This is a genomic window from Sinomicrobium pectinilyticum (assembly GCF_003725735.1).
Taxonomy (GTDB): Bacteria; Bacteroidota; Bacteroidia; order Flavobacteriales; family Flavobacteriaceae; genus Sinomicrobium; species Sinomicrobium pectinilyticum.
The window spans coordinates 1-57,671 of the sequence record NZ_RJTM01000026.1 but is presented as its reverse complement, the minus strand read 5'-3'; the positions used below and the strand labels follow the sequence as shown (position 1 = coordinate 57,671).

General features: G+C 44.8%; 47 protein-coding genes (1 of these 47 running past the window's edge). 23 read left to right on the top strand and 24 right to left on the bottom strand.

Annotation, left to right across the window (positions count from 1 at the left end):
* From ED312_RS04480 to ED312_RS04445, 8 genes are all read left to right on the top strand, one after another.
* Positions 1-499, top strand: partial view of a YifB family Mg chelatase-like AAA ATPase gene (locus tag ED312_RS04480; protein ID WP_123214847.1) — the final stretch only. 1,037 nt of this gene lie to the left of the window's left edge; the window shows 499 of its 1,536 coding nt (coding positions 1,038-1,536); its start codon lies beyond the left edge, outside the window; its stop codon occupies positions 497-499.
* Between the two features lie 40 nt (positions 500-539).
* On the top strand, positions 540-1,634 hold the full coding sequence (locus ED312_RS04475) for a DUF2891 domain-containing protein (protein WP_123214808.1): 1,095 nt from the start codon (positions 540-542) through the stop codon (positions 1,632-1,634).
* Positions 1,634-2,836, top strand: a complete 1,203-nt coding sequence (locus ED312_RS04470) for an Nramp family divalent metal transporter (protein WP_123214807.1) — start codon at positions 1,634-1,636, stop codon at positions 2,834-2,836. Before ED312_RS04475 ends, ED312_RS04470 begins: the two co-directional genes overlap by 1 nt.
* A 50-nt stretch (positions 2,837-2,886) precedes the next feature.
* Positions 2,887-3,597 (top strand): 5-oxoprolinase subunit PxpA, encoded by a 711-nt coding sequence (gene pxpA, locus ED312_RS04465; protein WP_123214806.1) that lies wholly within the window; start codon positions 2,887-2,889, stop codon positions 3,595-3,597.
* A 267-nt stretch (positions 3,598-3,864) separates the two neighbouring features.
* Entirely contained in the window at positions 3,865-4,590 is a 726-nt protein-coding gene (gene pxpB / locus ED312_RS04460; protein WP_123214846.1) for a 5-oxoprolinase subunit PxpB, read from the top strand.
* A complete protein-coding gene (locus tag ED312_RS04455) occupies positions 4,583-5,443 on the top strand; it encodes a 5-oxoprolinase subunit C family protein (RefSeq protein WP_123214805.1) in 861 nt (286 codons plus the stop codon). Before pxpB ends, ED312_RS04455 begins: the two co-directional genes overlap by 8 nt.
* Before the next feature lie 100 nt (positions 5,444-5,543).
* Positions 5,544-5,825 carry a hypothetical protein gene (locus ED312_RS04450; protein ID WP_123214804.1) on the top strand — a complete coding sequence of 94 codons (282 nt, stop codon included), beginning with the start codon at positions 5,544-5,546 and terminating at the stop codon, positions 5,823-5,825.
* A gap of 187 nt (positions 5,826-6,012) precedes the next feature.
* Complete coding sequence (locus tag ED312_RS04445; RefSeq protein WP_123214803.1) at positions 6,013-7,173, top strand: HEPN domain-containing protein; 1,161 nt, start codon at positions 6,013-6,015, stop codon at positions 7,171-7,173.
* Between the two features lie 78 nt (positions 7,174-7,251).
* On the opposite strand, the gene ED312_RS04440 is transcribed toward ED312_RS04445, so the two are convergent.
* Complete coding sequence (locus tag ED312_RS04440; protein WP_123214802.1) at positions 7,252-8,616, bottom strand: tetratricopeptide repeat protein; 1,365 nt, start codon at positions 8,614-8,616, stop codon at positions 7,252-7,254.
* A 152-nt stretch (positions 8,617-8,768) separates the two neighbouring features.
* Positions 8,769-9,617, bottom strand: coding sequence for an AraC family transcriptional regulator (locus tag ED312_RS04435; RefSeq protein ID WP_123214801.1), 849 nt, complete (start codon positions 9,615-9,617; stop codon positions 8,769-8,771).
* A gap of 258 nt (positions 9,618-9,875) precedes the next feature.
* On the opposite strand from ED312_RS04435, the gene ED312_RS04430 reads away from it, so the two are divergent.
* The 5 genes from ED312_RS04430 (at position 9,876) to ED312_RS04410 (ending at position 15,154) form a co-directional block, all read left to right on the top strand.
* A complete protein-coding gene (locus tag ED312_RS04430) occupies positions 9,876-10,670 on the top strand; it encodes an SDR family NAD(P)-dependent oxidoreductase (protein ID WP_123214800.1) in 795 nt (264 codons plus the stop codon).
* Positions 10,671-10,694: 24 nt separating this feature from the next.
* Positions 10,695-11,855: an MFS transporter gene (locus ED312_RS04425; RefSeq protein ID WP_240643023.1), complete on the top strand. Its 1,161-nt coding sequence runs from the start codon at positions 10,695-10,697 to the stop codon at positions 11,853-11,855.
* A 100-nt stretch (positions 11,856-11,955) separates the two neighbouring features.
* Entirely contained in the window at positions 11,956-12,903 is a 948-nt protein-coding gene (locus ED312_RS04420) for an aldo/keto reductase (RefSeq protein WP_123214799.1), read from the top strand.
* Positions 12,904-13,284: 381 nt separating this feature from the next.
* Positions 13,285-14,385 (top strand): Gfo/Idh/MocA family protein, encoded by a 1,101-nt coding sequence (locus ED312_RS04415; RefSeq protein WP_123214798.1) that lies wholly within the window; start codon positions 13,285-13,287, stop codon positions 14,383-14,385.
* Between the two features lie 103 nt (positions 14,386-14,488).
* Positions 14,489-15,154 carry a uracil-DNA glycosylase gene (locus ED312_RS04410; protein WP_123214797.1) on the top strand — a complete coding sequence of 222 codons (666 nt, stop codon included), beginning with the start codon at positions 14,489-14,491 and terminating at the stop codon, positions 15,152-15,154.
* 56 nt (positions 15,155-15,210) lie between these two features.
* Here the strand turns inward: ED312_RS04410 and ED312_RS04405 are convergent, their stop codons facing one another.
* The 4 genes from ED312_RS04405 to ED312_RS04390 form a co-directional block, all read right to left on the bottom strand.
* Positions 15,211-16,062, bottom strand: coding sequence for a substrate-binding domain-containing protein (locus ED312_RS04405; protein WP_123214796.1), 852 nt, complete (start codon positions 16,060-16,062; stop codon positions 15,211-15,213).
* 76 nt (positions 16,063-16,138) lie between these two features.
* Complete coding sequence (locus ED312_RS04400) at positions 16,139-17,296, bottom strand: formylglycine-generating enzyme family protein (RefSeq protein WP_240643021.1); 1,158 nt, start codon at positions 17,294-17,296, stop codon at positions 16,139-16,141.
* A gap of 192 nt (positions 17,297-17,488) precedes the next feature.
* Positions 17,489-17,965: a hypothetical protein gene (locus ED312_RS04395; protein WP_123214795.1), complete on the bottom strand. Its 477-nt coding sequence runs from the start codon at positions 17,963-17,965 to the stop codon at positions 17,489-17,491.
* A gap of 141 nt (positions 17,966-18,106) precedes the next feature.
* Positions 18,107-18,583, bottom strand: coding sequence for a hypothetical protein (locus ED312_RS04390; RefSeq protein ID WP_123214843.1), 477 nt, complete (start codon positions 18,581-18,583; stop codon positions 18,107-18,109).
* Between the two features lie 65 nt (positions 18,584-18,648).
* On the opposite strand from ED312_RS04390, the gene ED312_RS04385 reads away from it, so the two are divergent.
* Positions 18,649-21,549: an FAD-binding and (Fe-S)-binding domain-containing protein gene (locus ED312_RS04385; RefSeq protein ID WP_123214794.1), complete on the top strand. Its 2,901-nt coding sequence runs from the start codon at positions 18,649-18,651 to the stop codon at positions 21,547-21,549.
* Between the two features lie 255 nt (positions 21,550-21,804).
* Here ED312_RS04385 and thrC read toward each other — a convergent pair whose 3' ends face one another.
* From thrC to thrA, 4 genes are all read right to left on the bottom strand, one after another.
* Positions 21,805-23,109: a threonine synthase gene (gene thrC, locus ED312_RS04380; protein ID WP_123214793.1), complete on the bottom strand. Its 1,305-nt coding sequence runs from the start codon at positions 23,107-23,109 to the stop codon at positions 21,805-21,807.
* 5 nt (positions 23,110-23,114) lie between these two features.
* Positions 23,115-23,681 (bottom strand): AAA family ATPase, encoded by a 567-nt coding sequence (locus ED312_RS04375; RefSeq protein WP_123214792.1) that lies wholly within the window; start codon positions 23,679-23,681, stop codon positions 23,115-23,117.
* A 15-nt stretch (positions 23,682-23,696) separates the two neighbouring features.
* Positions 23,697-24,620, bottom strand: coding sequence for a homoserine kinase (locus tag ED312_RS04370; protein ID WP_123214791.1), 924 nt, complete (start codon positions 24,618-24,620; stop codon positions 23,697-23,699).
* 75 nt (positions 24,621-24,695) lie between these two features.
* A complete protein-coding gene (gene thrA / locus ED312_RS04365; RefSeq protein WP_123214790.1) occupies positions 24,696-27,143 on the bottom strand; it encodes a bifunctional aspartate kinase/homoserine dehydrogenase I in 2,448 nt (815 codons plus the stop codon).
* A gap of 2 nt (positions 27,144-27,145) precedes the next feature.
* Here thrA and ED312_RS04360 point away from each other — a divergent pair, with 2 nt between their 5' ends.
* From ED312_RS04360 to hutH, 3 genes are all read left to right on the top strand, one after another.
* Complete coding sequence (locus ED312_RS04360; RefSeq protein ID WP_123214789.1) at positions 27,146-27,349, top strand: hypothetical protein; 204 nt, start codon at positions 27,146-27,148, stop codon at positions 27,347-27,349.
* A 96-nt stretch (positions 27,350-27,445) separates the two neighbouring features.
* Positions 27,446-28,993 carry an NAD(P)H-hydrate dehydratase gene (locus ED312_RS04355; RefSeq protein ID WP_123214788.1) on the top strand — a complete coding sequence of 516 codons (1,548 nt, stop codon included), beginning with the start codon at positions 27,446-27,448 and terminating at the stop codon, positions 28,991-28,993.
* 123 nt (positions 28,994-29,116) lie between these two features.
* Positions 29,117-30,628, top strand: coding sequence for a histidine ammonia-lyase (hutH, locus tag ED312_RS04350; RefSeq protein ID WP_123214787.1), 1,512 nt, complete (start codon positions 29,117-29,119; stop codon positions 30,626-30,628).
* Positions 30,629-30,729: 101 nt separating this feature from the next.
* Here hutH and ED312_RS04345 read toward each other — a convergent pair whose 3' ends face one another.
* The 3 genes from ED312_RS04345 to ED312_RS04335 form a co-directional block, all read right to left on the bottom strand.
* Positions 30,730-31,116: a hypothetical protein gene (locus ED312_RS04345; protein WP_123214786.1), complete on the bottom strand. Its 387-nt coding sequence runs from the start codon at positions 31,114-31,116 to the stop codon at positions 30,730-30,732.
* A 247-nt stretch (positions 31,117-31,363) separates the two neighbouring features.
* Complete coding sequence (gene rimK / locus ED312_RS04340) at positions 31,364-32,755, bottom strand: 30S ribosomal protein S6--L-glutamate ligase (RefSeq protein WP_123214785.1); 1,392 nt, start codon at positions 32,753-32,755, stop codon at positions 31,364-31,366.
* Positions 32,756-32,968: 213 nt separating this feature from the next.
* Positions 32,969-35,521 (bottom strand): ATP-dependent Clp protease ATP-binding subunit, encoded by a 2,553-nt coding sequence (locus tag ED312_RS04335; RefSeq protein ID WP_123214784.1) that lies wholly within the window; start codon positions 35,519-35,521, stop codon positions 32,969-32,971.
* A gap of 515 nt (positions 35,522-36,036) precedes the next feature.
* Between ED312_RS04335 and gyrA the strand changes: the two genes are divergently transcribed.
* Together gyrA and ED312_RS04325 are read left to right on the top strand one after the other, a co-directional pair.
* Complete coding sequence (gyrA, locus tag ED312_RS04330; RefSeq protein ID WP_123214783.1) at positions 36,037-38,559, top strand: DNA gyrase subunit A; 2,523 nt, start codon at positions 36,037-36,039, stop codon at positions 38,557-38,559.
* Between the two features lie 109 nt (positions 38,560-38,668).
* Complete coding sequence (locus ED312_RS04325; protein WP_123214782.1) at positions 38,669-39,943, top strand: tetratricopeptide repeat protein; 1,275 nt, start codon at positions 38,669-38,671, stop codon at positions 39,941-39,943.
* A 92-nt stretch (positions 39,944-40,035) separates the two neighbouring features.
* Here the strand turns inward: ED312_RS04325 and clpB are convergent, their stop codons facing one another.
* Complete coding sequence (gene clpB, locus ED312_RS04320; RefSeq protein ID WP_123214781.1) at positions 40,036-42,642, bottom strand: ATP-dependent chaperone ClpB; 2,607 nt, start codon at positions 42,640-42,642, stop codon at positions 40,036-40,038.
* Positions 42,643-42,855: 213 nt separating this feature from the next.
* On the opposite strand from clpB, the gene ytxJ reads away from it, so the two are divergent.
* Positions 42,856-43,269 carry a bacillithiol system redox-active protein YtxJ gene (ytxJ, locus tag ED312_RS04315; protein WP_123214780.1) on the top strand — a complete coding sequence of 138 codons (414 nt, stop codon included), beginning with the start codon at positions 42,856-42,858 and terminating at the stop codon, positions 43,267-43,269.
* A gap of 133 nt (positions 43,270-43,402) precedes the next feature.
* On the opposite strand, the gene ED312_RS04310 is transcribed toward ytxJ, so the two are convergent.
* From ED312_RS04310 to ED312_RS04295, 4 genes are all read right to left on the bottom strand, one after another.
* A complete protein-coding gene (locus ED312_RS04310; RefSeq protein WP_123214779.1) occupies positions 43,403-45,211 on the bottom strand; it encodes an acyl-CoA dehydrogenase family protein in 1,809 nt (602 codons plus the stop codon).
* 33 nt (positions 45,212-45,244) lie between these two features.
* Positions 45,245-46,429, bottom strand: a complete 1,185-nt coding sequence (locus ED312_RS04305; protein ID WP_123214778.1) for an acetyl-CoA C-acyltransferase — start codon at positions 46,427-46,429, stop codon at positions 45,245-45,247.
* A gap of 295 nt (positions 46,430-46,724) precedes the next feature.
* Positions 46,725-49,130 (bottom strand): 3-hydroxyacyl-CoA dehydrogenase/enoyl-CoA hydratase family protein, encoded by a 2,406-nt coding sequence (locus ED312_RS04300; RefSeq protein WP_123214777.1) that lies wholly within the window; start codon positions 49,128-49,130, stop codon positions 46,725-46,727.
* A gap of 65 nt (positions 49,131-49,195) precedes the next feature.
* The gene (locus tag ED312_RS04295; protein ID WP_123214776.1) at positions 49,196-49,633 is read right to left on the bottom strand and encodes a MarR family winged helix-turn-helix transcriptional regulator; all 438 of its coding nucleotides are present in this window, start codon (positions 49,631-49,633) and stop codon (positions 49,196-49,198) included.
* Between the two features lie 360 nt (positions 49,634-49,993).
* On the opposite strand from ED312_RS04295, the gene ED312_RS04290 reads away from it, so the two are divergent.
* The gene (locus ED312_RS04290; RefSeq protein ID WP_123214775.1) at positions 49,994-51,352 is read left to right on the top strand and encodes an alpha-L-fucosidase; all 1,359 of its coding nucleotides are present in this window, start codon (positions 49,994-49,996) and stop codon (positions 51,350-51,352) included.
* Positions 51,353-51,581: 229 nt separating this feature from the next.
* Here the strand turns inward: ED312_RS04290 and ED312_RS04285 are convergent, their stop codons facing one another.
* The 4 genes from ED312_RS04285 to ED312_RS04270 all read right to left on the bottom strand — a co-directional run bounded on the left by ED312_RS04285 (position 51,582) and on the right by ED312_RS04270 (position 54,879).
* A complete protein-coding gene (locus ED312_RS04285; protein ID WP_123214774.1) occupies positions 51,582-53,393 on the bottom strand; it encodes an AMP-dependent synthetase/ligase in 1,812 nt (603 codons plus the stop codon).
* 201 nt (positions 53,394-53,594) lie between these two features.
* On the bottom strand, positions 53,595-54,065 hold the full coding sequence (locus ED312_RS04280) for an SRPBCC family protein (protein WP_206363205.1): 471 nt from the start codon (positions 54,063-54,065) through the stop codon (positions 53,595-53,597).
* A gap of 33 nt (positions 54,066-54,098) precedes the next feature.
* Positions 54,099-54,536, bottom strand: coding sequence for an SRPBCC family protein (locus tag ED312_RS04275; RefSeq protein WP_123214773.1), 438 nt, complete (start codon positions 54,534-54,536; stop codon positions 54,099-54,101).
* A gap of 22 nt (positions 54,537-54,558) precedes the next feature.
* Positions 54,559-54,879 carry an ArsR/SmtB family transcription factor gene (locus ED312_RS04270; protein WP_123214772.1) on the bottom strand — a complete coding sequence of 107 codons (321 nt, stop codon included), beginning with the start codon at positions 54,877-54,879 and terminating at the stop codon, positions 54,559-54,561.
* A 152-nt stretch (positions 54,880-55,031) separates the two neighbouring features.
* On the opposite strand from ED312_RS04270, the gene ED312_RS04265 reads away from it, so the two are divergent.
* Together ED312_RS04265 and ED312_RS04260 are read left to right on the top strand one after the other, a co-directional pair.
* A complete protein-coding gene (locus ED312_RS04265; RefSeq protein ID WP_123214841.1) occupies positions 55,032-56,141 on the top strand; it encodes a D-TA family PLP-dependent enzyme in 1,110 nt (369 codons plus the stop codon).
* Between the two features lie 164 nt (positions 56,142-56,305).
* The gene (locus ED312_RS04260; protein ID WP_123214771.1) at positions 56,306-56,734 is read left to right on the top strand and encodes an FKBP-type peptidyl-prolyl cis-trans isomerase; all 429 of its coding nucleotides are present in this window, start codon (positions 56,306-56,308) and stop codon (positions 56,732-56,734) included.
* Between the two features lie 162 nt (positions 56,735-56,896).
* On the opposite strand, the gene ED312_RS04255 is transcribed toward ED312_RS04260, so the two are convergent.
* Together ED312_RS04255 and ED312_RS04250 are read right to left on the bottom strand one after the other, a co-directional pair.
* Complete coding sequence (locus tag ED312_RS04255) at positions 56,897-57,124, bottom strand: hypothetical protein (RefSeq protein WP_123214770.1); 228 nt, start codon at positions 57,122-57,124, stop codon at positions 56,897-56,899.
* Positions 57,125-57,219: 95 nt separating this feature from the next.
* Positions 57,220-57,671, bottom strand: a 452-nt coding sequence (locus ED312_RS04250; protein ID WP_123214769.1) for a DUF4249 family protein, incomplete at its 5' end; no start/stop codon positions are given.

The following is a 57,671-nucleotide window of genomic DNA, read 5'->3' as shown; positions in this document are numbered from 1 at the left end:
CAGCATGAACCCGAGCCCGGGCGGATATTTTAACGATCCGGATGCACCCATAACATCTTCTCCCGCAGAAATGCAACGTTATCTCGGGAAGATATCAGGGCCACTCCTGGACCGCATAGATATTCATATAGAAGTGACGCCCGTTCCGTTCGAGAAACTGTCGGATCATCGCAGGGGAGAAGGAAGCAGGGAAATACGGAAACGGGTTACGGCTGCCAGAAAAATACAATCCGAGAGATTTAAAGAAGTCAAAAACACCCATTATAATGCCCAAATGAATACCAGGCAGATCCGGGAATACTGTGAACTGGACGATGCTTCCAAAACATTGCTTAAAAACGCCATGGAAAGGCTCAACCTCTCCGCAAGGGCCTATGACCGCATATTGAAAGTAGCCCGGACCATAGCCGACCTGGAACATACTGAAAACATCTCGGGAAACCATATCAGCGAAGCTATTCAGTACCGAAGCCTTGACAGGGAAGGCTGGCTGGCCTGATTTTAAATCCATTTTTGAAATTTTATATCTGATATATCATATGAAGCTATTATCTACTGTTTTCATCTTTTTACTCCTCATGTCCTGTACGCCCGATCAGCCGCGTAAAAAACCGGAAAATCCGGAACCCGGGACCAGGGCCTTAAGACTTACTTCCGAAGAGGCCGGCAGGTTGGCCGCATTACCACTGGCCTGCATGCAAACCGAGTATCCGAATAAACTGAACCAGACTTTAAATGATTCTACGGACCTTCAATCTCCCGAAAGTCTGCACCCTGCCTTTTACGGTTGTTTTGACTGGCATTCTTCCGTACATGGGCATTGGATGCTGGTAAACCTGCTCAAACAATTTCCGGACATGGAACGGGCAGAAGAAGCCAGAAAAAAATTAAAAGAAAATATTTCCCGTGAAAATATATTGCAGGAAATAGTGTATTTTTCCAAAGAACCCTCTTACGAACGGACTTACGGATGGGCCTGGTTACTGAAGCTGGCCGAAGAATTGCATACCTGGAACGATCCTTTGGCAAGAGAACTGGAAGAAAACCTGCAACCGCTCTCGGAGGTTATTGTAAATGGTTATATAAATTTTCTCCCGAAACTGAATTACCCCATACGTATAGGTGAACATTCCAACACGGCATTCGGGCTTACTTTTGCTTATGACTATGCAAAGACGGTAAATGATACTGTACTGTCGGAACTCATTACCGTAAGGGCGAGGGATTTTTACCTGCAGGATACGGATTGTCCTATCACCTGGGAACCGGGAGGTTTTGACTTTCTGTCCCCGTGCCTAGAAGAAGCGGATATCATGCGAAGAGTATTGCCCAGAGAAGAATTCGGTCACTGGCTGCGGAAATTCCTGCCACAGTTAAAAAACAAATCCTTTAGTCTGGAACAGGGAAAAGTATCGGACCGGGAAGATGGTAAGCTGGTGCATCTGGATGGTGTAAATTTCAGCCGGGCCTGGTGTCTTTACGGTATAGCGAGGGATTTGCCGGAATACGCTCATTTAAAACGGATAGCAAATGACCATGTGCTCCATTCGCTTCCGCATATTGTAGATGACAATTACGAAGGAACGCACTGGCTGGGGTCTTTTGCGGTGTATGCACTGAACTCCGCGTACTGATGTTCGGGTTTTTCAGAAATATAGGACCCGGCACCCTTGTAGCTGCAGCATTTATAGGCCCGGGTACGGTCACGGTATGTACATTGGCCGGAGTAGGGTTCGGCTATGCTTTGCTCTGGGCTATGGTGCTTTCGGTAATAGCTACCGTGGTTTTGCAGGAAATGGCAGTACGTATAGGTATCCTCACCCGACAGGGATTAGCTGAAATTATAAAAAGAGAATTACGGTCGGATAAATGGCTGAAAATCCCTGCAATGATATTGGTTTTCTCTGCGGTGGTTATCGGTAATGCAGCTTATGAAGCGGGGAACCTCAGCGGCGCCTCCCTGGGTATCGCAGGAGTTTTCGGTGAGGCATACGCTACCTTTTACCCTGTGATAATAGGCGGAATAGCATGTGTCCTTCTCTGGATAGGGAATTATAAAGTGTTGGAACGATGTATGATAAGTCTGGTGTTACTCATGAGCTTTTCCTTTTTGTGTGCCGCCGTACTCACGAAGCCCGATTGGGGAGCCGTACTTCAGGGGGCCTTCCTGCCGGTGTTCCCGAAAGATAGTATTTTTACCATTTTAGGTCTGGTAGGGACAACCGTAGTGCCGTATAACCTGTTCCTGCATGCTTCACTGGTAAGAGAACGGTGGAGTAGCGGAGCAGACCTGAGACCGGCAAGAAAAGATACCTTCGTATCCATAATACTGGGCGGACTGGTTTCGATGGCAGTTATTATTACTGCAGCGGGCAGTGGCCTTACCGATGTAAGTAATGCTATGGATATGGCTCATGGCCTCGAACCCCTGTATGGGAGGTATACCACCTATTTTATAGCCACGGGACTGTTTGCTGCCGGAATCACTTCTTCTGTTACCGCACCGCTTGCGGCGGCATATGTAGCCAACGGATGTTTTGGCTGGGAGGCTTCCCTCACGGATATGCGCTTTCGGATGATATGGATGGCAATTATCAGCATAGGGATCGTATTTGCTTCTCTGGGGTTTAATCCTATAGAACAGATTCTTTTTGCACAGGTGGCCAATGGAATTTTACTGCCTGTAATAGCCCTGTTTTTATGGTGGGTGGTCAATCGTTCGGGAGTGCTGGGGATTTATAAAAACACTTTATGGCAAAATATAATTGCCGGGATTATTATATTTATAACTATTCTCCTGGGCTTGCGGAGTATTACCAAAGTTTTGGGATGGTAACTCTCTATAATTAATAAAACATCTCTTGATTTATATAAAAACCGATGTGAATGTCCATAAAATTGAATTGTGACGTAGGCGAAGGCCTAGACAATGAGCATTTGCTGATGCCTTATATATCTTCGTGCAGTATTGCCTGCGGCGGACATGCCGGAGATAGGGGAAGTATGCAACGAGTTGCAGACCTGGCCGTGAAATATAAAGTAGGGGCAGGGGCACACCCGTCTTATCCGGACCGGGAAAATTTTGGCAGGGAGTCCATAAAAATGGAAGAAGGAGAACTGATGAAATGTGTACAACGGCAAGTAGTAACGCTCGAAAATGTGCTCAGGGAAAAACGAATACCGCTGCATCACATTAAGGCACACGGAGCCTTATATAATGATATGGCCCGGAAAACAGACATCGCAGAGATATTTCTATCTGCCCTTATATCATACAGGGAGCGGGTACCTTTATATGTTCCGTATAATTCGGAGATCGCAAAACTAGCTGTAGCCAGAGGATTCCGGATAATCTATGAGGCTTTTGCCGACCGTAATTATAACAATGATCTCAGCCTGCTTTCAAGGAAGGAAAAAAAAGCTGTGATCCTCGATAAGGAAAAAGTGCTGCGGCATGTGTTGTTTATGGCAAAAGAGGGAAAAGTACGCACATCCGATGGCAGCGAAGTAAAAATCAGGGCAGATACCTTCTGTTTGCACGGTGATAATGCTCATGCCGTAGAAATACTTAAATACCTGTACAACCGTCTCCGGTGACTAAAAAAGCAACGGAAATCTTCGGGGTTTTGGTAGTGGTCAACGGTAATCAGGTGATGGAGGAGTTCCATAAAGAATTTTCGCCCTGTTGGTGATCTACCCATCCAAAGATAAAGTGATCCTGCTATCCATGATAGACAATTTTTATACGACAAACTCAAAAACAATATCATATAAAATTATTGAACGTTTATAACTTAGAAATTTACATAGGTTTTATTTTTAAAATATGGAGTTTTTTTGGTACTTAGCAATATGACTTCAACCTTGAAAAACTACGAGCTTGTATATAAGCCAATGGGAGAGAAAGCTATTCTTATCGAATGGCCTGAGGGTATAGACGAAGCTATCCTGGAGGACGTTATCAGGTTCAGGCATATTCTGCAGAAGGAATTAGGGGATAAACATGAACTTATACCTGCATATCATTCCCTCCTGGTTATTTTCCCGAAAAAAACAGGATACAAGGAAATTACCCGTCAATTACATAAATTGTATACAGCCAGAAAAAGTAAAACTGTCAAGAGGCACTTGTGGCATATTCCTGTATGCTATGAAGAAGAATTCGGATTAGATACGGCGTCACTTGCTTTGGAGAAAGGCATACCTATGGAAGAACTCATTTGGCTCCATACGGCAGGAGAATACACAGTATATGCCATAGGTTTTCTGCCGGGATTTATGTACCTGGGCGGATTGGAAGAGCGACTTTTTTCTCCCCGGAGAGATGACCCCAGGCTAAAGGTGCCCAAGGGGGCTGTGGGCATAGGAGGAAAGCAAACGGGAGTCTATCCGCAGGAAAGTCCCGGAGGTTGGAATATTATCGGAAATTCTCCTATTAAGCTGTTTGATGCCTCCCGGAAAAAACCGTGCAGAATAAAAGTAGGTGACAAGGTAAAGTTTTTCCGGATAAAAAAAGCGGAGCACGAACTGATAAGTATCGAAGCCGCAGCAGGAGTATACAAAATAAAGAAGGAGGAGTGGCATGATTAAAGTCTTAAAACCGGGTTTTTATACTTCCGTTCAGGATACCGGGAGGACAGGATACCGGCATATGGGAGTGCCTGTTTCGGGTGCTATGGATATTTTTTCGGCCGTGCTGGCCAACAGGTTACTGAATAATGAGGATGATACAGCCATTGTGGAGATAACCATGACGGGTCCCGTACTGGAATTTTCCGAACCTACTCATATTGTGATTACCGGGGCGGAAATGCAGCCCTCGCTTAATAAAACGGAAATACCGTACAACCGTGTGGTCAGGATAAAAGCGGGAGATGTGCTTTCGTTCGGTAAATTACAGAAGGGGATCCGTTCTTATCTGGGGATTAAAGGCGGGATAAAAACGGATAAGGTACTTCACAGCAGGTCGTTGTATGTCCCGGTTACCAAAACAGCCCGGATACAGGAAGGCAGTACGCTGCCTTATGAACCTTTCAAAGGGGATATAGAAAATCTTATCGAGATCAAGATAGATAATGATTTTCTCTTTGATTCTCTTATTAAAGTCTGTCCCGGACCGGAATACGACACGTTGTCGGAAAATGACAGAAAACGGCTGGAAAATGCTGCTTTTACTGTTTCTGCACAAAACAACCGTATGGCTTATCAGCTGGAAGAGCGATTGTCTTCCAATGATTTCAGTATCATCACTTCGGCCACAATACCGGGCACCGTACAACTTACCCCTTCCGGCAAAATGATTGTGCTGATGCGGGATTGCCAGACCACCGGAGGATATCCCCGTATCCTGCAACTTACGGAAAAGAGCACTTCCGTTCTTGCACAGAAAAGGTCGGGCGAACGTGTGGATTTACAGGTTCTCCAACAGCATATTACTTCCTGATCTTCAACGGGAGGAAAAAGAATTTGCGAAAAAAGCTGTTTTAGTTGGGCCTGATAGTAGTTTCGGGTGTATAATTAGCAGAACTTAAAACTACACCATTATGAAACAGGAATATATTGTATTAAATGAACTTCGGAAAATTGCTCCGGCCCGTTTCCGGTATTTGAAATATTGTCCGGGTAAAGGAGGTTATATGGTAGATATCCGTCAGAGGGGGTATCAGAACCTCTTAAGTACGATCTCCGGTTTATTGAAGTCATGTGTCGTGGCTACAGAAGAAGCACCGGAAATCTGTTCGGATATCTCCCGCCCGCACCTCGGCGTAAACAAGCATTGGGAATTATTTATTAATTGTTGCCCATGTACGAAAGTGATTGTATAGACATTCATTCTCCGGGATTATTTCCGCAAAAGCTAAGATTTTTCCACCCTTCCGGACACTTGCCCCGATTTTAAATTCAAATATGAGGTTTTATTTTCATTGCGATATTTCCCGCCCTGATTGTCGGCGGGGAAAGGGAATCCATTACCTGAAAATGACCTTTTTCTAATCATTAAAAATAATATTTATGAAAAATACTGCCATACAAGAAATACTGTCTAGAATAACTGCTTTAATAGATGCCGAGTATGTTTATATCTCCGATATGGAGGAAGGTAAAAAGCTGATATTGGTACTATTCTCCGAAAAAACTTTTCCCAGGCAACACGATCACTCTTCTGTAATAGCAGATATACTGGGGGGACAGGAGGGTTTTCTGCTTCGCCTGTACACATTGCAATACATGAAAAAACAAATGCGTGAAGGAAACCTCTTTTTTATCCGTGTTTGTCAAAGCCGGAACCTGGTTTACAGCAATGAAGAACACATAGAACCACCATCGGAAAATATAGATATGGAAAAGGTGATGGCCGTGGCGAAAGAACGGTTTGAAACGGAATGTACCAAAATAAGGGCTTTCCGGGAAGGGACTGATTTTTATTGTGATAAGGAAGACTATCCGCAAGCGGCATTTATGTTGCATCAGTCCCTGGAAATTGCTTTCCGGCTGGCAGAAATATTGGTAACCGGAAAGGAAAAAATATGTCACAGTATTGCAGAGCATCAAAAATATGTCCGCGATTTTATTCCGCGACTCGGGATGCTATTTGACCCGGGAAATGAAGAAGAAAACAGGTTGTTGCAGTTACTTGACCATGCTTATAAAGAAGTAAGATACGGATATGACTACCAGATAGGCAAAGAAGAACTGCTGTTGCTGCAGGAGAAATACAGGTTACTACAAACCGAGATCCGGGAGCTTTTCGATGCAGGGATCAAAGCATGTGAAACAGGTAAAAAAGTTTCAGGGTCCCCGGAAAAGAAATCTCCTTCGCCACGGGCCGTACCATTATCCGCGGAAGAAAAGGATGAAATAAAAAGGAGGATAGAGAAGCTTATAGAAAAGAAATTTTATAAATACCAGGAGAATTCCGAAAAGGTATACTACAAAGCAGGTTTTTTACTGGAGAGTCCTTTGGAGGTGTTGTTTGGTGTCTCAAGCCTGATCAAAGTGTGTGTCATGGCTATGGAATACCCGGAGTACGACCTCTCCGGCTTCATACCACAACCTTATATGGAAATAAAAACTGCTCTGGAACTTGCCGTACAGTTACTGCCGTATGAAGAAATGGAATGTCTTAACGAAATCATGTCCGGATACCTGAAAAACGGCGTACCCGTGGTTTAAAAAAGAAACCCGGGTTTACATAGTGTAGTGTAAACCCGGTTTTTTGTATGGTAATGATTGAAAAAGGGTAGATAGTTACTATAAATCAGGCACTTTTACGCTACCGCCAATCCAACAACTGAAGTTTACTGTTTTTCCACTCATTCCGGCACTGAAGATGTCCTGTTTGCTGGGAGCCCTTCCTGCGTAGCTTGCAGCAGTTTGTGCCGCGCGGCTTTTCAGGGAAGGATCAACCTGTCCGGCTTTTCTTGCCATCTCTGCAGCTTTCCAGTAAATAGCCCTTTTCTCGAAAGTAGTGCTACCGCATTCGTTAGCGCTGTTGGCATATAGTGAAGCAATGATCAGGTAAGGTGTACCGTTGGCAGGATTAACGTCCAGCGCCTGTTGAGCATAGTTTCTCGCAGCGGACTTTTGTCCGCTTTTGCTCATTTTGGAAGCAATGCTTGTCAACTTGTTAGCTTTCTTTATCGGGTCGCTTTCCAGCTGGATAGATTGTTTGAAAAACTCCAGGGCCTTGCTTTTATTTCCCTGCTCTTCATAAAGGGAGCCGAGGTAGTATTTGGAACTTGCCGAAGGCTCTATCTTATCCAGGGCTTCTACCAGTTTTACGAAAAGAGGGTCTCCTGTACAATCTTTGGAATCCATTCTCCCGGCAGCGCTTTTAAGCCATGCCGCATCATTCTGATGTGCATCAAAATTCTTTTGGTACAACGGGATAAGGTTATCACAATCTGCCAGTTTACCAAGTTTGCTATCGATACTGCTGCTTATCTTTTCATAGTTTTCCCCGTTTTGACGGGCAGCCGCAAGTATTTGCTTTTCTTTGGCAGTAAGGGTGCCTTCGTCTTCTTTAGCTACATATTTAACGATAGTTTCCGCAAGTTCCTGGTTTTCTTCAGCAATCTTGGCAGTTACTTCGTCATATACATCAAATACTTCCTGGAGGTCTTTTTTACCGGCAGCCTGCAAATCTACCAGTGTGGAGAAGTAGAGGTACAGCGCTTTCGGATTTTTAAAAGCGTCTTTGTCCTTTTTGAAAGCCTGGTCCAGAAGATCGTAAATTTCTTCCTGTGATCCCAGTTTATTATCATTTGTCAAAAGAGCAATGTCTATAAGACTTCCTACTTCGGTGTAACGCTTGGGAAAGTATTTTGGTCCCGATTTATACAGCTCTGTCAACGTTTTGATATACTGCTCTTTGTTAGCAGGATCTTTTTGAATTTTATCCTTTAATATCCGTTCACCGTAATGGTAAGTGGCCCAGTGCAGATCCGGACAGTTTTCATAGACCATTTTCCACGGCTCATAAGCCGAATCATAGTTTTTGTTTTTTGCGTGTTCTGCAAAAATGGAAAGGTTTTGTGGGCATTCAGGGTTCTGCTGCGCAAAACTGAATAGAACGGAACCAAAAATACCTGCCAATACAGAAAAATTCCTTTTCATGATTTGTTATTATGGATTAAGATAAATAATCGCAAACTTATAAAAACATTATAAATAAATCCATTTAAAGAAGCAATTTCCTGGATTTAAATGAGAAAAATAAAAATTCCCATCGATTTATTACAAAATTTTAAAATAAAAATAACATTCCTTTAAGACTGTGAGGCCAGTAACTTCAATTCGGAGAATGTCCTTCCTCCGTATCCTTTTACAAACTTGTGTAAATGGCTCTCGTCGGTGAAACCAAATTCCAGAGCGAGCTGTTTGGTTCCGGTATTGCCGTGCTTCAGGCGTTGTTCGAGTAAGTTGTAGCGGTATTGCTGAATGTAATTCTTTAAGGATGTCCCTACCTTTTCCTTAAACAACACGCCGATATAATTCCGGGAGTAGTGGAAATGCTCCGCTATGACCTTTTGACTTAACATTTTAGGATCATAGATATGAAGTTCTATATATTCCAATAGCTCTTCCGTAATTACCGAACCTGCCGAACGGTCCGGACGGGTTCCGCAACTTCGCCAGTTTCTCCTGAGCACCATTATGATGGATTTGAACCACTGAAAAATGAGATTTTTTCCAAAAATCTCATTACGCCCGTATTCGCTGACAATGAGTTCCAGTAAAGTAGCCACAATGGCTTTATCGGTTGCAATCCTGAGCATGTCGCCTTTTTTCCGCTCGGGCCTGCTCAGCAAATCATCGATATACCGGTTCCATTGGGCCGGGTTTTCTGAATCAAAAGACTCCAGGTAGCGTCTGGTAAATTTGAAATAGATAAAACGGGTGGTTTCTTCAATAATAAATTCATGTTCATCTTCGGGTCCCAGCAGGTATAAATCGCCGGTTTTATAAGGCATCAGGCGTTTATTAAGGTGATGTATCCCGGACCCCCCGGCTATGAATATGATTTCATAATGATTGTGATTATGCAACGGGTGTTGCCAGACATCCGTGGTAAAATCATTCACGATAAGCCGGTTGAATTGCTTGTAACGTTCCATAATGGAAATTTACAAAAAAATAATGTTTTTTTACAAAGGACTTCCTGCTTCCTTGTTGTTACTTCGTATAAAATTTTGATTGTGAAAAAGGAAACGATAACGTACACAATTGCCGGGTTGCCCATTGGCCTGAGTTTCCCGGGACACGGTTTGGTACACCTTCCGAAACCGCAAAGATTTGGGAGGGAATGACTGAAAGTTTTGCAGACACCTTTTTTCTGATTATAACAAGATGTTTTTAAACAAAAATAAAAGATCATGAATTTGCAATTAGAAGGGAAGACAGCTTTGGTTACCGGTTCTACTGCCGGAATAGGTTATGCCATAGCCAAGGGGCTTGCTGCGGAAGGAGCCCATGTGATTATAAACGGTAGAAAAGCCATGGATGTGGCAGAGAAGATTAAGGATTTGAGAATAGCTACGAATAACAACGGGATTACCGGTATCGCAGCCGATTTTTCCAAAAAGGAGGACATAGCCAATTTATTGAAGGAAATCCCTGATGTGGATATCCTGGTGAACAACGTCGGTATTTTTAACCAGGTTAAATTTGAAGATATTACCGATGAAGAGTGGTTTGAGATGTTTGATATAAACGTGATGAGCGGAATACGCCTGGCCAGGCATTATTTTCCAAGGATGCTGGAAAAGAATAATGGAAGGATCATTTTTATATCCAGCGAATCTGCCCTGAATATTCCTGTCGAAATGGTGCATTACGGCCTTAGTAAAACAGCACAACTTGCCGTTTCCAGGGGGCTCGCAAGACTTAGTAAAGGTTCCGGGGTTACGGTAAACAGTGTATTGCCCGGCCCTACGATGAGCAGGGCGAATGAAAAGGACCTGAATGAACAGGCCCGGGAAAAAGGAACAACCGTGGAAGAAATACAGAGAGAGTTTTTCGAAACGAGAAGACCCACATCCCTTATTCAACGTTTTGCCAATACGGAAGAAGTGGCCAATATGGTTACCTATATAGCAAGTCCGTTGTCCTCTGCTACCAACGGTGCGGCACTCAGGGTAGACGGTGGTGTGGCCAATTATATCGTTTAGGGTATTGTTAACAGAAAAAAGAAGTTGGAAAAGAAAGAATTAACGCCCGGGTTATTGCTGCTTATGGCAATAACCACGGGAATGGTCGTAGCAAATAATTACTACAATCAGCCGTTACTGGCAGATATGGCCGGGGAATTTGAAATTTCGGAAGCCGCCATCAGCGATGTACCGATGCTTACACAAATAGGGTATGCAATGGGATTATTTCTAATCGTCCCGTTAGGTGATATGCTGAAGCGAAAGAAGATGATACTCATCGATTTTGCGTTTATCATAGCGGCCCTTATTTCGGCCGGTATGGCACCTGGCCCTGCTACTCTTAAGGTGTCCAGTCTCTTTATCGGGCTGACTTCCGTAATCCCGCAGCTCATGATACCTATGGCAGCACAGCTCGCGGAAGACCGTAACAGGGGTAAGGCCATAGGAACAGTGATGACAGGAATGTTTATAGGGATCCTGGGATCGCGAACGCTAAGCGGTTTTATAGGTAGTTACCTGGGGTGGAGATCCATGTTTTTCATAGCTGCCGGGATTATAGCCGTATTATGGTTCTTCCTCAAGTGGAAACTGCCTGAGATCAGGCCCGACTTTAAAGGGACATACAAACAACTGCTGATTTCTATAGTAGAGCAGTTTAAAACCAAACCCAAACTGCGACTTGCCGCGTTGAGGGGTTCCCTTGTGTTTGCCAGTTTCAGTGTGTTCTGGACAACCCTGATATTCCTTCTCGAAACCCCGGTTTTCAATATGGGAAGCAGGGAGGCCGGGGCTTTCGGTTTTGTAGGGATAGCGGGGGCAGTAATAGCTACCGTGGTAGGAAAACTCAGTGATACGATGAATAAAAACACCATAATTATGGTCTCTGTTTTTATTGCCATGCTATCGTGGGTACTTCTGGGACTGGGGGCAGGCAGTATAGTTGTCCTTATCATTGGGGCGCTGTTTCTTGACCTGGGTATCCAGGCAGTACATATTACCAACCAGACCATTATTTTTGAAGATAACCCGCCGGAACGAAACCGGATCAACACAGTATATATGGTATTGTATTTTACCGGTGGTGCCACAGGTACCTTTATAGGAGGAATAGTATGGCAATATTTCGGATGGACAGGGGTTTCTGCCGCCGGATTTGGGTTCGGGGTACTGACCTTATTGGTCCACCTCGCCTGGAAAAAGTAGCCCCCCTGATATTCCCGGGCAGGTATGGCTATCATATCGATGTTGTGCCTGCGGGAAATTAATACGTAATATTTTGTATAAGCCGTAAAATCAAGTAATAATGAAAAAAGTAATCATAGGAAATACCGATCTGGAAGTGGCACCCATTAACCTGGGTGGCAATGTGTTCGGATGGACACTCAACGAAAAGGAATCTTTTAAAATACTGGATGCCTTTGTAGCCGAAGGTTTTAATTTTATCGATACTGCCGACATGTATTCGTACTGGGTAGATGGCAAAGGCGGGGGACAGTCGGAAACCATTCTGGGTAAATGGATGAAAGAACGGGGGAATCGCGATAAAATAATTATGGCCACAAAAGTGGGGGGAGAGACCGGTCTGCATCCCGTGGATACCAGTAAAAAGCATATCCTGGAAGGAGTGGACAAATCATTACAACGCCTGCAGACCGATTATATAGACCTGTATTACACCCACTTTGATGATGAAAAGACCCCGGTGGAAGAAACCCTGGAAGCTTATGATGAGATTATAAGAGCCGGAAAAGTACGGTATATTGCCGCATCCAACCTTTCCCCGGAACGGCTGAAGGCATCTTTTGAGGCTTCGGAGAAAAACAATCTGCCCCGATACCAGGCATTGCAACCGCATTACAACCTGGTGGAGCGCACCAATTATGAAATGAAGTATGCTCCCTTAGCGGAGAAATATAATCTTACCGTCTTCCCGTACTGGGCACTTGCAGCGGGATTCCTGACCGGGAAATACCGTTCGGAGGATGATCTGAATAAGAGTGTACGCGGAGGAGGAGCAAAAAAATACCTGAATGAAAAAGGTATGGCGGTCATAGCCGCCCTGGACGAGATAGCTGAGAAGCACCGGACTTCACAGGCTACGGTTTCGCTGGCCTGGCTACTGGCACAGCCACATATCGGCGCACCGATTGCCAGTGCTACCAATGAAAAACAATTACAAACCCTCTTCGACGCACCAAAACTGCAACTAGATACCGAAGACATGCAGATGTTGAATAATGCAAGTAAATAATTGTCTTGTAGCGATTCAATGTCCGGCTATCTGATATTTTAATACTGCTATCTCGGGCGGAGTCGGAATATCCTATCCTGCCATATCCGGTATCCCCGGCTTCGCTGAAGATGGTGATTTTTTGAGGCAGCCTTCCGGAGCCGTTTTTTATGCTTTTTTATCTCCGTATCCGCTCCGGCCGAAAAGGTATGCTCATGCTTGCCTGGTACCCTGCTTGGATATTAAAACCTTTGGTGTATAGGATGAAGTTGCCGAAGTCTGAACCTTTCTATTGTGCATTCATGATATAAGCTGTCAATGGTCAAACTAATTTCCGGAAGAATTTGATTAAGTGTAAAAAATAATTAACTTAATCGTCTGATATCAAAACTTCTGTAAACCATGAACTCTTTATCAAGAAGAACCGTATTGAAGACTATGGCCCTGGGAAGTGGCGCCGTTGCCCTTACGCCAAACCTGTTATTATCTGCCGGTAATAAATCCAAAGAACGTCTGGGAGTAGCCCTCGTAGGACTCGGATACTATAGTACCGATCTGCTGGCCCCGGCATTGCAGCAGACCAAGAACTGTTTTCTTGCGGGAATTGTAACCGGGACCCCTGCCAAAGCGGAAAGATGGAGGAAAAAATACAATATTCCGGATAAGAATATCTATAATTATGAAAATTTTGATACGATAGCGGATAATCCGGATATCGATGTGGTCTATGTGGTCCTGCCGCCGTCTATGCACCGGGAATATTCCGTCAGGGCAGCGGAAGCCGGAAAACATGTCTGGTGCGAAAAGCCAATGGCGATTACGGAACAGGAATGCAGGGATATGATAGATGCCTGCAATAAGAATAAAAGATCGCTTGCTATCGGTTACAGACTCCATCACGAACCAAACACACAGGAATACCGGCGTATTGTGCAGGAAAAACTACTGGGGAATGTCAGGAATATAAATTGCGCTGCCGGGTACCGGGATAACCGTACCGACCACTGGAAGCAAAAAAAGGAAATGGGAGGCGGTGCTCTGTACGATATGGGAGTATATGCCATTCAGGGAGCCCGGCTGGGATCTGCCATGGAACCCGTAGCAGTGGTCTCCGCCGAATTATCTACTACCAGACCGGAAATTTATAAGAACGGTCTCGATGAGACCGCCGTGGCAAGACTGGAATTTCCCGGAGGTGTTTTTGCAGATATTAAAACCAGTTTCGGGGAGAATGTAAACTTTCTCAATATAGCGTGCGATAAAGGGAATATTGAAATGGCTCCTTTTTCTGCTTATGAAGGAGTTAAGGGCAGCAGCCCGTTGGGAGAAATTAATCATCGCTACAAGCTTCCGTGGCAGCAGATCAGACAAATGGATGATGATGCACTGGCCATTATGCAGAAAAAGCCCATGCTGGTACCCGGAGAAGAAGGACTCAGGGATATCCGTATAGTAGAGGCCATATATAAATCTGCAGCAGACGGAGGCGAAGTAAAGCTATAGAACTGCGGGACCGTAATTTGCTGCCATTGTTAATAACAGCTACACCGGCTTTTTTGATATACTTTCCGGATTCGTTATTTTTGGCATAGACAAACCACAAAGAATGAATGTAGACATAGAAGCCAGCTGGAAAGCCAGACTGGAACCGGAATTTGAGAAACCCTATTTTGCATCTCTCATAAACTTTGTTAAAAGCGAATACCGACAACACAAATGCTATCCTAAAGGAAGCGAGATCTTTTCTGCTTTCGAGCATTGTAGTTTTGATGATGTTAAAGTGGTGATTATTGGCCAGGACCCCTATCATGGCCCCGGACAGGCTAACGGGCTTTGTTTTTCGGTTAACGATGGAATACCACATCCGCCGTCACTTATCAATATTTTTCACGAAATAGAAGCAGATGTGGGCACCCCATATCCCAAGAGCGGTAACCTGGAACGCTGGGCAGACCAGGGTGTGCTGCTTCTCAATGCTACATTAACTGTGAGAGCACGCCAGGCCGGGAGCCATCAGAACAGGGGATGGGAAAATTTTACGGATGCCGTCATTCAGAAAGTATCAGACGAAAAGGAAAATGTGGTGTTTATGCTATGGGGAGGTTACGCCAAACGAAAGGGAAGTAAAATAGACCGGAGCAAACATTTTGTACTGGAAACAGGGCATCCTTCGCCGTTGAGTGCTAACCGGGGATTATGGTTTGGCAATAAACATTTTAGTAAGGCCAATGCTTACCTGGAGAGTGTGGGAAAAGAACCTGTGCGATGGTGATTTGATAGGATTTCAGGTTGTATACCAACAGAAATACACAACCTGAAATGCAAGGGCTACACGAGGGTAACCAGCTTTTCATAAGGCAGTTTTTCCGGAATGAGGTTCAGTTCCAGAAGCTGGTCCTGTACGGTTTCTATGGTCTGTTTGTTCATAGGGGACTGGCTCCACCGGGTCAAGGAAAGCCATTCCGAAATGTCTTCGGCTTTCTGATCGAATCGATTGGCCAGGGTCCTGTCTATACTGGGTATCTGTTTAAAATCCTCCGTATATATATTTATGACTTCGAGGATGTGTTTAATCACATTCCTGTTTTTTTCCAGTATTTCATTCCGTACGGCGATGACAAAGCAGGGCCAGGGGGTAGGGCAGTCACCAATACTACGAAATATCCCTCTGTCTACCAGGGGCTTGGTCATGAAGCGTTCCCACATAAAATAATCTGCCCTGCCGGTTGTGAGGGCATCGACCGCACCGTCTATCGTATTCACGACTTCAAATTTGAGATTTTCAGTATCCCATCCTGTTTTACGGGCATTAACGAAAGCCATCAGGTGCGACCCTGAACCGAAACGGCTTATAGCGACTGTAGTGTTACGAAGGTCTTCGATTTTCCGGTAGCCGGATGCCTCTGCCACATGAATGCCCCATATTAACGGACTTTCTATATAAGTTTGTACTATGCCGGAAGGATTCCCCGCTGTTATATCCTTTACGATGCCTTCGGTGAGAATAATGGCAATGTCGGTTTCTCCTTCCCGCAGCATGTTGCACATTTTACCCGTGCCTTCGGGAGTGTCTTTCCATTGCAGGTCAATGCCTCTTTCTTTAAAAGCCCCTTCTTCTATAGCAAAGTGCCACGGAAGGTTAAAATGCTCCGGAACCCCGGTGATCTTTATGGTTTTCATTCAAAAAAAATTTACGTTCCCTGCCTGGGATACAGTTCCGGGGCAGGCTGAATTCCGGACTGTACTGCTATCCGGGTTATTTTCCGGAGGAAACACACCGGAAACCCGTATGCTGCATACCGGTGTCAGGAGATGATTTCATACGCGATGTTACCCGGTACCCTTTGCAGTAGGATGCATTACACAGAAAAGATCCGCCACGGATCACTTTTTTCGGAACGGTAGGTTCCATGGGATCGTAGCTGGTTTCCGGGCCTTTCGGGTTGTCGGTGGTTTTATCCTGTAACTGCTGGTAATAATCGTTGTGATACCAGTCCGAACACCATTCCCATACGTTTCCGGCCATGTCATACAATCCATATCCGTTCGGGGAAAAGGATTTGACAGGGGCGGCAAGGAGATAGGCATCCCAATCGGTATTTTTGTTCGGGAAGGTTCCCTGCCAGGTATTGGCTTTGGGATTACCCGCTTCTATATCTTCATTCCCCCATGGGTATTTGTTGTCTTTCAGCCCGCCACGGGAAGCGAATTCCCATTCCGCCTCGGTAGGAAGCCTTTTTCCGGCCCACCTGGCATAGGCATTGGCATCATCCCAGGAGATGTGCACTACCGGGTAATTGTCCTTTCCTTCAATGGAACTTTCCGGTCCTTCAGGGTGTTTCCAATCGGCACCCTTCATCCAGCTCCACCATTGCGATGCATTGTTCAGGGGCACCGGGTGTGCCGGAGGAGTGAATACAAGAGAAGCGGCAACAAAAACGCTGTCATGGGGCTTAGGTGTACCCGGAGGAAGCTGTTGTTTGATGTCTTCCCATAATGGTGCTTTTTCCGCCGTGGTAATATAACCTGTTTCTTCTGTAAATTTCCGGAACTGGGCATTGGTTACTTCCGTTTCATCCATCCAGAAACCATTTACTCTTACCTTATGTGAGGGATATTCATCCTGCCGTCCTTCATCGTCGGAAGCCCCCATATAAAATTCTCCCGCGGGGATCCAGACCATTCCCTCATGCGAAACTTCTCCTTGCGGAATACTTGCGGAACTGCTGTCCGGGTTACCGGAAAACCGTTGCGGAAGCCCGGTTTCACATGAAGTTATACTATCCGGGACTTCGTGCTCCGTATTCTCTTTTTGAGTTTGGTCCTGCTCCTTGTTCCGGGAGTTGCAGGACATCAGGATGCTGTTTAATGCGAGGCACAGAAAAAAGGCACGGGAAATATTCTTAAAAGACATTATTCTTGGATTTTGGACCTAAAGGTACTAATAACAGATAAAATACAGAAGTGAAAGCAATGGGAAACACATCCATCGGGGATTGCGGGAAAAATATCGGGCATGTTTTCTGAGATCCTGTCGGTACTGCATAAAAAAACTCCCGAAAACCGGAGCTTTCGGGAGTTGAAATATAATGTCGATATTATATCTTTAGAATTGATAACGGATACCCAGAGCTATGTCCAGGTCCAGTCCGTCTCTGTATTCATCCGTAAAACCCAGCTCCGGCCGGAAATCGAGGGATAAAATAAGAGGAATATCAAAATCATATTCGATACCAACGTCACCTGCTATAAAAAAGAAGGCACCGCTGTCGTCAATATCGTTATTGTCGTAGCTACCCAGACCACCACCTGCGCCTGCATACCAGTTAAAATTACCTTCCAGGTTCCATACCCATTGGTACAAACCAGTAAGTTTAAAGGCATCCACATTGTCGGAGTCTCTCCAACCCAGGTCGAGTTCCAGTCGGTTATTGGCTCCCAGGGCTCTCTGATAGGAGATTTCGGCACCAAAACCCTTACTGTCTCCTAAACGGAGCCCAAGGGCATTTGGAGAGATCTCCTGGGCCTGAGATGTTGCCATAGTCCCTACGAATAAAACGGCCAAAAAAACAATTTTTTTCATAACAGATATTATTAATTTAACAATATTTATAGTTCAAGATAAGGAATTTTTTTAATATTCTTACATCCAAATCCAGATGATATTTGCGAATCCGGTTTCAAAATAGAAGAATAGCCCTAAAACTTACTTTGTTTCAGTGTATTAGAACTGAAACCGGATACCCAGGGCAATATCCAGATCGAGATCATCCCTGTAGTAATCGTTAAATCCCAATTCAGGGCGCATATCAAGAGAGAGAACAAGAGGAATATCGAAATTATATTCCAGGCCTATGTCTCCTGCCAGAAATAAAAAAGTTCCGCTTTTGTCCAGTCGCTCATTGTCATAACTACCCAATCCGCCACCGGCACCTGCAAACCAGTTAAAATTACCATCGAGCCTCCAGACCCATTGATGGAGTGCGGTCAGTTTAACAGCGTCTACATGATTTGAATCGCGCCACCCCAGATCGAGTTCCAGGCGGGTGTTACTCTTTAATAATCTTTGATAGGAGACCTCGGCACCAAACCCGTCACTGTCGCCGATACGCAATCCCAGAGCATTCGGAGATATGCGCTGTGCGTGAGATAAGGAAGCAGCGCCAAGTACAACAATACAGAACAAGAATATTTTTCTCATATAGTTCAATTTAACTTTGTTTAATGCCATTACAACGCTATTTTTACACAAATCTTATCAGACTCATGTTAAAATCGGCAGGTTTACAGCTTGAAGGAGAAATACGAAGTGATGATTTACATCGAAATATCTATGCTACAGATGCTTCCGTATACCGGAAACTTCCTCTCGCGGTAGCATATCCACGGACTAAAGAAGATATAAAAAAACTGATAGCATATGCTTCGGAGAATAATTTGTCGCTTATTCCCAGAACAGCAGGAACTTCCCTGGCGGGGCAGTGTGTAGGAGAAGGGATTGTAGTTGACGTGTCACGCTACTTTACCAGGATATTCCATGTGGACAAAGAAAAGAAAACAGCAGATGTGGAGCCCGGTGTTATAAGGGACGAACTGAACGAATACCTGCATTTGTACGACCTCTTTTTCGGACCGAACACATCCACATCCAACCGTTGCATGATCGGCGGAATGGTAGGTAATAATTCCAGCGGGACAACCTCAATCCAGTATGGAGTTACCCGGGATAAGGTGTTGGAAATAGAGGCTGTTTTGGCTGACGGGTCGGAAGTAGTATTCAAATCATTATCGGAAAAAGAGTTTAAAGAAAAACTTGAACTAAATACTTTAGAAGGAAACATATACAGGAGTTTATATGATAAATTAATGCCTGAGGAAGTAAGAGAACGCATCCGCAGTGCATATCCCAAACCCGAAATTCACCGAAGAAATAACGGATATGCCATTGATGAGATCATTAAACAGAAACCGTTTGAGCAGGATGGGGAAAATCTTAATCTCTGTAAACTGATCTGTGGCAGTGAAGGTACGCTGGTCTTTATAACCAGGATCAAATTGCAGCTGGAAGACCTTCCCCCGAAATACAGCGTTATGGTGGCGGCCCATTTTGAGAGTGTTGAAAACTGCCTTAATGCTGTTGTACCGGTAATGCAGCACAACCTGTTTACCTGTGAAATGATGGATAAGATAATACTGGACTGCACCAAAAATAACAAAAGCCAGATGGCCAACCGTTTTTTTATAGAAGGCGACCCCCAGGCCATTCTTATGCTGGAATTGCGATCAGATGATGAAAAAATATTGGAAGCGCGGAAAAACAGGTTAGTGGAAGCCCTGGCGGAAAGCGGGCAGAGTTATGCTTACCCGGCATTATACGGAGATGATATTCAGAAGGCACTGGAACTCCGGAAGGCCGGACTGGGGCTCCTGGGCAATATCGTGGGCGATAAAAAGGCTGTGGCCTGTATAGAAGACACTGCTGTGGCCCTGGATGACCTGGCCCTCTATATCGCCGAGTTCTCAACCCTGATGAAGAAATATCACCAGAGAGCGGTTTATTATGCTCATGCAGGAGCAGGGGAATTACATTTAAGACCGATACTCAACCTGAAAACCTCGGGCGATGTGGCCATGTTTCGTCGTATAACTACGGATGTGGCACAACTGGTGAAAAAATATAACGGATCCCTGAGCGGGGAACACGGTGACGGAATTGTGCGTTCGGAGTTCATAAAATTAATGCTTGGCGCCGAAAACTATCAACTGCTGACGGAGATAAAGTCTGCCTTTGATCCTGAAAATATCTTTAACCCGGGAAAAATAGTATATGCCCCTCCGATGGACGAATCGCTTCGGTATGAGAAGGACCGTAAGGAGCCGGAAATACGGACTTTCCTCGATTTTTCAGGATCGGAAGGAATACTAAGGGCAACGGAACAGTGTAACGGCAGTGGCGATTGCCGGAAAACCCATTTGTCTGCCGGAGCAATGTGCCCCAGTTACCACGCTACGAAAGACGAAAAGGATACTACACGTGCTCGGGCCAATACCCTTCGTGAATTTCTTACCCGATCCGAAAAAGAAAACAGGTTCGACCATCAGGAGATCAAGGAAGTTCTCGATCTCTGTCTAAGCTGCAAAGCCTGTAGCAGCGAATGCCCGAGTAACATGGATATGGCTACTCTGAAAGCGGAATTTCTTTATCAGTACCAAAAGGAGAACGGAACGAGCCTGAGGGACAAGGCGTTTGCCTATAATGCGCAACTCAATAGTCTTGCCTCTGTTTTTCCATGGCTGGTAAATGAGCTGTACCGGAATAATATTACGGCGGGCATGCTTAAAAAAGTGATAGGCATTTCACCGGAAAGAAATCTTCCTCTGTTAAAACCATTTAAAAGACCGGTTTTAAAATCGGGGATCACGTCGGATAATATTAAAGTAAAAGGTGAAGTTGTGCTATTTATTGATGAATTTACCAATTATTTAGATGGAAACATAGGAGAAGATGCAGTAAACCTTTTACAAGGTTTGGGATACGGTATCCATATCTACAGGGGAGATAGCGGACGTACCTTTATTTCCAAAGGTTTTTTAAAGCAGGCGGCTAAAGCTGCAGACAGGAACATAGAAAAATTACGGGAGATGGTTTCCGGAAACTGCCCGTTGATAGGTCTCGAACCTTCCGCTGTCCTGTCGTTCCGGGACGAATATATGAAGCTGGCTACGGATAAGGAAGAAGCCGGCAGAATTGCGGGGAATTCGTTTCTGATCGAAGAGTTTCTCGCGGGCGAAATCCAAAAAGGAAATATTACCGCGGCGCAGTTCACGGACGATTCCAGACAAGTAAAAATACACAACCATTGCCACCAGAAAGCCCTGTCCAATCAGAAAGTAACCTTTGATATTCTCAACCTTCCCGCAAACTATAATGTACGCATTATTAGCAGTGGTTGTTGTGGAATGGCAGGTTCTTTCGGCTATGAAAAAGAACATTACGAAGTAAGTATGAAGGTAGGGGGGCTACGATTATTTCCGGCCATACAGAGTTCGGAGGCAGATACCATTATCGCCGCGAACGGTACCAGCTGCAGGCACCAGATACTGGACGGAACGGGAAGAAAAGCAAAACATCCGGTCACCATATTAAAAGAGGCTTTGAGAAAGTGAGGGGAAAACTATGTTTTTCAGAGGAGTAAAGCCCTTTGACCGTCTGAAAATAACTAAAGAGCAATTCCATTCTTTGCCCAAACCTTTGCACATCTTGGTGCAGAGGGGCTGACTCGTTAAAAGTACGGAATGCCCAATATAAAGAGAGCCGGAAAACCCTATTTCTTGCAAAGGTTTTCCTGCTCTGCCCGGAACGTAATGTTCCGCATTTTCGCCTGTTACCGGTATGGGTATGCTGTTTGTTTCTATACTTGTTTACCTGGCATCCAGGAGGAAGGCTTTCAGTTCATCATAAGAACTTATGTTCTGTTTTACTTTTTCTTTACCCATAACAGCCTGGATCTGTTCCGGGATACCTACATTCACTCCCAGTGTTTCTTCCACGATATCCAGGAATTTTACCGGGTGTGCGGTTTCCAGGAATATCCCGGTTTTTCCGGGATTTTTGTCCAGGTATTCTTTAAGTCCCAGGTAACCTACGGCACCGTGCGGGTCAGCTATGTAACCGGATTTTCTGTAGAGTGCTGCCATGGTATTCCGGGTGGCTTCATCGGTAAAGCTATACGATGAAAATCTGGATTTCAATGTTTCTATATCATTGTCAAAAAGTTGTTGTATGCGTATAAAATTGCTCGGATTTCCTACGTCCATAGCGTTGGATATCGTCTGCCTGGACGGTTTTGGCGAATACACACCGCTTTTCAGGTATTGCGGAACGGTATCATTAATATTGGTTGCAGCAACAAAATGATTTACGGGCAACCCGAGCTTACCGGCCATGATACCGGCGCAGATATTTCCGAAGTTTCCGCTCGGCACGGCAAACACTACATCTTTGTTTTTGTTTTTCAGTTGTTTGAAGGCAAAAAAGAAATAGAACATTTGCGGCAGCCAGCGGGCTACGTTGATGGAGTTGGCCGAAGTGAGGTTTCTTTCCTTTAATGTTTCGTCGAGGAAGGCGGTTTTCACCATGTCCTGGCAATCATCAAAAGTACCGTTTACTTCCAGTGCGGTGATATTCTGCCCCAGGGTAGTAAGCTGCCTTTCCTGGATATCACTCACTTTTCCGGAGGGGTAGAGGATAATTACGTCTACACCTTCCACACCGAGGAAACCGCTTGCTACCGCACCTCCGGTATCTCCGGAAGTAGCGACAAGAACCGTTACTTTTCCGGAATCCTGTTTTCTGTCCCGGTTAAAATACCCCAGGCACCTGGCCATGAACCTGGCCCCGACATCTTTAAAGGCCATGGTGGGCCCATGAAACAATTCAAGGGAATAAACATCATCTTCCACCTTTTCCAGGGGAAAATCAAAAGATAAAGTGTCTTTTACGATCTCGCGAAGTTCCTTTTCCGGTATTTCGTTCCCGACAAACTGTTCTATGGCCCGGAACGCAATTTCCGCATCAGGAAGGTTTTCGAGATCTTTTATAAAATCCGGTTCCAGCGGATGTACCGATTCCGGAAAATACAGTCCTTTATCCGGAGCAAGCCCCCGTATTACGGCATCCCTGAAAGATGTCTTTTCACTTTTGTGGTTTAAGCTGTAATAGTTCATTATTTTTACAAGTTGAGATGGTTCAGTATAAATTTCACACGGTCCTCCACATTAGTTTTCGGGAGTTCCACGATTTTATAATTCAGTTTCGTATAAGTATCCGCCATTATTTCATAAGTTCTCAGGGCTTCTTCAAAATCCTGTTTTCTCTCTCCGTCAGTCCGGTATATCTCCTCCCATGCCGGGAAAAGAAATACGGTGGTATTGTAACGATATTTATGTATTTCATCTTCCAGGGCTTCGGATAACGGAATATTCTCCAGTCGGGAATAGGCGAGAGAATCCGGTATACCACGATCGAAGAGAAGGATGTCTGTCTTTTCCCTTTCCCTTGCAGACCGGTAAGAATCTATGGAGCGGCGTAGCATGATGTCCCTGTACTTTTTCTTGTTCTTCCAGGGTAAGGCATTACCTTTATTATCCATTTGTTCGCGGATGATCTCCCTGGCCACTTCCGGGACATATTCAAATCCCGATCGGGATAAGGCCAGCAGGGTAGTGGTCTTTCCTACTCCCGGTCCTCCGGTAAAGACATAAAATCCGTTTTCTTCCTGTATATTCTTAGGGAGCATTTTCAAGCGGTTTTTTCAGGAAAGGACACGCATCCCTTCCACATTGATACCGGAGATATGCACTTCGAAATCCACACCTGCACCGGCATATATTCCGGCCATGGCTTCGGCTACTTTTGCAGCAGTGACTTGTCCTTTGCTCAATGCAAAAATGGACGGGCCTGAACCAGAAATTCCTCCTCCGAGTGCTCCCGCATCCAGTGCTGCCTGTTTTACCTGGTTGAATTTTGGTATGAGCAGGCTGCGGAGGGGTTCTATGATACCGTCGTTAAGCGACCTGGAGATAAGTTCGTAATTTTCTGTGTAAAGGCCGCTTACCAGCCCTCCTAAATTTCCCCACTGCTGTATGGCCTTTTTCAAAGGGACGGAATGTTTCAGCACAGAACGGGCATCTGCTGTTTTCACTTCGATCTGCGGGTGTATCACAGAAGCAAAAAGTTCCCCTGGAGTATGCAGTTTTATAACATCCAGCGGCTCATAGCTACGTACCAGGGAAAAACCGCCAAGGAGGGCAGGTGCTACATTGTCCGCGTGAAGCGCTCCGCTGGCCAGTTTTTCGCCTTCCATGGCAAAGGGAATAAGTTCTGTTGCGGAAAAAGGTGTTCCCAAGAGCTTATTTATGCCGAATACGGCACCCGCCGCACTTGCCGCGCTACTTCCTATACCACTGCCGGGCTTTATTTTTTTGTATATTTCTATTTCGAATCCCTGGGAACTTCCGAGGGCTTTAAGCATAGCCATGGCAGACACACCTGCCACGTTCCTTTCGGTCTGAAGGGGAAGCTCCTGGCCTTCGATCCTGGTGATGGATACCTTGCCGTCATCCGTTTTCCGGATCACCATTTCGTCTCCTACAGTATCCAGGCATAATCCCAGTACGTCAAATCCACAGGTAACATTTGCAATGGTTGCCGGGCAAAAAAATCGTATTTCGTTCATTTTGTCATTTTTTAAAGCAATAGATGTCCGGTCGGGTGGTATACATATTATGAACCGGACATCTTTTATGGCTGTCTACATGTTACCGGCCCTTATGATATCGGCGAAGATACCCGATGCGGTAACATCTGCCCCGGCTCCGGCCCCTTTTACCAGAAGAGGTTGTTCGTTATACCTTTCCGTGAAAAACAGTACGATATTGTCTTTTCCTTCCAGGTTATAGAAAGGATGGTCTTTTGGAATATGCTGAAGTCCCACCTTGGCTTTTCCGTTTTCGAATTGTGCTACATATTTCAGCCTGCATCCTTTGGAAGCGGCATCCGTGTATATTTTTTCGAAATGCGATTTGTGATCTGCCAGGGATTTGTAAAAGTCATCTACGGAAACCGTGTCCAGGCTTTCCTGCGGCAGGAAAGACTCGTTTTCGATATCGGCGATTTCCAGGGCATAACCGCTTTCCCGGGCAAGGATAAGTATTTTTCGCATCACATCAATACCGCTCAGGTCGATTTTAGGGTCCGGTTCGGTATAGCCTTCGGCTTGGGCCTGTTTTACGACCTCATTAAAAGAATTCTTATCATTGAAATTGTTGAACACAAAATTAAGACTTCCGGAAAGTACGGCTTGTATCTTATTTACTTTATCTCCCGAAGCTACCAGGTTCTTGAGTGTGTCGATAATCGGTAATCCGGCCCCCACATTGGTTTCGAAAAGGAAGGGTGCATTGTACTTCCTGGACAGGTCTTTCAGCAGGGAGTAATGTTCAAAAACGGAAGAACAGGCTATTTTGTTGCAGGTTACCACGGCAATACTGTTTTTCAGGTAATCCGCATAAGTCGCGGCTACAATATCGCTGGCCGTATTATCGACAAATATACTGTTCCTGAGATTGAGCTCTTTGACTTTCTCAAAGAATTTTTCTTTACCGGCGGCCTCTCCGTTTTCCAGGGCTTCTTTCCAGTTTTTCAGGTCTATCCCGTTATCGTCAAAATACATTTTCCTGGAATTGGAAAGCGCCACAACCCTTACATTGAGCCGGAGCTTTTCCTTGAGATACTTCTTTTGACGGTCTATCTGGTTAAGGAATTTTTCACCTACATTCCCGACTCCCATCACAAAAATATTGAGCTGTTTTACGTTATCCTCAAAGAAACGCTCGTGCAGTGTATTCAGGGCTTTTTTAACATCGGATTTATGGATCACCGCAGAAATATTCCGCTCGGAAGCTCCCTGCGCTATGGCCCGGATGTTTACATTGTTTTGTCCGAGTGCGCTGAACATTTTGCCACTGAGCCCCTGGTGACTTTTCATATTGTCACCCACCAGGGCTACGATAGCCAGATGGTCTTCTACGATGACCGGGTTGAGTTTTTTTGCGGCTATTTCATATTCGAAAGCTTCATTTACCGCCTTTTCCGCCTTTTGCATATCTTTTTCGGCAATACCTATACATATGGAATGCTCGGAAGAAGCCTGGGTGATAAGGGCCACATTGATATTGTGAAGGGACAGTACTTCGAAGAACCTTTTGGAAATACCGGATATCCCGACCATACCGCTGCCTTCCAGTGAGAGCAGTGCCATATTATCTATGTGGCTTATCCCCCGGACGGGACGGGAAGAGCCATTGGTGTTTTTACGGATAAAAGTGCCTTTTTCCTCCGGGTGAAAGGTGTTACGGATATGGATAGGGATCCCTCTCATAAGTACGGGCTGGATAGTTGGCGGATACAGCACTTTAGCCCCGAAATGTGACAGTTCCATCGCTTCTTCGTAAGAGATATCGGGTATGGCGAAAGCTTGTTTTACCAGTTTCGGGTTCGCGGTGTACATACCGCTGACATCAGTCCATATTTCTAATACAGACGCATTCACGGCGCCGGCCATGATCGCTGCGGTATAGTCCGATCCGCCTCTTCCGAGTGTAGTGGAATTTCCGTTTGCCGAAGAAGCAACAAATCCGGGGGCTACAATTATTTTGTAGGTCACGGTACCAAAATAGGTTTCGCACAGGTGGTTGGTAGTTGTGAAATCTACGGCAGCCCTACCGTAATTTTCATCAGTTTTGATGAGGGTCCGGCTGTCTTTATGGATAGCGTCCAAACCTTCCGAAACAAAGAATTCACCTATGATATAAGAGGAGAGGAGTTCGCCGTATCCCAGTATTCTGTCCAGCAGCTTCGAGGTGGTTTCACCAATTAAAAAAGCGCCTTCCAGCAGGGTTTCCAGTGTGTTAAGCTCTCTTTTAACGGCACTGAGAATTTTGCTTTGAGAAGAAACGGGGAGTAGTTCCCGGGCAGTATCCAGGTGCCGCTTTTCTATTTCCTCCATGATCTGTGTGTAGCCTTCGTTTCGCAGAGCGGCCTGTTCGGCAGCTTCCAGCAAAAGATCGGTTACACCACTGAAAGCAGATACCACAATGATCTGTTTATCATCTTTGGCGTTGCTTTCTACAATTTTTTTTACCAATTTTATGCGTTCAGCATTGGCAACGGACGAACCTCCGAATTTTAAAACCTTCATGTGTGAAAAATCTTGAGTTGATTATAAAAATTATGTGTTTGAATGTTTGGTTCAAACAAGACAGATGTGGATTATATGAAAGAAATTATACCCCAAATGGGGTAATAATACCGGTAGTAATAATGCCAAAAGAAATCATCCCGGATGTAGAGGTACATCCTTTAAAAGTAGCGGGTGATATATTAAAAGCTTCTGACATTTATTGAAGTATTGACAGTTCAAATGTAGTACATTTGTCAAAAGGAGCAAACATTTTTTCAACTTTTGCGAAATTCTTAAAGAAAAAATAAAAACTTAATACAATGAACATTTTTTCCCTCGAACAAATACGTGAAGCTGACAGATTAACAATATTGAACCAGAATATAAGCAGTGATGAATTGATGGAAAGGGCAGGAGCACGTGTTTTTGAATGGCTGCACGGCAGGTTACAGGGGAATGCGGTCCGTATTCATGTTTTTTGCGGTGTAGGGAACAATGGTGGTGATGGTCTTGTTATTGCCCGCCTCCTGATGGAGAGCGAATATAATGTCAAAGTGTATATTGTTGATTTCAGTGAAAAGAGATCCCCGGACTTTCTGCTCAACCTCGACAGGATAAAAAACATGAAACACTGGCCCGAACATTTTAACGGGGACAAGGGGGAGGAACTGCCGGACATCAAACGAGAGGATATTATCGTAGATGCCATTTTCGGGGTGGGGCTTAACCGGGCCCCGTCCGGATGGGTGGGGAAACTGATGGAACATATCAATGCGACCGGGGCTTTTGTGCTTTCCGTAGATATGCCATCCGGATTGTTTATGAATACGGTACCGGAAAAAGGTTCTCCGGTTATTCAGGCTGCACATACTCTTGCGTTCCAGTCTCCGAAGCTGGTGTTTTTTCTTCCCGGTACGGGGATTTATACTTCTTCCTGGGAGATCCTGGACATTGATCTGGACAAGGAATACCTGCGGAATATTCAGCCTGAGGCTGTCTTTATAGAGAAGAGCGAAGCCTTGTCCCTCTATATTCCCCGAAAGAAATTCTCCCATAAAGGTACCTATGGGCACGCCTTGTTTATAGGAGGAAGTTATGGTAAAATAGGTGCTGTTTACCTTTCTGCAAAGGCTTGTTTAACCTCCGGGGCCGGGCTGGTAACCACGTATATGCCCCGTTGCGGATATTCGATACTTCAGACCGCTTTACCGGAAGCTATGGTGCTGACCGATGCCAATGAGGAACATATTTCCACTATAGCATTTGATCTGGAGCCTAAGGTGATAGGCATAGGGATCGGGCTGGGAAAACACCGGGCCACGGTGGACGCCTTTAAGGCTTTTCTTCAGAAAAACAGTACACCTCTCGTAATCGATGCCGATGCCCTCAATATATTATCTGAAAATCCGGAGTTAGTGCAACGGGTACCTGCAAAATCGGTATTAACCCCGCATCCGAAGGAACTGGAACGGCTGATAGGGACATGGAAGGATGATATGGAAAAACTCGAGAAGGGAAAGGCTTTTGCGAAAGAACACGACCTGGTCCTGGTTGTGAAAGGCGCACATACTATTGTAATATATAATGAAAAGTTATATGTGAACAGTACCGGTAATCCAGGGATGGCCACCGGAGGGAGCGGAGATGTTTTGACCGGAATGATAACGGGGCTTATAAGCCAGGGATACACTCCTGTCAATGCAGCTGTATTCGGGGTTTATCTTCACGGGAAGGCCGGGGATATTGCTGTTTCCAATACAGGTTACGAAGCACTTACGGCAGGTGGTATTATAGATTATACGGGGGATGCTTTCCTTGATCTTTTTGCCCGCCCGGAGCATCAGGAGGCCGGACAGGAAGCAGGATAAGAAAAGGACAGATAAAATCACAATTTTTCAGTTTTTGCTTTCCATAATAAATAATTAGCAATAAAAACTTGGATTTTTTGGTTTGAATGTGGAATTTTGACCGATTTTTGAACCTCTACCGGAATGAAGGATACACATTATATATGCACGGACATACTGAATTTGGAGCAGATACTGGATATTGTCCGCAATAACAAAAAGATAGCACTTTCTGAAGAAGCCAAGCTTAATATAAAAAAGTGCAGGGCGTATCTGGATGAAAAACTGAAAAACCAAAAAGAACCCATTTACGGTATTAATACGGGGTTCGGATCGTTGTACAATATTAAGATTTCCGGGGAACACCTGAACAGGTTACAGGAAAACCTGGTCATGTCCCATGCTTGCGGGACCGGGGAAAAAGTGCCCGTGGATATTGTAAAACTGATGTTGCTTCTCAAAGTACAGTCCCTTTCCTATGGCTATAGTGGGGTTCAGTTGTCCACAGCGCAAAGACTGATTGATTTTTACAACAATGATATTATTCCCGTGGTGTACACTCAGGGATCGCTCGGAGCTTCGGGAGACCTGGCTCCTCTGGCACATCTGGCATTGCCCCTGATAGGGAAAGGAGAAGTATACTACCGGGGAAAGGTCGTGACTGCCGATGAAATAATGGGAATTATGAACTGGTCTCCCGTAGAATTACAGTCTAAGGAAGGTCTCGCCTTGTTAAACGGAACACAGTTTATGAGTGCGTACGGGATCTCACTGGTGATACGTTCTTATAAACTATCTTACCTGGCCGATCTCATAGGGAGTATTTCGCTGGAGGCTTATGACGGAAGGATAGAGCCTTTTGATGCTTCTATTCATCTTATAAGGCCCCATCGCGGACAGGTGAAGACGGCCGAAAGGATCTCCGGTTTTCTCAGGGGGAGTGAACTTATCGCCCGGAAAAAGAAACATGTGCAGGACCCGTATTCGTTCCGTTGCATGCCACAGGTGCACGGGGCTACAAAAGATACGTTGAACTTTGTCCGGAAAACTTTTAAAACAGAGATCAATTCGGTTACGGACAATCCCAATATATTCCTCGATGAAGATAAAATATTATCGGGAGGGAATTTTCACGGACAGACGCTCGCACTTGCCCTGGATTATCTGGCCATAGCCATGGCGGAACTGGGAAATATTTCGGAACGGAGAACGTATCAACTGGTTTCGGGGCTCAGGGGATTACCGGCTTTTCTGATAAACGACCCGGGACTTAATTCGGGGCTAATGATACCGCAATACACGGCTGCGAGTATTGTAAGTCAGAATAAACAGCTTGCTACACCGGCGAGTATAGACAGTATTGTTTCTTCCAACGGACAGGAAGACCACGTAAGTATGGGGGCTAATGCGGCTACCAAATGCCTTAGGTTAATGGATAATGTAGAGCGTATCCTCGCTATTGAGTTGCTCAACGCATCACAGGCCCTGGTGTTTCGTGAGCCTGTGAAAACATCACCGTTCCTGGAGGAATTCCTGAAAAGTTTCCGGGAAAAGGTGCCGTTTATCAGTCAGGACAGGATATTGCATGATGATATAGCAAACGCCATAGCCTTTTTAAAAGATTACGGTATAGGAGAAGAAATGTTGACGGATTAGGCGGAGCAGGTTACTATAATAAAAGTCTGAAAGTGTAAGTAGAATGCCTGAAGGCGATACAGGCCGGTTGTGGCTATGTCATCATTTTTTGGTTTTCCCGTTTAATCGAGAGTGACCCCGGAAGCATTTACGCGGTCGCGTATCCAGCTTTTGGCAGTTTCCAGGTTATAGAAGTACTGAAAGGGCTTCTTGCAAAATAATTCTTCGATCCTGGAACTGAGCCTTTGAGCGGACGTAGTGACCACAATTGCAATGGCTACAAAATTCTCTATTTTTTCTGCTTCAAGATAGATAAAGGGATCAATGGAATAAGAGTATATCCTGTTGGAAATAAACCCGAAGGGTTTGTTCCTGAAATTCTTGAGACAGAGAGAAAGCAGTATATTATTTTGCTCGGATACAAGATGTATCCCTTCATTTATTTCCGCAATGACGAAGTTCTCGTAAAATTCGAGATATCCAAAGTCCAGTTTTACTCTTTTTGGCATAATGAACGGGCTGTTTCCCGGTTAAAAAGGTATATCAAAAAAGTATCAGGTTGTTTTGAAAGGACGGTACGAAAATAAATTAGCTGTGAAGGAAACGGAAAAAAACTAGACGAAAGGCATATATTTCCGAAGAAAAAGCTTTTCACCCTAAAAGAAAGGGGGATGTAACACCCTCAAAATGCTATAGGTGTGGAGAAAGGGGGGAGGAAAGAGGTGGTTTGTCAGAAAAACAACCTCTTTCGGATATTTACGATTGCTCGTATTCCCTCGGATTGTATTTCAGGTATTTTTCGATAGCCCGGATCATCAGGGAAGCAATATCTTTTTCTGTAGCGGTTTCGATGCCTTCGAGGCCCGGAGAAGAATTTACTTCCAGGAGCAACGGTCCTTTGGAAGAACGGATGATATCCACCCCGGCAACCTGAAGTCCCATGGCTTTTGCCGCTTTTACTGCAATTCTTTTTTCTTCTGCGGTTACCTTTATCAATGAAGCCGTACCTCCCAGGTGCATATTGGCACGGAATTCTCCGGGAGGAGCTTCCCTTTGCATGGCGGCAACAACTTTGCCGTCTATAACAAAACAGCGGATGTCCTTACCGTTAGCTTCTTTGATGAATTCCTGTACCAGGATATTCGCATTAAGACTCTTGAAGGCATTGATTACACTTTCTGCGGCCTTTTTGGTTTCTGCGAGGACGACCCCTTTGCCCTGGGTGCCTTCCAGCAGTTTAATGATAAGAGGGGAACCTCCAACCATTTTAATAAGGTCGTTAGTGTCCAGCGGAGAATTGGCAAATCCCGTGGTGGGGATGTCAATACCGTTGTTAAGCAGTAATTGCAGGGAAAACAATTTGTCCCTGGACTGGCTTATGGCAGCGGCACTGTTCAGGCAAAATATTTTAAGGGATTCGAACTGCCTGGTGAGAGCGCAGCCGTAGAACGTCATGGCCGGACGGATACGGGGGATTACGGCATCCAGGTCATTGAGGATTTTTCCCCCCCTGTAATGTATCTCGGGGGTTTTGGCATCCAGTTTCATATAGCACTGACGGATGTTGAAAAAACGTACATCGTGGCCTCTTCGTTCTCCCGCCTCGATAATCCTGCGGTTACTGTAAAGGTCCGGATTGCTTGCAAGGACTCCTATTTTCAGTCCGTGACGGCTTTCCACTTTAAGTTTGTATTTACTCTCCACATCTTCGTCGGACATTTCACCAAGTAAAAAGCTGCTTTCAGGATCGACGAGCATGCGGCCCATCATGGCTTCCCTGCCAAGCAGCATACGGTATCCCATGCTGTCCCTGTTCGTAAGTGTGAGTTCAATATCCCATGAGGAACCGTTAATGTGCAGGGCAGTCCGGATTACATACCGGTTTTCCCGGTTTCCGGTAGAACTTTTTACAACTCTTTTGTCGATAGCAAGTGCTTCGCAGTGGATAAGTTTTTTGCCGTTATTCTGAATGGGAAAAACATCGAAGGTTACCCATGTTTCATTATTTCGCTGAAACGGGTTAATGTTTACCGCATGAAGGGCAGAAGTTTTTGCCCCGCTGTCTACACGTACTTTTATTGCGGGAATCTGGAGTTGGGGGAGGGCAACCCACTCTTCACTTCCAACGATGGTTTTATTTTCTGTCATGGTATGTTTTTATGTAATAAGGTTGCTTTTTTGCCGCGGCAAATAAACTACAATATATCAAAATTTTAAAAGAAAAAGTTGTAAATCTATTGTTATCTTTTTGCGGGATGACGCATGGTCCCTTTTGCGACAGGATTCCTGTAAAAAAGAAAGCCGTACTTTAAACGAAAATGTCAAAGTACGGCTCTGTAGTTAATGGCAGTTATACGAATATTAACTGTTGGTAGGTTCTTCCGCTTTTCTGATGGCTACGGTAAGTTCATCCTTCTCCTTGTCGAGGTCCATAAAGATGCTGTCACCTTCTGCAAGTTTGGAAGTGATGATCTCCTCCGCAAGGGTATCCTCTATATATTTCTGAATAGCCCTTTTGAGCGGACGCGCACCATATTGTTTGTCAAATCCTTTTTCCGCGATATAATCCTTGGCCGCATCACTTAGCTTAAGATTATAGCCGATGTCTTTGATGCGAACGTAAAGCCTTTCGAGTTCGATATCGATGATCTTGTGGATATCTTCTCTTTCGAGAGGATTAAAGACAACCACATCGTCAATACGGTTCAGGAATTCCGGGGCAAAAGCTTTTTTGAGGGCATTTTCAATAACACTTTTCTGATAGTCATCTGCCTGGGCCTTTTTTGCCGCCGTACCAAAACCAACGCCCTGACCAAAATCTTTGATCTGGCGGGCCCCGATATTGGAGGTCATTATTATAATGGTATTCCTGAAATCCACTTTTCTTCCGAGACTATCGGTCAGATACCCGTCATCCAATACCTGGAGCAGCATGTTAAATACATCCGGATGCGCTTTTTCCACCTCGTCGAGAAGAATAACTGCGTATGGTTTTCTGCGTACTTTTTCCGTAAGTTGTCCGCCTTCTTCATACCCCACGTATCCGGGAGGTGCTCCGATCAGTCTGGATATGGCGAATTTCTCCATATATTCACTCATATCGATACGTACCAGAGAATCTTCGGAATCAAACAGTTCTTTTGCGAGTACTTTGGCCAGCTGCGTTTTTCCCACACCGGTCTGACCGAGGAAAATAAACGATCCTATCGGTTTATTGGGGTCCTTAAGCCCCGCCCGGTTTCTCTGGATGGCCTTAACCACTTTACCGACGGCTTCATCCTGCCCGATAACCTTACCTTTGATAAGTTCCGGAAGTTTTGCCAGTTTGCTGCTTTCTGCCTGGGCTATGCGGTTTACAGGTACACCGCTCATCATGGACACTACGTCAGCAACATTGTCTTCGGTAACGGTTTCCCTGTGAAGTTTGCTTTCTTCCTCCCATTTTTCCTGGGCAGTAGCAAGGTCTTTTTCCAGGCGTTTTTCATCGTCACGTAACTTGGCCGCTTCCTCGTATTTCTGTTTTTTTACGACCGAATTTTTGAGGACCCGTACATCTTCGAGCTGTTTTTCGAGTTCCAGGATCTGTTTGGGTACCTGCATATTGGTGATATGTACCCTGGACCCTGCCTCGTCCAGTGCATCTATAGCTTTGTCCGGGAGGTAACGGTCCGTCATATATCTGTTTGTGAGTTTTACACAGGCCTCTATGGCTTCTTCCGTGTAGTTCACATTGTGGTGCTCTTCGTATTTTTCTTTAATATTGTGCAGGATCTCTATGGTTTCCTCTACCGAAGTAGGTTCTACGATAACCTTCTGGAAACGTCGTTCCAGGGCCCCGTCTTTTTCGATATACTGCCGGTATTCATCCAGGGTGGTAGCTCCTACACATTGAATTTCACCCCTGGCAAGGGCCGGTTTGAACATGTTGGATGCATCCAGACTTCCCGTGGCACCGCCGGCACCCACTATAGTGTGGATCTCGTCGATAAAGAGAATGATGTCATCATTCTTTTCCAGCTCGTTCATCACGGCTTTCATCCTTTCTTCGAACTGTCCGCGGTATTTGGTTCCGGCCACGAGCGAGGCCAGGTCCAGGGTAACCACACGTTTATTGTACAGTATCCTGGAAACTTTCTTCTTAACAATCCTCAGGGCCAGACCCTCGGCAATGGCACTTTTACCAACACCGGGTTCCCCGACCAGCAGCGGGTTGTTTTTCTTTCTCCTGCTGAGTATCTGCGATACCCTTTCTATTTCCTTTTCTCTTCCTACTACGGGGTCCAGTTTGCCTTCTTCGGCCAGTTGTGTCAAATCACGCCCGAAATTGTCCAGGACCGGGGTCTTGGATTTTTTGGTGGATTTGCCCCCGGAAGGATTGTTGAAAGGGTTGTCCCTTGAAGGTTCATCCGCAGCTCCCGGTTCATCCGAAAAAGATTCGGCGGAAGGCAGGTCTATGTATTCGTCTTCGCTTGCACTCATAAACTTAAATTGTTCTTTGACCCCATCGTAATCTACTTTAAGCTTGTTCAGTAATTTAGTGGTAGGGTCGTTTTCATTTCTTAGTATACAGAGCAAAAGGTGCGCTGTGTTTATGGAAGAACTCTGAAAGAGTTTGGCTTCCAGGAATGTTGTCTTTAAAGCGCGTTCCGCTTGTCTGGTAAGATGTAAATTCTTTTTGTCGTTGGCAACAAAAGCAGAGCTTGAATTAGCCGGACTCAGTATTTCCACTTTTCTCCGCAGCACATCCAGGTCCACATCCATTGCATTAAGTATGTTGATTGCTTTGCCACTACCGTCGCGCAGTAGTCCAAGCATAAGGTGTTCCGTGCCTATAAAATCATGTCCGAGACGAAGTGCCTCTTCCTTGCTATAAGCAATAACATCTTTTACTCTCGGTGAAAAATTGTCATCCATAATTTTGTCTCCTTTCGAATATCCCCGGCATCAATAAAAGGTATGGTTACGGGGAACAGGTTTAAAAATAATAAAAATCTACAACGATATTACAAAAACCATACCCTTTGAGGTGGAACGTACTGCTAATAGACGAAAAATCTATGAAAAACAAAAATTTTTAACGTGCATTTTATTAACGGTTTCCGGGATACCGGTGCAGGGGTTGGTGGGCCCTTGTGTGCGTACCCTTTCGTTTTCTTTACCTCCCGTGATGAAAAACACCTTTGCAGGACTTTGCAGAGATGTTGTAATGCTCCATTAAAACCGGTATGCACACGGTTTTACTCATTTGCCCGGAAATACCGTGAAAGTGCAAATATACTGGTTATCAACAGGAAAAAAATGCTATCCCTGTTGTGTTGTTGCTGTTAATAAAATACTTAAAAAAGGAAAGGGTTTTGCTCAGGGGAAGTGGATAAAATCCGTATATTGGCTCGATTTGAAATTAAACCTGTATAATTAATTTTTTTAATATGGCAGAAGGAGAAAAGCTGATACCTATTAATATTGAAGATGAGATGAAGTCGGCTTACATCGATTATTCGATGTCGGTCATTGTGTCACGTGCCCTTCCGGATGTGAGGGACGGATTAAAGCCGGTACACAGAAGGGTCCTGTTCGGAATGTATGAACTGGGCGTATTGAGTAACCGGTCGTATAAGAAGTCGGCTAGAATAGTAGGAGAGGTTTTGGGTAAGTACCACCCGCACGGGGACAGTTCGGTTTACGATACTATGGTAAGGATGGCTCAGGAATGGAGCCTTCGTTATATGATGGTGGACGGACAGGGGAACTTCGGTTCCGTTGATGGTGACCCGCCTGCTGCAATGCGTTATACCGAGGCAAGGATGAGGAAGATCTCGGAAGACATGTTGGCAGATATAGACAAAGAGACAGTAGATCATTCCCTGAATTTTGACGATACTCTACAGGAACCGACGGTATTGCCTACCCGGGTACCAAACCTTCTTGTAAACGGAGCTTCCGGTATTGCGGTGGGTATGGCAACCAATATGCCTCCCCACAACCTGGCAGAGGTCATAGACGGAACCATAGCTTATATCGACAACAACGATATTGAAATCGATGAGCTGATACAGCACATCAAAGCCCCGGATTTTCCGACCGGGGGCATTATCTACGGTTATGACGGGGTAAGGGAAGCATTCAAAACCGGGAAGGGACGGGTAGTTATCCGTGCCAGAGCCACAATAGAGGAAGTACAGGGCCGTGAGTGTATCGTGGTTACAGAGATTCCTTACCAGGTAAACAAGGCGGAGATGATCAAGAAAACCGCAGAGCTTGTTAACGATAAGAAACTGGAAGGTATTGCCAATATCCGGGATGAATCGGACCGGAAAGGGATGCGTATCGTTTATGTATTGAAAAGAGATGCGATACCAAACATTGTTCTGAATACGTTATACAAATACACTGCGCTGCAGTCTTCTTTCAGTGTTAATAATATTGCACTTGTTGCCGGGCGACCGCAACTGCTCAACCTCAAGGATATGATTCACCATTTCGTGGAACATCGTCACGAAGTTGTGGTGCGCAGAACGGAATACGAGCTTAAAAAAGCAGAAGAGAGAGCACATATCCTGGAGGGACTTATCATAGCTTCCGACAATATAGATGAAGTAATTGCCCTTATCCGGGCATCCAGCAATGGTGAAGAGGCCCGTGAGAAACTGATGGAACGTTTCTCTCTTTCCGAGGTACAGGCCAGGGCAATCGTAGAAATGAGACTACGACAGCTCACCGGACTGGAGCAAGACAAGCTGCGTACGGAATACGAAGAGATCATAAAACTTATAGAAGAACTGAAGGATATTCTGGCACGTAAGGAACGAAGAATGGAGATTATCAAAGAAGAACTCCACGAAATCAAGGATAAGTACGGAGATCCCAGAAGATCTACCATAGAGTATGCCGGAGGGGATCTAAGTATTGAAGATATGATCCCGGACGAGCAGGTGGTAATTACCATCTCGCATGCCGGTTACATTAAAAGAACCTCGCTGTCCGAATACAAAACACAGAACAGGGGAGGTGTAGGCCAAAAAGCATCTACTACAAGGAACGAGGATTTTCTGGAACATCTGTTTGTAGGGACAAATCACCAGTATATGCTGTTCTTTACCCAAAAGGGTAAATGTTTCTGGCTCCGGGTCTATGAAATTCCCGAGGGTACGCGAACTTCCAAAGGAAGGGCTATCCAGAACCTTATCAATATAGAACAGGAAGATAAGGTAAAAGCATTTATCTGTACACAGGACCTGAAGGACACAGAATACATCAATAATCATTATGTGATAATGGCTACCAAAAAAGGGATCGTTAAGAAAACTTCTTTGGAGCAATATTCACGACCGCGACAGAATGGTATTAATGCCATTACCATACGTGAAGATGACGAATTGTTGGAAGCAAGACTTACTACCGGGAACAGCCAGGTGATGCTTGCGGTAAGGTCCGGTAAGGCAGTGCGTTTTGAAGAAGAGAAGACCCGGCCTATGGGAAGAAATGCTTCCGGTGTACGTGGTATTACTCTTGCGGATGCTTCAGACGAAGTGGTAGGGATGATAACAATCAATAATTCACAGGAAGAAAGTGTACTGGTCGTATCCGAAAACGGTTATGGTAAACGGACTTTTATCGATGATCCGGAAGATGGCAGTCCGATATACAGAATCACAAATCGAGGTGGAAAAGGTGTGAAAACTATTTCCATTACAGAAAAAACCGGTAAATTAGTGGCGATAAAAAGTGTATCCGATACGGATGACCTGATGATCATTAATAAATCCGGTATTGCCATACGTTTAAAAGTAAGTGATTTACGTGTTATGGGGCGGGCAACGCAAGGAGTAAGGCTTATCAACATCAAAGGAAATGATTCTATTGCTGCCGTTGCAAAAGTAATGCGTGAAGAGGAAGCCGATGGTGAAGAATTTGAAGGTACCGAAATAGATGATGTGGAAACAAATGATTAGTTTTGTTAAAATATTATCTTAAGTTTATTGAAATTAAAAAAAATAAAACCTAATCTTGAACCGTTTTAACGGATATAATTAAAAAAGAAACTATTTTAATTCAAGACTCATGAAGAAAAAGATTTTTATTTTTTCTGCATTGTTAATTTCTTCTTTATCCATAGCTCAGAAGAAAGAATTGAGAGATGCGGAGAAAGCGTTGAAAAAAGGAAGCATAGCGGAAGCCAAAAGTGCGTTGGAGAGTGTCGAGTCCTCGATTTCCTCTGCCGACGATAAATACAAGGCCCAGTATTATTTTCTGGATGGTAAACTAAACTACGAAGAGGCAAAAAGCGGGGGAAATGCAGATGCTTCTTACCAAAAGGCAGTAGAGTCCTTTAAAGAGCTCATAGCCGTGGAAAAAGAGAGCGGTAGTGAAAAATATACCGGGGAAGCTTCCCAACTGATTCAATCCATTTCTGCCGATCTGGTGAATTCTGCAGTAGAAGATAATCAAAACCAGGATTATGCAGAGGCCGCCAAAAAATTGTATATGGCATATCAGCTGGATACCACTAATCAGGATTACCTGTATTATGCAGCTTCGAGTGCCGTAAACGGAGAAGATTATGACACGGCATTGAAATATTACGAGGAACTTAAGGAACTCGGGTACACCGGAGAAGCGGTAAAATATTATGCTACTAACAAGGAAACCGGAGAGAAGGAAGAACTTCCCAAAGATCAAAGGGACCTTATGGTAAAAGCGGGGACGCATGAAAAACCCGAAGACGAGAAAACGGAATCCAGGTTTCCCGAGATCGTTAAAAATATTGCATTGATCTATTCTCAAAAGGGAGATAATGAAAAAGCGATAGAAGCGGTGAAGGAAGCAAGGAAAGTAGATCCTGAAGACGTAAACCTTCTTATGACCGAAGCTAACCTTTATATTAAGCTCGGACAAAAAGACAAGTTTAAGGAAGTTATGGAGCAGGCCATCCAAAAAGATCCCAACAATGCAATGCTGTACTATAACCTCGGTGTTATTACGGGAGAGCAGGGCGATAAGGAACAAGCCAGGAAATATTATGAAAAGGCCATTGAACTTGATCCGAAATACGAAGCAAGTTATATGAATATGGCTTCGCTGATACTGGGAGAAGAAGTTGCCATAGTGGATGAAATGAATAGCCTGGGAACTTCCAAAGCAGATAACAAGCGTTATGACGAACTAAAGGCAAAAAGAGAAGGACTTTACAAAGAAGCTGTCCCTTACCTGGAAAAGATACTGGAACTGAATCCTAATAGTGTAGAAGCCACAAAAACCCTCATGAACATTTACGGGTCTATAGGAGAAGATGCCAAGTACAAGGAGCTGAAATCCAAACTGGATACCATGCAATAAAAGCATATCAAACGGTAATGTATACCGGATAAGACAAAAAATAGCGGGATTTTTCCCGCTATTTTTTGTTTATAAATATATTTTTCTCTTTTTTATCCTTCAACAGCATCTGCCTGATTCCGGAAAACGAGTTTGTCGTCAAATTCGTCAAGGAGGATAATACTGTCGGTAGATACCCTGCCACTGAGGATTTCTTTGGAAAGCTCGTTGAGCACTTCCTTCTGTATGATCCGTTTTACGGGCCGGGCACCAAACTGGGGATCATATCCTTTCCTGGCGAGATATGAAATGGCCTCTTCTGTCGCGTCGAGTACAATGTGCTGCTTCGCGATCATTCTGGTGACATTTTTAAGCTGTAACTTCACAACTTCCCTGATATTGCCCTCCGTAAGCGGGGTGAACATGATAATGTCGTCGATACGGTTGAGAAATTCGGGTCGTACTGTTTGTCTGAGCAATCCGAGCACTTCTGCTTTTGCCGCTTCGGTAGCACTTAAGAGGTCTTTGACCGCTTCGAACTTTTCCTGGATAATATGGCTGCCGAGATTGCTGGTCATGATGATGATCGTATTCTTAAAATCTGCCAGTCGTCCTTTGTTATCGGTAAGACGACCTTCGTCCAGTACCTGTAGCAGTATGTTGAACGTATCCGGATGCGCTTTTTCGATCTCATCAAGCAAGACTACGGAATAGGGCTTGCGTCTTACGGCTTCCGTGAGCTGTCCGCCTTCATCATATCCCACATATCCCGGAGGCGCTCCTACCAGCCTGCTTACGGCGTGGCGTTCCTGGTATTCGCTCATGTCGAGACGGGTAATGGCAGATTCGTCATCGAACAGGTAATCGGCAAGGGCCTTTGCCAGCTCCGTTTTACCAACACCTGTTGTTCCGAGGAAAAGGAAAGACCCTATAGGTCGTTTTTCGTCCTGTAGTCCTGCACGGCTTCGGCGTATGGCATCGGATACGGCCTGTATGGCCTCTTCCTGTCCAACCACTCTTTTATGGAGTTCTTCCTCCAACCGGAGCAATTTTTCCCTATCGCTCTGCAGCATTTTGGTCACGGGGATTCCTGTCCATTTAGCTACTACTTCAGCAATATCCTCATTGGTCACTTCTTCTTTTATAAGCGAGCTTCCTTCGGACTGCTGCCGGTTTAACTGTTCCTGGAGTTTATCCAGTTTTTCCTGAGCCTCCTTGATCTTCCCGTAACGTATTTCCGCTACCTTTCCGTAATCACCTTCACGTTCCGCGCGTTCCGCTTCGAGTTTAAAATTCTCTATATCTTCTTTGGTGTTCTGTATGTTGTCTACAACCTCTTTTTCACTTTGCCATTTCGCATAGATATCATTTCTGTCTTCCTTGATGTTAGCGAGATCGGCATTGAGAGACTTCAGTTTGTCCTCGTCATTTTCGCGTTTTATGGCTTCGATCTCTATTTCGAGCTGCATGATCCTTCTGTCGAGCACATCGAGTTCTTCGGGTTTGGAATTTATCTCCATACGCAGTTTGGAAGCGGCCTCATCCATCAGGTCAATCGCCTTGTCGGGGAGGAACCTGTTGGTGATATAGCGCTGGGACAATTCCACCGCAGCAATTATGGCCTCGTCCTTGATCCTCACTTTGTGGTGGGTTTCGTATTTCTCTTTAATACCGCGAAGTATGGAGATGGCACTTTCCGTATCCGGCTCGTCCACCATTACTTTCTGGAAACGTCTTTCCAGTGCCTTATCCTTTTCGAAATATTTTTGGTACTCATCGAGGGTAGTGGCCCCTATGGCCCTGAGTTCCCCGCGGGCAAGGGCGGGCTTCAGTATGTTTGCCGCATCCATGGCCCCTTCGCCGCCACCGGCACCGACCAGGGTATGTATTTCGTCTATGAACATTACAATATTGCCATCCGATGCAGTGACTTCCTTAATAACGGATTTCAGTCGCTCCTCGAATTCTCCTTTGTACTTTGCACCTGCAATAAGGGCGCCCATATCCAGAGAGTAGATTTCCTTGTCCTTCAGGTTTTCCGGGATATCTCCCTGTATGATCCTGTGGGCGATACCTTCGGCAATGGCTGTTTTACCGACCCCCGGTTCTCCTACGAGCATGGGGTTGTTCTTTGTCCTACGCGAGAGTATCTGCAGCACCCTCCGGATTTCTTCGTCACGGCCTATAACAGGGTCCAGTTTACCGTCATTGGCAAGCTGATTGAGGTTTTTGGCGTACTTATTCAAAGCATTGTAAGTTTCTTCCGCCCCGGAAGAAGTTACCCTTTCACCTTTACGCAATTCGTCTATAGCGGTTTGAAGTCCTTTTTCGGTAACTCCCTGGTCTTTTAATATTTGTGCGATCTTACTTTTGGATTTAAAGATCGCGAGTATCAGGTGTTCTACGGAGACGTATTCGTCGTTCATTTTTTTGGCAATGACACTGGCCTCGTTCAAAGCAGTACCCGCTTCCCTCGAAAACATAAGTTGTCCGCCTTCCACCTTAGAAAAGCTGTCCAGGGTCTTATCCAGTATCTGTTTTAATAAGGGGACATTAACCTGCAATTTTTTAAGCAGAAAGGGGAGTACATTTTCATCCACTTCAAAAATAGCCTTGAACAAATGTTCATTTTCAATTTGCTGATGGCCGTATCCCTGGGCAATCTGTTGTGCCTGCTGGATGGCCTCCTGTGATTTTATCGTAAAATTATTAAGGTTCATTTGTGCTGTTTTGTTATTAATAGATCTTCAACCCGTAGCGTCAATTCTTATTCCATTGCTGCATCATGGACAATATGTCAGTAAATTCTTTAAAGAAAGCAGACAATATGGCGTTTATATGGAGCGAAATATACCGGTAATTGTCTTAATGATAAATGACCGGGATCATTTACCTTTGTATTTTCTAATGCAAATTTTATCAGATATAAAGTTATGGGATTTTTTGATACGATTTTTGGTAAGAAGGCTCCGGGTCCGGGGGCCGGTGATCATGAGAAGCAGAAAACATGGGAGTGGGAACCGCTTACGGATATCGCGCAACTGGAAGTAATAGAGAAGGAGAGCAATATGGTCCCGATCGTTATATTTAAACACAGCACCCGCTGCGGAATCAGCAGGATGGCCTACAGGAATTTCGAAAGTGAAATGCCTGCGGAAAAAGTAAATGCCAAATTTTACTACCTGGACCTGTTGGAATACAGGAATGTATCTGACGCAATAGCTACCCGTTTTGGCGTGATGCACGAAAGTCCCCAGCTCATACTTATCAGGGACGGAAAAGCCGTATACAACGAATCTCACGGGGGGATATCCGCACCGAAGTTAGTGGAAATGCTGGCAGGTTGAGAATATACTTGTTCTGATTGCGGGAGACAGGAAAAAAAGGCGGAAGACCAGGTATACGGAAAACAAAAACGCCCTGCAGAGCAAGACGTTTTTAACCAACCAAAACCTCCCCGGCAGTTTTTGTTACCGGGAATTAGAAGCAATATTCGTTTTCCGCAATGATCTTGTCTGCTATTTTTTCGCGCAGGGCTATTACATTGGGTAAGTTCGTATATTTTGTAAAACGTTTGAGCCCCATGAGCATCATTCGCTGTTCGTCGCCTTCCGCAAAGGATACAATGCCTTCTTTTCCTTTTTCGGTGATAATATCCACGGCTTTGTAAAGGTATAACCGGGCCATGGCGATCTCCGCTCCGGATTTTTCCTCTCCGTTCTTTTTAGCCAGTTTTTCTGTTCTTAGAATTACGGATTCGGCCATATAGATCTCGATCAGGATATCGGCGGCGGCCATAAGCAATTGCTGGTGTTCTTCCAGGGCCGGCCCGTATTTTTGTACGGCAGCCCCGGCGACCATTAAAAATACTTTCTTGAGCTTCCCGATCATTTCTTTTTCCTCGGAAAACAACGGGGAATAATCCGGGATGTCGAAAGAGGGAATCCCCATGAGTTCGTCTGCCACGCTTTTGGCCGGAGACAAGAGGTCAACATGGCCTTTCATGGCTTTTTTTACCAGCATGCCCACAGCGAGCATACGGTTAATTTCGTTGGTACCTTCATAGATACGCGAAATACGGGCATCTCTCCAGGCAGATTCCATGGGAGTATCTTCGGAGAAGCCCATTCCACCGAATATCTGAATACCTTCGTCCGTACAATGCTGTATGTCTTCGGAAACGGCCACTTTGAGAATAGAACATTCTATAGCGTATTCTTCCACACCTTTCAGTTCGGCTTCCTGATGGCTGTTGCCATCGGATTTTCTGATAGCGATCCTGTCCTCAATATTTTTGGCTGCACGGTAGCAGGCAGATTCTCCTGCATACATGGTAGCGGCCATATCGGCAAGTTTGGCCTTGATTGCCCCGAATTGTGCTATAGGAGTCTTAAACTGAACGCGTTCATTGGCATATTTGACAGAATTGGTGATAACCCTTCGCTGCGCATCCAAACAGGCGGCAGCAAGCTTTATGCGGCCTATATTAAGGGCATTCATGGCTATTTTGAAACCGTTTCCGCGTTCGGAAAGCATATTTTCCACCGGGACTTTAGTCTCATTGAAAAATACCTGGCGGGTAGAGGAGGCCCGGATTCCGAGTTTGTGTTCCTCTTCTCCGAGGGTAATCCCGTTTTCCGGGTCGTACTCCACGATAAAGCCGGTAATATACTTGTCATCTTCAATCCTTGCAAATACGATCATAAGATCGCAGAACCCCGCATTGGATATCCACATTTTCTGCCCGGAAATGAGATAGTGTTTGCCATCTTCACTCAGGACGGCTTTTGTTTTGCCACTGTTGGCATCACTTCCCGCACCGGGTTCGGTAAGGCAATAGGAGCCAAACCATTCTCCTGTGGCTAGTCTGGGTACGTACTTTTGCTTTTGTTCTTCCGTTCCGTAGAGAAGTATGGGCATGGTGCCGATTCCCGTATGTGCCCCGAAGGCTGTGGCCAGAGAGCCTGTGGCACCGGAAATATAATCGCATACCAGCATCGTGGATACGAACCCCATTCCCATACCGCCAAGTTCTTCCGGTACAGCTACACTGAGAAGACCGAGTTCACCGGCTTTGCGCATAATCTCTTCGGTGAAGGCATAATCTTTTTTCTCAAACCGCTCTTTATTGGGCCACACTTCCCGGTCTATAAAATCTTTTACCGTGTCCCGCATCATCTTCTGCTCCTCCGAAAAATCTTCTGGAGTAAAGACATCTTCACATGCGGTTTCCTTGACAAGGAACTGTCCACCACGAAGAATATTGTCTTTTTCTGCTTGTGTTTCCATAACCGTTATCTTTATATTTATTCCTTTATTGTGCTATAACAATTCATAAATCCCTGCTGCTCCCTGACCGGTACCTACACACATGGTAACCATTCCGTACTTGTTACCGCGGCGTTTCATTTCGTCAAACAGTTGTACGGATAATTTGGCCCCTGTACATCCGAGCGGGTGCCCCAGGGCTATGGCCCCTCCATTTACATTCACAATATCCGGGTTCATGCCGAGTTCGCGGATTACGGCAAGGGATTGAGAAGCAAAAGCTTCATTGAGTTCCACCAGTTCGATATCCTTTAATTGCATACCGGCTTGTTTCAATGCCTTCGGAATGGCTATCACGGGGCCAATACCCATTATTCTGGGTTCCACACCGGCAGCGGTATAGCTTACCAGGCGTGCTATGGGCTCCAGGTTGAGTTCCTTTACCATTTCTTCACTCATTACCATAACAAAGGCGGCACCGTCGCTCATTTGCGAGGAATTACCAGCAGTAACACTGCCCCCGTTGGCGAATACGGGCCTTAGCCTTGCCAGCGCTTCCGGGGAAGTATCTGCGCGGGGACCTTCGTCTTTATTTACGGTATAGGATTTTTCGGTTTTTTTTCCGGAAGTATCTACATAGACCTGTTCGATCTCTATAGGGACGATCTGCCGGTCGAATTTACCTTCGGCCTGTGCTTTTAATGCTTTCTGGTGTGAATTATAGGCAAACTCGTCCTGGTCTTCACGGGAAACCTTGTATTTTTCGGCTACGGCCTCTGCGGTCAGTCCCATTCCCCAGTAATAATCTTCATGCCCTGCTTTAGCCACGGCATAGTCGGGGACGGGTTTATATCCGCCCATAGGAATATAGCTCATACTTTCGGCTCCTCCGGCTATAATACAATCGGCCATTCCGGCCTGTATTTTTGCTGTTGCCATACCTATGGTTTCTATTCCGGATGCACAGTACCTGTTAACCGTTACCCCGGGAACATCGACAATGTCGAGCCCCATGAGGGAGATGAGCCTGCCCATATTCAATCCCTGTTCAGCTTCGGGCATGGCATTTCCCACCATAACATCATCAATACGGTTTTTATCCAGCCCCGGCAGTTCGTTCATCAGGTGCTGAATAGTCTCCGCGGCGAGTTCATCGGGCCTTTTGAACCGGAACGTCCCCCGCGGAGCTTTACCAACCGCGGTACGGTATGCTTTTACTATATATGCTGTTTTTTTCATTTTTTTAGATTTTAGATCTTAGAATTTAGACCTTAGATGTTACGTATCAAGTCTTTTGCTTTAATGCTATTTTGAAAACTTTTTTATCAAAGTATAATTTATTTTTTGTACTTCGATCAAATCTTCTATAAGAGGTGTTACTTCTTTTTCAGAAATGAGATTAACAGGAAATCGCGATGTAATAATATAAGCCTGCCCGGTTATGTTCATAGCCTTTTGGCACGGGTTCAGATGCATATTCAGAGTTTTTAGTCGGTTAACAATTATCTAATATCTCAAGTCTCAAATCTTATATCTAATTTCTCAATGGTTTCCCCGTCTTAAGCATATGTTGTATCCGTTCCAGTGTTTTTCGTTCGGTACAGAGTGAGAGGAAGGCTTCTCTTTCGAGATCCAGCAGGTACTGCTCACTGACGTTTGTGGCTTCGGACAGGTCACCACCAGCCATGACATAGGCAAGTTTATTTGCGATTTTCTTATCGTGTTCAGATATGTATTTACCTGCGTACATACTATCGGTACCCACCAGGAACGCTCCCAGCGCCTGTTTCCCTAGGACTTTGATGTCTTTTCTCCGGACAGGTTGTGTGTATCCGGCTTCTGCCAGTAATAAGGCATGTTTCTTTGCTTCCGCTATCTGACGGTCCTTGTTGACCACAATAATGTCTTTTCCTTTTTGAAGGATACCCAGGTCATATGCTTCATATGCGGATGTAGATACTTTTGCAGTACCGATAGTCAGGAAATATTCACGCAGGGCATTAAGTTCCACATCATCTTTTTTGAAGGTATCGGCCGCTCTCAGGGTCATTTCCTTGGAACCGCCTCCTCCGGGAATAACCCCTACACCGAATTCCACGAGACCGATATAAGTTTCTGCCGCGGCCACCACTTTATCGGCATGCATGCTCATTTCGCATCCGCCGCCCAGGGTCATGCCATGTGGCGCCACAATCACCGGAACAGAGGAATAGCGTACACGCATGATGGTATCCTGGAACATTTTAATAGCCATGTTCAGTTCGTCATATTCCTGCTCCACAGCCATCATAAAGATCATTCCTATATTGGCCCCTACGGAGAAATTGACCGCCTGGTTACCGATCACCAGTCCGGCATATTCCCTTTCCGCAAGGTCTATGGCTTTATTGATCCCCTGTAGTACCTCTCCGCCGATGGTGTTCATCTTGGACTGGAATTCCAGGTTCAGAATTCCGTCGCCCAGGTCTTCGATAACGGCATCACTGTTGCTCCATATTTTTTTGCTTTCGCGTATGTTGTTCAGAATAATAAAGGCATCCTGTCCTGGGACTTTCACCTGGGATTTGGAGGGAATATCGTAATAATAGGTATTACCCTCTTTTACGGTATAGAAAGACTCGTTACCGGAGGTCAGCATTTCTCCGACCCAGTCTGCAGCTTTGTACCCTTCGGCTTTCATTATCTCCAGGCCTTTTTTCACGCCGATGGCATCCCAGATTTCAAAGGGACCGTTTTCCCAGCCGAAACCGGCTTTCATAGCGTCGTCTATTTTATAAAGATCGTCCGTGATCTCGGGGATACGATGAGAAACATAGCCAAACAAGGCAGAGAAGTTCTTTCTGTAAAACTCACCGGCCTTGTCCTTGCCCTCTACGAGTACTTTAAAACGGTCTATGGGCCGGTCAATGGTTTTGGTGAGTTCCAGTGTGCCGAAAGAAGCTTTTTTGCCGGGACGGTATTCCAGTGTGTCCAGATCGAGGGAAAGAATTTCGCTTTTTCCGTCCTCTCCTTTAATTTTCTTGTAGAATCCCTGGCCGGTTTTGCTTCCCAGCCATTTGTTCTCCATCATAGTATTGATGAAATCCGGAAGTTTAAAAAGATCGTGGGCTTCGTCATCCGGACAGTTTTCATATAAGCCGTTGGCTACGTGGACAAGGGTATCCAATCCTACAACATCTACCGTCCGGAAGGTAGCGGATTTGGGACGCCCGATCACCGGTCCCGTAAGTTTATCCACTTCTTCTACGGTAAGTCCCATGTCCTTAACCTGATGGAACAGGCTCATAATACCAAAAATACCGATACGGTTTCCTATGAATGCAGGGGTGTCTTTGGCTACTACCGATGTTTTTCCGAGAAACTTGTCTCCGTATATATTCAGAAAATCCAGCACTTCCCCGGAAGTTTTCGGTCCCGGTATGATTTCGAATAGTTTTAAGTAACGTGCAGGATTAAAGAAGTGTGTTCCGCAAAAGTGCTTCTGGAAATCTTCACTACGGCCTTCACTCATAAAATGAATAGGAATACCCGATGTATTGGAAGTAACAAGGGTACCCGGGGTGCGGTGCCGCTCAATCTGCTCGAAAACCTTTTTCTTGATATCCAGTCTTTCTACAACAACCTCAATGATCCAGTCTGCATCTGCAATTTTCTTTATATCATCTTCAAGGTTTCCCGTAGTGATCCGGTCTGCGAAATTTTTGTGGTAAATAGGAGAGGGGCTGGATTTTAATGCGGAAGCCAGATTGTCGTTAGCTATACGGTTGCGGACGATTTTATCTTCCAGGCTCAGTCCTTTTTGCTGTTCTTTTTCGGTAAGTTCGCGGGGGACGATATCGAGAAGCAGTACTTCTACACCGATATTGGCAAAATGGCAGGCAATGCCACTTCCCATAATCCCGGAGCCGATTACCGCTACTTTCTTAATGTGTCGTTTCATTTTTTTGTTTTCTGTGGTTTGTCGTTATTATGTATTTTATTGCGGATGAAGGAAACCGATCGTACTTATGTTTTGTATATCTTCTTTTCCACGATGAGATTGTTGATAATATCTATAACTTCAAAAAATATTTCAAGTTTTTCTTCGGAAATACTGTCTTTTATCACGTCGTTGAACCGGAGTACCACAGCTTTGGAAAGCTCTCTTTTTTCACGTCCGAGTTCAGTAAGACATATCAGAACGCTTCTGCCATCATCCGGATTGGGTTTTCTTTCAATGAGCCCCTTGGCCTGCATATTTTTTAGTATCCGGGATAAACTGGTTGCTTCCATTCCCATTTTAGGTCCGAGTGAAGTGGAAGGCGTGCCTTTGTCCCGGTCGATACTCAACAAGGTGAAACCCGTAGCCATCGTAGTTTCATATTTACCGGCTTCTTCATTATACATCCTGGCAATGGCCTGCCAGGTAGCCCTCAATGCATAATCTATGGTTTTGTCTTTCATGTATATTGGTCTGAAAACCAAATATACAAAATTTTATTATGCACGCATAATAAATAGACGTTAAATTTTTACATCTGTAAAACGGACCTTTAATTTATGATAATTTTATAACAATACCTATTATCCGCTGGCTGTTAACAATTATATAAAGCCGTTTTCAACATATTTTTTATCGCCCAACCGGCCAAAGCAGGTATATACAGGTGCCGGGATATTTTGTAACGGGGTAAAGCAGGATAGGGATAAGTGTTTCGACAGCCGCTGATTAAATCTCTCCATTAATCAAAGAAAAGGGTAGGATACCATAAAAATCGTATATTTGTTATCGAACACGTTTTTACTCACTAAACTTTATTTTTCATGAGAAAGTGCTTGTTGTTATTATTTTCAGGCCTGTTACCCGGGGTTTTCTACGGACAGGGGAATGAAAAACTATCGGATTCGGTAGACGAACAAAAAATGGAGTGGTTTGCCGATGCCAAACTGGGTATCTTCGTACACTGGGGAATCTATGCCGTGAAAGGTATAGACGAATCCTGGTCGTTCTATAACGGAAAGATAGAACACGGGGATTATATGAAGCAACTGGAGGGATTTACCGCTAAAAATTACGATCCGGGACATTGGGCGGAACTTATCAAAGAGAGCGGAGCGCAGTATGCCGTCATTACCTCGCGTCATCACGACGGGGTGGCCCTGTGGGACAGTGAGCAGGGAGGAACAACTACCGTAAAAGACACTCCCGCAAAACGCGACCTTATTACTCCCTTTACAAACGCATTGCGGGCCAACGGGTTAAAAGTGGGGATGTATTACTCGCTTTCCAACTGGTCGCATAAGGATTATAATGAATTTACACGTGAGGAAAAACGCTACGATATAAAGAAGGAGCCTAGGCGCTGGGAACGTTATAAAAAGTACATGTTCGGACAGATAGAAGAACTGTCGGAAACATTTAACCCGGACCTTTGGTGGTTTGACGGTGACTGGGAACACAGTGCGGAGGAATGGGAAGCTCCCGGGATACGAAAGATATTGCTGGATAAAAACCCCAATACGATCATTAATTCCCGCTTGCAGGGATATGGAGATTATTCTACCCCGGAACAGGGAGTGCCGGTATTCAACCCTCCTGCCAGGTACTGGGAGTTGTGCCTTACCATGAACGGGAGCTGGGGCTATCAGCCCCTGGATACGGAATACAAAACGCCATACGAGGTTATCCGCATTTTTTCGGATATGATAAGTATGGGAGGTAATCTCTTGCTCGATATCGGCCCGAAAGCAGACGGGGAAATTCCGGCCGAACAGGTACATATACTTAAGGAACTGGGAAAATGGACCGGCAAACATAAAGAAGCCATATACGGTACGCGTAAGGGAATAGATCTGCATTATTTCTACGGACCGACAACATTATCAAAAGACAAAAAAACACTTTATCTCTTTGTGCCCGGTACCTCTCAAAATGAACTGGTACTGAAAGGGATTAAGAATCAGATTACTTCCGTAAGTGTGGTGGGAAGCGGAGAAAAACTGGACTATTACACCAAGGGGGCCATAGACTGGGCCCATTATCCCGGCATATCGTATATAAAAGTTCCGAAGGAAGTTACGGATACTTATATGACAGTGTTGAAAGTTGATCTGGACGGTCCGCTGGAGTTATTCAACAAATATGGCCCACAGCAAGGGCAAAAGCCGGAAAAGGAAAATTGAGATAATAGCTTCATTTTGAAAATCAAAAGTCCTTGAAAATTTGAGCTATTATTCGGTTATCGGGATTATGGATAGTTTATGATTATGAAAAAAACAACACTTTATTAGGAAAACAATACCCGTATTTCCGGCAGGGGCAATAGCATTCAAAATTTTTCAAGGACTTTCTCTTTTCTGTATCCGGCAGTATTCTATATTAGGAGACTACCGGATTTTTCATTGTTGATACTCATGTACCCTGGTTCTTCTTATTACCGTTTTCACTTTCGTGACGGTATATCTTATCGTAGAGATCCTGGTACTTCTCTTTGATGATCTTTCTTTTTAGTTTTAAGGTAGGGGTCAGGTGCCCGCTTTCTATGGACCAGATATCGGGCGTGAGTTCAAATTTCTTTATTTGTTCCCAGTGACCGAATTTTTTATTATAAGCAGCAATTTCTTCCTGGTAACGGGCTATAACGTCCGGGTTTGTCGCGATCTCCTCGTTGGTTTTCCCAATGTCTATACGTTTTCTTGCCGCCCATTCCTTCAGGAAATCAAAATTAGGTTGAATAAAGGCTGCAGGAAGCTTTTCACCTTCACCGATGACCATGATATGTTCGATAAAACGCGATTGTTTCATTTCATTCTCTATGATCTGCGGAGCGATGTATTTTCCTCCGGAAGTTTTGAACATTTCTTTTTTACGGTCCGTTATACGTAAAAAGCCTTCCGCGTCCACTTCCCCGATGTCCCCCGTATGGAAATACCCGTCGGTCAGTGCCGCTTCGGTTTTTTCGGGGTCTTTATAATAGCCCATCATTACATTGGGCCCTTTGCAAAGTATTTCTCCGTCTTCGGCTATCTTAACTTCGACTCCGGGGATCATTTTTCCTACGGTACCGATTTTCCACCCGTGATTTTTCTGGCAGTTGACGGCAATTACCGGAGAGGTTTCCGTGAGGCCGTAACCTTCCATTACGGGAATGCCCGCAGCGGCAAATATTCTGCCCAGGCGGGGTTGCAATGCCGCGCTGCCGGAAACCATAATGTCCAGTTGTCCGCCAAGCCCTTCCTGCCATTTGCTGAATATCAGTTTCCGGGCGATTGCCAGTTGCATTTCGTACCACCATCCGTTGGCTTTATACGGTTCGAATTTTTCTCCCAGTTCCAGTGCCCAGAAAAACAGTTTTTTCTTGATCCCTGTTAATTCCGATCCCTTGGCATAAATCTTATCGTACACCTTTTCGAGTAACCTGGGGACTACGGTCATGACATTGGGTTTGACTTCTTTGAGGTTGTCGCTCATCTTGTCTATGGATTCGGCAAAGTAAATGGATATGCCATAGTACTGATAAAGATAGACTACCATGCGTTCGAAGATGTGGCATATGGGAAGAAAGCTCAGGGCCCTGGAGTCTCCCGCATTAAGCGGCACTCTTTCGGCACTGCCGAGTACGTTAGATACGATATTATTATGGGAAAGCATAACCCCCTTGGGCCTCCCGGTGGTTCCGGATGTATAGATCAATGTTGCCAGGTCGTGGGCATCTATAGCTTTTTTCCGGGCTTCGACTTCATCCTGGTTGGAGTCGTCTTTACCGGCGTCAAGGATCTCTGTCCAGTTTTTTACCCTTTCAATTTTGTCAAAAGAGTATACTTCCTGTAGGGAAGGGACTTTGGCTCGAATGGCATTCACCTTGGCCAGTACTTCCCCGTCCGATACAAAACAATACCGCGCCTCGCAATGGTTGAGCACGAATTCGTAATCTTCTTCCGAAATTGTAGGGTAGATGGGGACGGTCTGTGCCCCGGTCTGCAATACACCGATATCCAGAAGGTGCCATTCGGTGCGATTGGAGGAGGAGATCACCGCCACTTTATCGTTTACCTCAAGCCCGGTGCGGAGAAGCCCCCTGCTTATACTGTTGGCCTGGTCTACATAGGCCTTACTCGAAGTTTGCTTCCAGGCGCCATCCTGTTTGGTTGCCAGGGCGTCTTTCAGATCGTATTTTTCAAGTTGGAGATAGGGGATATCAAATATACGCGTAACGTCGGTCATCTTCTGCTGTTTTAAACCTTGTCTTAATTAAAGGTAAGGAAAATTAAGAATAAAAGGATTGCAAAATATGAAAATTGTAGATATAAATCAATGGGGTCTGTAAAAAAAACGGCGAATTGTTGTCAACTCTTTAATTCCGGCCATACACCGGATATTACAGAGCCGGCTTTCGGCAATATTATGAACAACGCTACGGAATTTCTACTGATGTTCTCGGAGTTTATAAGGAAACTTATCTTCAATAAGATTTAAACGTATCCCGTGCTCCAGGAATGCTTTTAATCCATCCAGGACCGTGGTAAAACCTCCTGTGGAATCTTTGATGACCCGGAGGAGTGCTTCTCCTTTCTCCGGAAAGCCGTAATTTTTAATAACTACATATGTGGCGTTCTCATCAAGAACCGTAAATTCAAAATCTACTGTAGTGGGAGGGTCTCCCCATGTAATGGAGATCTTTTTATCAGGAGATATCTCCCTGACAAAGACAGTAGTGGAAACCTGGTACATTTCCCATTCCCAGGTCAGCTTTTTCCCCTGTTCCAGTTTACCGCTACTGTGGGTAAACCAGAAATTCTTTGTGATTTCCGGGTCTGTAAATGCCTCGAAAACCATGGCTACGGGCTTTCGTATAAGCATTTGTGCCTCTACGTAATTTGATTCGTCTTCTTTCATATCTTTCAATTTGTCTGTACAGGTTGTTTTTTCCTAAACCTGTGCCTGTTTGTTTATGAAATCCGGCAATGCCGTACCTATAAAATATATCCATCCCTCGTTGAAGTTTTTGCGGGAAAGGTCCGGGTTGCTTTCCGGGAATGTTTCCAGCCCTTCATGGGTAAGCCGAAGCTTTGTCCGGTTCCCTTCGGGAAAAAGCTCGAAAATCACCAGGGAGTTGCCGGGATAACCGTCGTATCGCCAGGTATAGGCAATTTTTCTGTTTTCTACAACCTCGGTTATTTTACAGATATGCAGGTATTTTTTTTCATCCTTCCCGGCTGTGAAGCTGAATTCGAAACCTACTTCGGGACGAAATTCCTCAAGGTCAAAATACCATTGTTTCATGTGATCCTTGTCCGTAATTGCTTTCCAGACTTTTTCTACGGAAGCATTCAGTATTCGTTCGATGATTAAGGGAGCATTTTTCATAAAGCGATCGGTTTTCGGTTTTTCATCGGGATTTTAATTCATTTTTATACAGAAAATCTTCGAGAGCATCCAGTTTGCCGGTCCAGAATTTTTGATACTGCGCTATCCATTCGGACACTTCCCCCAGTTTTTTCAGGCGGGCTTCGCAATATCTTTCCCTGCCTTGCGGTTTTATTACGACCAGACCACACTCTTCCAGTACTTTAACATGTTTGGAAATAGCAGGCCTGCTCACTTCAAAATTATCGGCGATCTGGTTAATTGTAAGCCGTTCACCGGACAGTAAATGGATAATAGCCCTTCTGTTGGGATCAGCTATGGCCTGAAAAACATCTCTTCTCATATAATTATGTAACTAATCGGTTACTAATTTAAGCGAAACTGTTCGGTTCTCCAATTTTTCGGGATAATTTTTTGGATGATCCCGAAATGAAACAAGCTACAGGCCAACAAATATTTTGGTTTTACTTAGCTTTGGAAAGTAAAAACCAGGATATGAAAGATTGGTATATTATCGATAATATAGAGAAGATAGACTCTCCGGCAGTGGTCTTATACGAAAAGCATCTGGACCACAACCTGGAAGAGATGCTCAACATGGTAGGAGGAGATGTAAACAGGCTAAGGCCTCACCTGAAAACCAACAAAATGCCCGAAGTGGTAAAGCGTATGGTTGGGCTTGGAATAAAAAACTTCAAATCTTCTACCATCGCAGAAGCCGAGATGGCTGCAAAGGAGGGGGCGGAAAGCATACTGATAGCCCATCAGCTGGTAGGGCCCAAGACAGATCGGTTTTTTATGCTTGCGGACCGTTTTCCCGATACGAGGTTTTATACGATTATAGATAATTCGCATACCCTAGGAATATGGGATGCAAAAGCAAAAGCGACAGGAAGGGAGGTATTTGTTTTTATTGATGTAAATAACGGGATGAACAGGTCCGGAGTGGAGCCGGGACCGGGTTTAACGGAACTTATCGCTCAAACGGAAAAGGCAGCCCATGCAAGCCTGGTGGGATTACATGTCTATGACGGGCATCATCGGGACCAGGACTACGGGGAAAGAAAGGAGAAACTGGAAGCGGATTTCCGGAAGCTGCAGGAAATGACCGATGCACTGAAAAATGCTCATCCGGATTTTCAGGTCATATCCGGAGGCACTCCGGCATTTACCACACATCGTCTGGACAAAGAGCGAATATGCAGCCCGGGGACCTGTGTGTTTTGGGACTGGGGATATGATGAAAAACTCACGGAACAGGATTTTAAATTTGCCGTACTTCTCGTTACACGGGTTATTTCCAAACCCACGGAAGGAATTGTTACCATAGACCTGGGACACAAAGCGGTAGCTCCGGAAAATCCTGTGGATAAACGTATTAAATTCCTTAACCTGTCCGGTTATGAGCTACTTTCCCAAAGTGAAGAACACGGGGTTCTCCGTGTTGAGGACTGGAACAAAATAAACGTAGGAGATGTGCTTTACGGGGTTCCGTACCATATATGCCCCACTATTAACCTCTATGATGAGATTGACATCATCCGGGATGGAAAAAAATCCGATACCTGGGAAATTACGGCGAGAAGGCGCCGCATCACCATTTAACGGTAATAAGTTGTAATGCTCTTTTTGTTCATTTATGTCATTGTGACGGATCTTTTTTATGAAATCCGATCAAAATCAGTAAATTATCCCGTGATTTCCCTTGGAGATACCTCAGAAATCTTACCTTTGTAGCTAAACGACTATAAATTAGATATATTTTTTTTATGAGTAAAGTAAAAGCAAACGACACGGTACGAGTGCATTACACAGGAAAACTGAACGACGGGCAGGTATTTGACAGTTCTTTGGACCGTGACCCCCTGGAAGTACAGCTGGGGCAAGGCAGTCTTATACCCGGGTTTGAACAGGGGCTTATAGACATGGAGGTAAATGAGAAGAAAACAGTGACCATTCCGAAGGAAGAAGCTTACGGTGAAGTACGCGAGGAACTTTTCCATTCCATAAAGAAAGAAGAACTTCCTTCCGAGATTACTCCGGAAGTAGGTATGGGACTGGTAGCTAAAAATCCCGACGGTTCCGAATACCAGTTGCGCGTTGCAAAAGTAGAAGAAGACCATGTAGTTCTGGACGGTAATCATCCCCTTGCAGGTAAAGATCTTGTTTTTGACCTGGAACTGGTGGAGATAAAATAATGATAATAAATAAGTAGTGTCCGTTATTTAAAGCTTTAGTTCATTCATTAAAGAAGAATCAGGCTTAAAGAATAATGGTTGCACGCAAAATACTCTATCTGAAAAAATCCCCGGAAACCTTTATATACCGGGGATTTTTTTATGGTTTGTCCTGTTTTCGTCTCACAGAAGATCACCTGTTATTCCCATAGATTTAAGGACGCTTATAATCCCTTCGGGGTCTATATCGCTGTCCTCGATGCGCAATATATGATCCGTATCTTCCAGGTCGAAATCAATACCTGCATGCGGAAAATGACGTGATAGGACCAGGGCACATATGTCTGCCCTCACCGGATCGGTAATATCGGTCCGGAATATTTCTACGATAGCGGGAATTTCTTTCTTCATGCTTTTTCTGATAATGGTGGAAATGAAAAATAACCTATACCGGTCAATAATGGCCCCCCACCGTAAACCTTGGCGTAAAATTTTTTGTTAACGGATCATTCCACCACATACGAACGAATATCGGTTTCACAAAGCCTGAAATAACCATAGGCATAATTTTCCTCATTGGTTGTATTTATGAGGTTTCCCCTAACATTGGCCGGTGGTGTGCTGAAAGACCCTCCGTCGGTTGCTTCCAGGATGAGGGACATGTAATTGTCAAAACGTTCGGAAATACCGTAGAAGGTGATGTCAAGCCGGTCGCCGGTTTCGAGATCTTCATGACTGAAACTGTCGAACATTTCATTGCCCTGCGTAAATTTATCGTCATTGATATCGTATTCCGGGTAAATAAGGAAATCCGTCTCAAACTTTGACATATAATGATTGTTTTCTTCGGGGTTATCCTGGTAATAAAATGTTACCTCAATTTCATCGCTCAGGAAACCGGCATCGTCTTCCTGCTCTATACGTGTAATTTCGGGTACGCTCATAAGTTGTTCGCTGG

Bases quoted from the DNA above. Each gene is read 5' to 3' on its own strand.
- ED312_RS04475 (WP_123214808.1), top strand. From the start codon at position 540: ATGAAGCTATTATCTACTGTTTTCATCTTTTTACTCCTCATGTCCTGT.
- ED312_RS04470 (WP_123214807.1), top strand. From the start codon at position 1,634: ATGTTCGGGTTTTTCAGAAATATAGGACCCGGCACCCTTGTAGCTGCA.
- pxpA (WP_123214806.1), top strand. From the start codon at position 2,887: ATGTCCATAAAATTGAATTGTGACGTAGGCGAAGGCCTAGACAATGAG.
- ED312_RS04455 (WP_123214805.1), top strand. From the start codon at position 4,583: ATGATTAAAGTCTTAAAACCGGGTTTTTATACTTCCGTTCAGGATACC.
- ED312_RS04450 (WP_123214804.1), top strand. From the start codon at position 5,544: ATGAAACAGGAATATATTGTATTAAATGAACTTCGGAAAATTGCTCCG.
- ED312_RS04445 (WP_123214803.1), top strand. From the start codon at position 6,013: ATGAAAAATACTGCCATACAAGAAATACTGTCTAGAATAACTGCTTTA.
- ED312_RS04440 (WP_123214802.1), bottom strand. From the start codon at position 8,616: ATGAAAAGGAATTTTTCTGTATTGGCAGGTATTTTTGGTTCCGTTCTA.
- ED312_RS04435 (WP_123214801.1), bottom strand. From the start codon at position 9,617: ATGGAACGTTACAAGCAATTCAACCGGCTTATCGTGAATGATTTTACC.
- ED312_RS04430 (WP_123214800.1), top strand. From the start codon at position 9,876: ATGAATTTGCAATTAGAAGGGAAGACAGCTTTGGTTACCGGTTCTACT.
- ED312_RS04420 (WP_123214799.1), top strand. From the start codon at position 11,956: ATGAAAAAAGTAATCATAGGAAATACCGATCTGGAAGTGGCACCCATT.
- ED312_RS04415 (WP_123214798.1), top strand. From the start codon at position 13,285: ATGAACTCTTTATCAAGAAGAACCGTATTGAAGACTATGGCCCTGGGA.
- ED312_RS04410 (WP_123214797.1), top strand. From the start codon at position 14,489: ATGAATGTAGACATAGAAGCCAGCTGGAAAGCCAGACTGGAACCGGAA.
- ED312_RS04405 (WP_123214796.1), bottom strand. From the start codon at position 16,062: ATGAAAACCATAAAGATCACCGGGGTTCCGGAGCATTTTAACCTTCCG.
- ED312_RS04400 (WP_240643021.1), bottom strand. From the start codon at position 17,296: ATGTCTTTTAAGAATATTTCCCGTGCCTTTTTTCTGTGCCTCGCATTA.
- ED312_RS04395 (WP_123214795.1), bottom strand. From the start codon at position 17,965: ATGAAAAAAATTGTTTTTTTGGCCGTTTTATTCGTAGGGACTATGGCA.
- ED312_RS04390 (WP_123214843.1), bottom strand. From the start codon at position 18,583: ATGAGAAAAATATTCTTGTTCTGTATTGTTGTACTTGGCGCTGCTTCC.
- ED312_RS04385 (WP_123214794.1), top strand. From the start codon at position 18,649: ATGTTAAAATCGGCAGGTTTACAGCTTGAAGGAGAAATACGAAGTGAT.
- thrC (WP_123214793.1), bottom strand. From the start codon at position 23,109: ATGAACTATTACAGCTTAAACCACAAAAGTGAAAAGACATCTTTCAGG.
- ED312_RS04375 (WP_123214792.1), bottom strand. From the start codon at position 23,681: ATGCTCCCTAAGAATATACAGGAAGAAAACGGATTTTATGTCTTTACC.
- ED312_RS04370 (WP_123214791.1), bottom strand. From the start codon at position 24,620: ATGAACGAAATACGATTTTTTTGCCCGGCAACCATTGCAAATGTTACC.
- thrA (WP_123214790.1), bottom strand. From the start codon at position 27,143: ATGAAGGTTTTAAAATTCGGAGGTTCGTCCGTTGCCAATGCTGAACGC.
- ED312_RS04355 (WP_123214788.1), top strand. From the start codon at position 27,446: ATGAACATTTTTTCCCTCGAACAAATACGTGAAGCTGACAGATTAACA.
- hutH (WP_123214787.1), top strand. From the start codon at position 29,117: ATGAAGGATACACATTATATATGCACGGACATACTGAATTTGGAGCAG.
- ED312_RS04345 (WP_123214786.1), bottom strand. From the start codon at position 31,116: ATGCCAAAAAGAGTAAAACTGGACTTTGGATATCTCGAATTTTACGAG.
- rimK (WP_123214785.1), bottom strand. From the start codon at position 32,755: ATGACAGAAAATAAAACCATCGTTGGAAGTGAAGAGTGGGTTGCCCTC.
- ED312_RS04335 (WP_123214784.1), bottom strand. From the start codon at position 35,521: ATGGATGACAATTTTTCACCGAGAGTAAAAGATGTTATTGCTTATAGC.
- gyrA (WP_123214783.1), top strand. From the start codon at position 36,037: ATGGCAGAAGGAGAAAAGCTGATACCTATTAATATTGAAGATGAGATG.
- ED312_RS04325 (WP_123214782.1), top strand. From the start codon at position 38,669: ATGAAGAAAAAGATTTTTATTTTTTCTGCATTGTTAATTTCTTCTTTA.
- clpB (WP_123214781.1), bottom strand. From the start codon at position 42,642: ATGAACCTTAATAATTTTACGATAAAATCACAGGAGGCCATCCAGCAG.
- ytxJ (WP_123214780.1), top strand. From the start codon at position 42,856: ATGGGATTTTTTGATACGATTTTTGGTAAGAAGGCTCCGGGTCCGGGG.
- ED312_RS04310 (WP_123214779.1), bottom strand. From the start codon at position 45,211: ATGGAAACACAAGCAGAAAAAGACAATATTCTTCGTGGTGGACAGTTC.
- ED312_RS04305 (WP_123214778.1), bottom strand. From the start codon at position 46,429: ATGAAAAAAACAGCATATATAGTAAAAGCATACCGTACCGCGGTTGGT.
- ED312_RS04300 (WP_123214777.1), bottom strand. From the start codon at position 49,130: ATGAAACGACACATTAAGAAAGTAGCGGTAATCGGCTCCGGGATTATG.
- ED312_RS04295 (WP_123214776.1), bottom strand. From the start codon at position 49,633: ATGAAAGACAAAACCATAGATTATGCATTGAGGGCTACCTGGCAGGCC.
- ED312_RS04290 (WP_123214775.1), top strand. From the start codon at position 49,994: ATGAGAAAGTGCTTGTTGTTATTATTTTCAGGCCTGTTACCCGGGGTT.
- ED312_RS04285 (WP_123214774.1), bottom strand. From the start codon at position 53,393: ATGACCGACGTTACGCGTATATTTGATATCCCCTATCTCCAACTTGAA.
- ED312_RS04280 (WP_206363205.1), bottom strand. From the start codon at position 54,065: ATGAAAGAAGACGAATCAAATTACGTAGAGGCACAAATGCTTATACGA.
- ED312_RS04275 (WP_123214773.1), bottom strand. From the start codon at position 54,536: ATGAAAAATGCTCCCTTAATCATCGAACGAATACTGAATGCTTCCGTA.
- ED312_RS04270 (WP_123214772.1), bottom strand. From the start codon at position 54,879: ATGAGAAGAGATGTTTTTCAGGCCATAGCTGATCCCAACAGAAGGGCT.
- ED312_RS04265 (WP_123214841.1), top strand. From the start codon at position 55,032: ATGAAAGATTGGTATATTATCGATAATATAGAGAAGATAGACTCTCCG.
- ED312_RS04260 (WP_123214771.1), top strand. From the start codon at position 56,306: ATGAGTAAAGTAAAAGCAAACGACACGGTACGAGTGCATTACACAGGA.
- ED312_RS04255 (WP_123214770.1), bottom strand. From the start codon at position 57,124: ATGAAGAAAGAAATTCCCGCTATCGTAGAAATATTCCGGACCGATATT.